We start from the raw sequence: 57,671 nt of genomic DNA, 5'->3' as shown, positions 1-57,671 counted from the left end.
GAGGCTGAGGGTGGTCAGAGAGAGGGAAAAGGTGGCTTGCAGCGAACTGAGCTGGAACAGCTCACGAAACAGCGGCATCAACGGCTGGGTAATATAGACGTTGGCGAACACCAGAAAGGAGCCCAGGCAGAGGGCCAGTGTGGCGCGCCAAAAGGCGGATGAGCCGGGATCAATCATCGCAGTGTCTACCAGAAAAAAGGGCCGTCAGGCCGATGGCAGGCACTCTATCAACGGTAAAGTGATAACAAAAATATATAATTTATATAAAATCCATATTTGATTAATATGGCTCGATGGATCTGCGTAAACTGACAATCTTTGCCGCGGTGGCCCGCCATGCCAGTTTCACCCGCGCCGCGGAGGAGCTGCACATGGCGCAGCCGGCGGTAAGCATCGCGGTGCGTAAACTGGAGCAGGAGCTGGATCTGCTGCTGTTTCACCGCCAGGACAAGGGCATTGCGCTGACGGCCGAGGGGCGGGCGCTGCTGCGCCATACCGGGCGCATTCTCGACAGCGTGCGTGATGCCCGGCTGGAGATGGACGAGCTGCGAGGGTTGCGTAAAGGCGAAGTCCGCATCGGTATTCCCAGTATGCTGGGCAGCTACTACTTTCCCGAGATCCTGATGGCGTTCAAACAGCGTTATCCCGATCTCAACCTGTCGGTGCAGGAAGCGGGTACCCGCGATATCCAGCGGCTGATCGACAGCGGTGAACTGGACATGGGCATTATCGTCCGTGACCAGCTGCCGGAGGATCTCGACGCGCGCCTGTTTTTGCGTGCTGAGATGGTGGCCTGCGTGCCCCTTGATCACCCTTTTGCTACGTCTAACCGCGTCAGTTTCGATGCGTTCTTTGCCGAGCAGCTGGTGTTGTTCAAAGAGGGGTACTTCCACCGCGAGTTTATCGACCGGCTGGCCCAGCGCAGCGGCAACCAGTTGCAGCTGGCGTTTGAAACCAACCTGATCCCGTTGATCCGCTCCATTGTGCGCAAGGGGTTTGGCATCACCACCTTTCTGCGCATGGTGGTGGATGATGATCCCCACCTACAGGCGTGCTCTTTTGCCGAGCCGGTATGGCTGGACCTCTGCATTGCCTGGAAGCGCGGGGCCTATCTGTCCCATGCCGACCGGCGTTTTGTGGCGTTTCTGCTGGAACATGCGCCGGAAGATGTTGAGTCTTCTTCAAGTTAACGCTAAATAATTTCAATCCCATTCACGCTATGCGGGCGCTGACCTGATCAAACTCTGTGCTATCATTGCGCCCTCATTTTTACCGCCGCGCGATCTGTCGCGCCGACAAGCGCTGATTCAGCGACAAGCCGAGGTTAGTTAAACGCCATGACCAAGATTACCTCTCTCGGAAAGGACAAGATCAAGTTCCTGCTGCTGGAGGGTGTGCACCAGTCCGCCGTCGATACCCTGAACGCGGCCGGCTACACCAACGTCGATTACCTTGCCACTGCGCTGCCGGAAGAGGAGCTGATCGAGCGCATCAAGGATGCCCACTTTGTCGGTATCCGTTCCCGCTCCCAACTGACCGACCGGGTACTGGACGCCGCCAGAAAGCTGCAGGCGATCGGCTGTTTCTGTATCGGCACCAATCAGGTCGATCTGATCGCCGCCATGAGCCGCGGTATCGCGGTATTCAATGCGCCTTACTCCAACACCCGCAGCGTAGCAGAACTGGTGCTGGCCGAAGCGATTATTCTGCTGCGCGGTGTGGCAGCCCGTAACGCCAAGTGCCACCGTGGCGAGTGGGACAAGTCGGCCAAGAACTCCTACGAGATTCGCGGCAAGCGGCTGGGGATCATCGGCTACGGCTCCATCGGTTCGCAGCTGAGCGTGATGGCAGAATCCCTCGGTATGAACGTTTGCTTCTACGATGTAGTCACCAAGCTGCCGATCGGCAATGCGACCCAGATGGGATCTCTGAAGGAGCTGCTTGAAACTTGCGACATCGTCAGTCTGCACGTGCCGGAAACTGCGGCCACCAAGAATATGATCGGCCCCGCTCAACTGGCGCAGATGAAAGAGGGTAGCATCCTGATCAACGCCGCGCGTGGCACCGTGGTCGATATTGATGCCCTTTGTGGTGTACTGGATTCCGGCAAGCTGCTGGGCGCAGCCATTGACGTGTTCCCGGTGGAGCCGAAGTCGAACAGCGAGGAGTTCCTGTCCCCGCTGCGCGCCTTCGACAACGTCATTCTGACTCCCCACGTGGGCGGCAGCACCATGGAAGCGCAGGAAAATATCGGTTACGAAGTGGCCGAGAAGCTGGTTAAGTACAGTGACAACGGCTCCACCATTACCTCGGTAAACTTCCCCGAGGTGGCACTGCCGGCGCATCCCGACAAGCACCGCCTGTTGCACATCCACGAGAACGTGCCGGGGGTGATGACTCGCATCAACACCGTGTTCTCCGAAAACAACATCAACATCAGCGGCCAGTACCTGCAGACCAACGATAAAGTCGGTTACGTGGTGATGGATATCGATGCCGAGCACAGCGATCTGGCGTTGAAGAAGCTACAGGAGGTACCGGGCACCATCCGCTGCCGGGTACTGTTCTGAGGTTGTCGCACGCGTAACCAGAAAGCCGCGCAATGCGCGGCTTTTTTGTGTCCATGGCGGTGACTCGCGGCCCGATCAGACCTTGAAGCGCCCCAACAGGCTGTTGATCCGTTGGCCCATTTGCCGCAGTTGCTGGCTGACGGCGGTAACCTGACCGGTCCCCTCCGAGGTTTCGGTGAGGGCGTCGTGGATGTTGGACACGTTGGTGCTGATGGCGGCCATCGCCTGACGCTGTTCGCCGGTAACGCTGGCGATCTCCAGATTGATGGTAGCGGCACTCTGTACCTTGGTGGCGATCTGTTCCAGCGCTGTGCCTACCCGCTGCGACTGGGTCCCAGGGTGCGGCCGCTGCCGATGGTGGTCACCGCGCCGGCGGCGCCGCTTTGCAGTTGGTCGATCAACTGCTGGATCTCGGTCGTGGCGCCTTGAGTGCGCTGTGCCAGCGAGCGCACTTCGTCCGCGACCACGGCAAAGCCGCGTCCCTGCTCACCGGCCCGGGCCGCTTCGATGGCGGCATTGAGCGCCAGCAGGTTGGTTTGTTCGGCAATCTCGGAGATCACCTCCAGAATCCGGCCGATGTTCTGGCTCTCCTCCTCCAGCTGGTTGATGCTGGCAACCGCCTCCTCCACCGACCGGGCCAACTGTTCTATCGAGGCGATGCTGGTGCCCACCAGAGACACCCCCTGTTGCGCCTGATCCAGTGCCTGTTGCACCTCATTGGCCGCGGAGCGGGCGCTGACGGCGACGTTGTCGATGGTGTAGCTCATCTCCTCGACGGCGGTTACGATCAGGTCACTCTCCTGGCGGTGGGTGGCCAGGGCGGTTCGTGACTGTTCTGAAACCACGGCCATGGTTTCTGCCGCCTGTGCCAGCTCGCTACTAGCGCTGGTCACCTCGCCGACAACGCTGCGCACGCTGTCGGCAAAGCTGTTGAAGCCGACCCCCAGACGAACCAGCTCGCGTGCACCATGGGTGCGCATCCGTACGGTGAGGTCGCCATTACCGTGGGCGATCTCCTCCATCGCCTCGGCGGTCTTTTCCAGCGGGCGATTGATACTGCGCGCCAGCAGCAGCGCCAGCAGGGCGAACAACAGCACCGCCGATCCGCCGATCAGGCCGCGCTTGACCAGCAAGGCCTGAAACTGCTCATCCACATCATCGATGTAGATGCCGGAACCGACGATCCAGCCCCAGGGCTGAAACGCTTTGAGATAGGAGAGTTTGGCCTTGGGCTGGTCGAACTGTGGGCCCTTGTAGGCGTAGAACACCGATCCTTCACCGTTGGCGCGGGTAACGCCGACAAACTCACGCCAGTGGTGCTTGCCGTGCGCGTCGGTGGCGTTGCGCATATCTTTGCCTTCCAGCTGCGGCTTGAAGGGGTGCATCACCAGCCGTGGGCTGGTGTCGTTGACCCAGAAGTAGCCGTTGTCGCCGTAACGCAGTGCGCGAATAGCCGCCAGTGCCGCGCTTTTGGCGTCCTCTTCAGTCATCTCGCCGGCTTCGAACAGGCCGTAGTAGTGGCCGAAATAGCTGTGCGCCATGTTGACCAGCTGCCGCGTGGTCTCCTCTTTGGCGGCCAGGATGTCATTCTTCTTGCTCAGGGTTTCCATACCGATAGTCGCGGCCAGGGCGATGATGGCCACCAGCGCAAAGGTCCAGATGCGCTGTGCGATCGATAAGCGGTTCAAGCTGATTTCCTTCTGTTGTGTCTGTTGAGGTGCTTGTTAGCGGGGTAAAGGGGGTTGCTTGATGCGAAAAACATACCAACGGTGTGGTTATCGGCTTTGGGCCGCGGGAAGCGGATCGGATGGGTGGGTTTCCGCCAAATGAGGCGGTGTCAATGGGTGAAAATCGCTGAATTGTGGCGCGTGATAGACCCCGGGCGCGGCGCGATGCCTGAGTCTGGCTCTGGCTGCGTCCCCATGGTGCATCCAGCCTTGGTCCTCAAGGGCACTAAATCCGGCTCCGCTGATCTATGGTTATAGGTAGCGTGGTGCCGCTTGCGGTACGAGGCGGCGGTCAATGCGTTTGCTGAGAGGGAGTCACGCCATGAAATCGGTCAAAGTCAGAGATTACATGACCACCAATCTGGTCACCTTTACCCCGGATACCAAGCTGTTCACTGCCATCAAAACCCTGCTCGACCGGCATATCTCCGGAGCCCCGGTGATCGACCAGGAGGGACATATTGTTGGTCTGCTGTCGGAATGGAACTGTCTGCAGCGTATTCTGCACGGCAGTTACTACGAAGAGGTGGGCGGTGTGGTGGCCGACTACATGTCCAACGGCGAGGATGTGCATCGGATCGACCCCAACGCCGATATCGTTGATGTTGCCGAGATGATGACCACGCATCACTGGCGTGGGCCCTTGATGGTGGAAGAGAAGGGCAAGCTGGTGGGGATCCTCAGCTGCCCCGATATTCTCAAGGTGATCTACGACTTCGACACCCGCAACCTGTAACCCCCGGCGGGCGCCATCGCTGGTTCCATGTGCTCAACCGGCGGCCGATGCTGAGCGGGCGGCGCTGGTTGGCCATGTGTGCCTTGCGAGCGTTGGTTGCTGCCGTCACGCCTCTTCGGCAGTGGCCGGCTGGCGCGGTTTCTTGGGTGGCAGCGTGGTCACAAAACTGATGCAGCGTTCCAGCCAGCGGGCCAGATCATCGTCAGATTCAACCCCTTCCGGGGCGATAAACAGCATCCCCTTCATCGGTTTGCCGGTAAAATCCATCAGCCGTGCATCGCGTTCGCGCAGGTATTCGTCGTAACGCTCGGGGCCGATCCGGACCATCAGGGTGTCGTCCACAACGCCGCATACCATGTGGTCACCAAGCAAAAAACAGAGGCCGCCAAACATCCGCTTTTCAGTCAGTTGTTCGCGGGTGGCGAAATATTCACGAATACGCTGGGCCAGTCCCTGGTCGTAAGCCATGTTTCACTACTCCGGTGGTTTTCCCTAGTTAGCAAGGTCTGATTAAACCTCAATTGACGAAAATCACAAAGCATCTGCGCCGATATTGGGCAAAAATGCGAAAAAAACGGATTAAACCGGTACTGACCGAGTCGCGCGGCTGGCCTCACCGAACGCCCGTTCAGGCGGTCAGGCTGGGTTGTGGTAGCGGGCAGAGGGCGCGCAATCGAATCAGCTCGGTGACAATGCTGCCGGGCTGTCTCAGGTTGGCCGCCAGCCCCAACTGATAGTTGCCCGTTGCGCTCCGTGGCGCACGGATAGCGCAGGGATTGCCGTGCAGTCGTTGCCAGCTGGCGCTGTCTACCTGCAGCTCGAACACGACCCCCTTGATCGCTCCGCTGCGGCCGTTGATGCTGCTGGCGTAGACTTGGCCTATCTGTGGCCAGGGAATGAACTCGCAGCGACCGTCGGCATCGGTCACGAACCAGACTCCGGCCGTGGTTGCGGCACAACTGATGCCGTGGCGCCAGTCCCGTCCTCGGGAGCGCACAAGACCGACGTTCATCAAGCCCAGAAAACCCAGCAGTATCCAGTGGCCGAAGAGGTCCTGGCCACTGCTGAGCAGGGGGATAAACCAGCTCAGGTAGCCGCCAAGTGCCACCAGCGGTAATACCATCAGGCCGCGGTGAAGCCAGGGGTTGGGGTAGAGCAGATAGCGCGGTTGCGGCAGCGCAGCCAGATCGTTACGGTGCATGCCCAAAGCCTAGGTGATGGGCACGTGCTGGGCAAACGTCCGGCGCTAAGACGGGCTCAGGCGGTGTTGCTCGCGCAGCGCCAGCCAGGAGTGAAGCATGATGGCGGTAAGAATGATCGCCCCGCCGGCTAGCGTCAGCGGGGTGACTGTCTCCTGCAACACCCACCACACCCAGATCGGGCCGAACACCGTTTCGATGAGCAGGAACAGGCTGACCTCGGGCGAGGATAGGTAGCGGGTTGCGCTCATGATCAGCACCGACGCCAGCGGGATCTGCACCAGTCCCATCAACGCCAGCCAGCCAAAGCGTTCCAGTGGCACCGCCAGGGAGCCGGCCATCGGCAGGGCGATGGTTGCCATGACCGCCCCGCTCAGGGCGACAATCAGAATCCGGGGCAGCGCCGGGTAGCGGCGCATCAGGCTCAGCATCAGGCCCATCGACAGCGCCAGCAGCAGCGCCAGGCCATCGCCGCGCCAGCTGTCGAGCCCGAGCGAGCCGGCAAACACCGTCAGCACGCCAATGATCGACGCCACGATCGCCATCCAGGTGCGCACCCGCACCCGCTCCCGTAGCAGCAGCCAGGAGAAAAAGGCGGCAAAAAAGGCGCTGCTGCTCAGAATTACCACCGTATTGGCGACGCTGGTATGACTGATCGACAGCACAAACAGCGTGCCGTTGATGCCGTAAAGAGCGGCTAAACCCAGCAGCGGCCGCCAGGCGGTCCGCAGCAGGTGGCCCACCCTGATCTGTCGTGACAGCAGCACCAGCGTACCCAGCGTCAGCAACATCAGCGAACCGCGCCAGAATGCCACCACCCAGGGATCGACAGCGGCCAGCCGGATCAACAGCGCATCAAGGCTCAGAACCAGCACCCCGCTCGCGGCGAGCTGGATGCCACGGCGGTGATCGGTACTGGGTGGCGCGGTGTCAGACAAGGGCAAACTCCTTAACGGGTCGGGGGCGGCTAACGACAAGCGCCACCCTGAGGTGGCGCAAAGTGGTTTCATCATAGCGATGGCATGATGTGTTGAGAAGCGACCAAAGCGGCCGATGGCGCGGCTGGAGCTCTATGGGTCGGGAATGGGCGCGCGAGGTTATGATCGGCCTTCAATGCCCTTAACGGCAGCATGACACCGCCGCATGGGCCTGTAGCCAGCGAACGGTCGACGATAACAGCCTTCAGCGACAACAGCGTAGCAACGCTGCGGGTGATGGCCGGCCCCTCTCGAGTTGTTGTGGACCCTATGCACCCACTTGCAGATGGTAAGTTGTAAAGCATCTACCGGATAACTCGGTTTTATAAACTTTTGTGGCCAATTGATTCAGCGATCTGTATTCGCGCCTGCTGTCGAGCAGGTGGAATAGTACTTCTTGATGCTCTAGCTCTTTAGCCCAGCAGATCAGCGTGTTAAATATTGCTCTACCAGAACCCCAGAACTTTTTTGAGAGGACAATCGCCAGTTCAAAGCCATGACTATCGGGCTGGATTCCACACCAGCCTGCCAGCTCTTCATCTATATAGACTGCCCGAACGCGACAACCGTCCATGGCATCAATATCAATTTTTTCGGCTATCCATGATTGAAGGCGGGCTTCATCAAAATAGGGGTGCTCGATTAAATGTGTTCGCAGTGAATCCTCATTGACAATGGCCATTAGATCATCGTGGTTGATTTCATTGAACTTCAAAAATTTAATCTGACTCATATCTCGATACTTTAAGCGCCTTGCTCATCGTAAAACTGGCAGCGTGGCGATCAGCTCTTTGTTATGCCGCCATCTACTATGCAGCTGTACTGTTCTGGTAAAAATAAATTGTCCAGGAGCAGTGATACGAACTACTGGTTCAAAATATCCTCGACCCAGTTTATAAATCTGGCTGCACTTCTAGTTTCAAAGCTGTCTTTATTGGGTATGTAATAGCAAAAGTCTGATTCGACCGGTCGAGTCTCAAAGTGCTGTAAAAGATTAGATGTTAACAGCCTTTGAGTCAGCGTCGTAGAACAGAACACAAGCCCATTCTCTGCCATGGCCTGCTGAATACCGAAAAGCTCCTGATCAAAACTTTTGAGTTTAATGTTAGACCCAGTCAGCTCATTCTCTGCCAGCCAAGCAGCCAGTGGCGGATCCGGTAATGATCTGTTTTTCCACGCCGTTGTAAATAGAGTAATGGGCCCGTTTGACCAAGAAGGAGGTGCCATCCCATAAGCACCAAATACATTGAATGACTCTGTTTTAATGACATCAGAATTCTCAGCGGCTGCGACATCACCGAATCGAATTGGAATAATATAGGATTGGCTGTCGACCGACTCACCGGTGGATATTTCCAGAGAAATATCGGGGTTGGCTTGTTCAAACTCATGCTGGGAAGGGATCAGCACCATGGCGGCTAGTGATGATGTTGTGGTCACCCTGACCGCACTGCCCGCCTTCATCACCTCTTCCAACGCGCTGTCAATTATCCGAAATCCATCCGAGGTTGCCTTAGCTAATCTTATACCGGTTCCGGTTAGTGATATCCGCCGCCCAAGTCGATGAAACAAATTTACATTTAGCCGGCTTTCCAGATTGCTAATGTGGTGTGAAATGGCTGTTGGCGTCAGCGACAGCTCTTCTGCAGCCAACTTAAAACTTCCTCGCCGGGCAGCGGACTCAAAGGCTTTTAGCGCCTGTAGCGATACCTGCAAAATTCATCTCCAAATAAGCGACTGGGTCCTCGACAGTATAGGTGATTCAAACTCATCTGTAAGTGTCGACTTCTCGTTTGTACTATTGCGTACCGGCTCACAGAATAGCTCTTGTCATTAATCAACGGAGGTAGTGGACGTGAACACATTATTGCACGTCGATTCAAGCGTAAGAGCTGCGAATAACCCGAACCCCGATCACGATTCGATATCGAAAAATATCGCTCTGCGGTTTATCGATACATGGAAAAAGAATCGGCCTGCAGATGAGTATATCTATCGTGATGTTGGTGTGAATCCACCTGATTTCATTACCCAGGAGTGGATCGGCGCGGTATTTACCCCAGAGCAAGAACGGACTCCGGCGCAGAAGGAAAGACTGGCGCTATCAGATCAACTGATCGCTGAAGTGTCTGCCGCCGACGTTATTTTGATCTCCTCGCCAATGTATAACTACGGTATGCCGGCTCAGCTAAAAGCCTGGTTCGATCAAATCATACGCATTAATAAAACGTTTGATTTCGATCTCGCGCGAGGGGACTTTCCGTTGCAGCCTCTACTCTCAGGTAAAACATTGGTCATAGTGACCTCCAGCGGCGAGTTTGGCTTTGAAAAAGGCGGAATAAGAGAAGACTCTGGTCATCTGGCACCGCACCTACGGACGCTGAGTAAATATTTAGGGGTGGACACAATCTATGAGATTGCCGCCGAGTACCAGGAGTTTGGTGACGACAGACACCGCCTGTCAGTGGCCCATGCAAAAGATCGAGCTGAACTTATTGCCTTAGAGCTAAGTACTTCAACTCCGCTTGCTTTGCCAGAAAAAGAGATCGCCAATGTGTAGGCATATTACGGAAGAACTTCTCACAAAGTGTGGAGAAGATGTGATTGATTTGGCTCTTAGCAATGTCAAATCAGGCGGCTTGCCGTTCTCGGCGATGATCGTTAACCCTAAAGGAGAAGTAATTGGAAAAGGGGTAAATCAAGTCGCCAAGAAACTGGATTGTACCGCACACGCAGAAATCCAGGCAATCAGAGCGGCGTCACGGAATCAGCAAAACTATCGTTTACACGGAGCGACATTAATTGCGTCAGGAGAGCCTTGTGCTCTCTGTTATCTGGCGATCCGTATGGCGGGTATTACGAAGATTATTATCCTATCGGACAGGTATGAGGCGCAGAAACAGGGATTCGATTATCTGTGGAGTTACCACTATTTAAATAGCAGTTTCTTTTATGAGCTTGAGGTTGTGACGCTGGATAATGACCGAAAATTGCTTCCATTCCAGTTGGCCAGAACCCATTCCACTGACTAAGGTTGCGGCCCTCAGTATTTCATCTGCTGTCGGTTTAGCAAGTGCCGTCCTACGATGAGTGCTTTTAAATGGCTGGTTTACCACCGCAGCGCTAACGGACTGGCGCTGCGTAGCAGCGAAGGTTCAGGACCCGCTGAGCTTAAGGTTGGACCGAAAACTGGGGAGCACGTCACTGAAACAACAGATCATGACCGCAGACAGCGGCCGTTTCGCGCCGTGTGCGGCTGCTATGTTAACTCACGGTGAACCTCAAAATACCCCGGCTTCCAGACCCGCCGCCAGGGTCATACCCAGCTCCTGGCACTGTTCGATAAAGGCCGGGTCAAAATCGCCCGCCATCCGCAGTGGCGGCATCGCCGCTTTCCAGCGCAGGCCGGTAACAATCCGTTCGACGCTGTCGATAGTGCCGCGACCGTCATTGCCGGCGCGCACATAGAGGGCGTAGGGCTTGCCCTGGGTCTGTTCCAGACAGGGGTAGTAGATCCGCTCGAAAGTCCCTTATACTGATATGGAATATGCGATTTTTATTGCTCGACTTCCTAAGAAGCCTATTAAATAGGTAACAACCTGATTCAGTGGGCAACGCTTTTCCGGCAACATTTTTCGGCTATTTGCATTCTAGGGTTGGAATGAGCTTTTTAGGCTCTTCAGCTTGATCACAGGTCGCTGGTTGGAACTCATCCCCTTGGGACGTAATGCCGGAGGCAAGGTTTGGTTGGATTTCCAAGGCACACTGCGGCTAAAGAATAGCTAGGTCTGGCCCGAAGCGGACCTTTGGATGGTGCTGTGGCAGCGATGGTGGACGGCAGCAGTCAACACTTTGCTGCCGCTGAGGCGTAAGAATTCACAACCTCTCCGAATCCATTAGATTTCTCAGAAGCGGTCACTGGCCTTTAGAACACAAGACGTCCCTTCAGGGCACATAGCTGCCTTTGGACGAGTTTTTATAGGCTTTCTATCTGCCACTACATGGACTTTCCCCAGAGCCAAATAACTCCGCTAGGAGATATTTGGCGTCTTGGTTTCAGAAATCGATGTTCGAATCAAAGCCAAAGTAGAACACAGAAGTGTTGCCCTATCGCTGGTCGGCGTTGGGTTGGCACAGTGGCGGGACAATATGCCTCAAGCCCCGAGCAGCCGGTTGCTACTACAATAGTCGCCCCTTTCGGTTCTGGCATCGTAATTCTTCTTGTTTTGATAAAACATAGTCTACCTTTCCAATTCATGACATTTGATTTTTATTGATCAATCTCTAGGGGCGAGAGATCCAAGTCTTGGTTTTTTGCGTTTCTAAAGGACTGGTTTAGAACAAAGAGAAAAGAGGAAGTTTATGATGAATGGGCTCAAATCCGGAGTGGCGGTATTAGCGGCTATCTTAGGGCTGGCTTCCGCTGGCGTGATGGCCGCAGGCGGCGGAGGCGTCTTAAGTGATCCCAACGCACGCAAAGGCATGCATTTCCATGAAAAGGGAAAACTGCCGTCATCCTACACGGCAGCGCTTCAAGCGGAGCAGCGCAAGATGTTGCCGTTTGAGGATGAGCGCGACTTTGAAGAGTCGAAACGTGGTTTTATCGCTGCTCCTAGTTACAAGCAGATCATGGCGGAAGCGGGCAATGTCGCCTGGGATATGGAAAGCTATGAGTGGCTGCTGGATGGTAAGGATTTCGACAGCATTCATCCTTCGCTGCAACGCCAGGCCATTCTGAACATGGGCTACGGACTCTATGAAGTGGTGCCCGACAAAATCTATCAGGTACGCGGATACGATTTGGCCAACATAAGCTTTATCAAAAGCGATAAGGGCTGGATCGTATTTGACCCGTTGACCGCCAAAGAGACTGCTGCGGCAGCACTCAAGTTCATTAACGAACAGCTGGGCAAGCGTCCTGTGGTTGCGGTGGTTTATTCCCATTCCCACGCTGACCACTTCGGCGGTGTTCGTGGGGTTGTTGATGAGGCTGACGTTTTAAGCGGCAAGGTAAAGGTTATTGCTCCGGTTGGCTTCATGGATCATGCAGTTGCCGAAAACGTCTATGCCGGCAACGCCATGAACCGGCGCATGTTCTTCCAGTATGGAGTGCTGCTGCCGCGTAGCCCGTTCGGTCATGTCGATCAGTCCATCGGCAAGAACACCGCCGCAGGTAACCTTGGACTGATTCCGCCCAACGTTATCATCAGGGACGACATCGAGGAGTTAACGGTCGATGGCGTTAAAATGGTATTCCAGAATACTCCGGGTACTGAAGCGCCAGCGGAGATGAACACCTACTTCCCGGCCTGGAAGGCGTTCTGGGCCGCAGAGAATATCACCGGCACCATCCACAATATTTATACCCTCCGCGGAGCTCTGGTTCGTGATGCATTGGCCTGGTCCAAGGCGATCAACGAAGCGTTGTATCTATTCGGGCAAGAAGCCGAGGTGATGTTTGCATCGCACAGCTGGCCGCGCTGGGGTAATGAGCGGATTCAGGAGGTGATGCGAGCTCAGCGCGATACTTACGCGCACCTGAATAACGGCGTGCTTCATCTGGCCAACCAGGGCGTCACCATTAACCAGATTCACAATGTCTATGAAGTACCCGAAAGCTTGCAGCAGCAGTGGGCGGCGCGTAGCTATCATGGCTCCGTGGAGCATAACAGCCGGGCGGTCGTGAATCGCTATCTAGGTTATTGGGACGGCAACCCGACCACGCTGATTCCGCTGTCGCCGGAAGACTCAGCACCGCTGTATGTCGAGATGATGGGTGGCAGCGACAAGATAATTGCCAAGGGTAAGCAACTTTACGATCAAGGCAAATACAAGCACGCTCAAGAGATTCTGAACAAGCTGGTTTACGCCGAACCGTCCAACCGGAAGGCAAAAGATTTGCTGGCAGATGTGTTCGAACAAATCGGCTATCAGCAGGAGAGTCCTAGCGTTCGAAACAGCTTCTTGGCAGCCGCATATGAACTGCGTAGCGGTATTCCCACCGGGGCTGCACCCAAATCATCAGGCCCTGATATGGTTCGTGCAATGACCACCGAGCTTTGGCTTGATTTTCTGGGTATTCGCCTGGATAGCAAAAAGGCTGCCGGCAAGCAGTTCACCATTAATCTGGCCACGCCGGATAATGGCGAAAAGTTTGTGGTCGAGTTGAGCAATGCAACCTTGACCAATATCATCGGCCAGCAGGCCGATAACCCCGACCTTACCATCATCATTGATCGTAAAGATCTTGAGATGACGATGATGGGCGTGGTCAGTCTGGATGAACAGATTAAGAAGGGCAAAGCCTCGCTGGCTGGTAACGAGTCGGTGTACAAGGACCTGAAAGAGATGCTGGCCAGCTTTGAGCTTGGGTTTGAGCTGCTGCCTGGTACCGGGGCTGCAGATCTCAGCCCCGAGCGCAAACCGTTTGAGCAGGAGCCGCTGGCGGATACTAGCGGCGGATAAACTCTAACTTGATAAAAAAGGGAGCAGCCCAGAAAGCGGGGCTGCTCCCTTTACTTTCTTCTGATCCACACCTATTTATCACTTCTGACCTCCTTGTTGGTGGCTAAGGTGAGTAGACGGCAGCAGCAACAGATCGGTAGGGTGCGCTCCAGGAGGCTGGTGAAGTACCTTTTCGATTGCGTACGCAATCTAACGATGTGTGCATTGCTGCTTGCGGCTGGGGTCTACGCAATAAACTATTCTGGGGTCAGTGTCTTTGGGAGTTTCTTCCAGGATGCCCCGGGCTGGACGGTGATCATGCTCGCGGCGGTTTTGGCCGTGCTTAATCTCTGGGACTGGATCCTAATGTTGCGTAGCCTCAAGCTTCACCTCCTGTGGGTTACGTTGGCTACGCTGTTATACGTACTAGTTTCCGTGCGTATTATTGAACTTATACTCGCTATGCGCCTCGCTTTATAATCACTAAGCGGAAATTGACGAGGCAAAGGCCTGACCGGTAAGCGGCTGCTAAAAAGTGTGACCGACGAACATCTGTAGTTGGCCGCCCTCATTAGAAACAGCAACGTCTGCGCGGACAACCAGGCCCATGGCGTTGAGGCGCAAACCGGCGCCGGCCGAGAGTCTCATATCACGGTGAAGCGCTGTTATATCAAAGCGATCATTAACCCTACCTAGCTCCGCAAACAGCACGTATTGCATCCATTTAATTTGCAGCTGTTGTAGCAGTGACCAGTTACCCAGCGGGTTAGCATAAGGAATGTGGCGGTACTCCAACTGATAATTAACGGCGGAACGGTCGTTGAAGCGATAGCTTTCGAAACCGCGCTGGCGGTCAAGACCACCTAAAGTTGAGCCCGCGAAAACCGGAGGCCGATGGAAAATCTGTTGATCATTTTCGCGGTCGTAGCTGTTCCAGGTAGGCACATCAGACACCCAGGCATTTATAGCGACAACACGTTGTCTGGCGCCGCTGGAGGGCAGCGGCACATATTTGCTGTACTCGAACTCTATCTGCGTCCAGCTGGGAGAGTCGGCGCTTTGCCCCCAATCTCGTCTAATCGCAATCTCGGTGTTGCTCCCATAGCCGGGATTTTTACTCCAATCAGTATTGTCGTACTTCAATCGCAATCGAATGCCGGCACTCTGCTGAGCCGAAGCGCCGTTACTATCATTGGTGAGAGTGAAATCCTGTTTACGATAGAAGGGTTCTATTTCGAGGGTGGTGCGGCCGCTTTCAAGCGGATTCCAGACATCACCACCGGCTTCTGAGCCGGGTTCGAGCAATCCCTGGTCCAGACGGAAAGTGTGGATAGGTTGTTGTCGACCGTGGCCTATTGGCAATAAGTACCTAAAGGTCGGCAAGACTAAGGTATCGGTTCCTTCTACATAAAGAAAATTGTCCTGGTCTGAGTCATTACTGCCTGCATCGTCATCAGGAAAATCTGGGTTCCCGTCGCGATAACTTTTGATTTCGGTGAGGTCGTTACGCATCAGGATACTATCGAGAAACCACCGGCTACCGGCCCCTCCAATTTGATAATCCTTAAACATCATGAATCCGGAAGAAGAGCCGTTGGCACTAACAAAGCCATTAACCACTATGTCCAACTGGGGCTGAAGGTAACCGGTGGCGCCAAATGCAACGGCCCCCGCGAACTCGGTGCTGCTGTTGTAGAAAGCATATGGCACCAGAAACAGCGCGCCGAAATCTCGCTCACGATTGCAACTGGCTTCGATCGAGCATTCTGCGCTGATTGCGGTTACCGCGGTACTAAATAAAGACAGCGCGGCTAACGCTGACAGTTTTTGCCAGGATCTGGGGTGCCGGCAGGGTGGTGGTGCCATAGATTTATATTTCCGGCCGTTAGCGTGCTTTGCTAGCTGCCAAAAGGCTATGCCCCACAATCGTTTTGGGGCGCTAGAGATGTGCTTCCGGCGTGGCTGCTGGGTTAGAAGCGCCAGCTGATATTGCCTCCCAGGGCATGGATCCGGTTGGTAGAATAATCACCTTGCACAGTACCGCCCAGCGGTCGTGACTGATTGACAGCCGCGTCACCGAGGTCGATATAGCTGTACGCTACGCCGATTTCTGTGGTCGGGTTCAACTGGTATTGAACACCAGTTGAAATTCGCACCTGTCGATCCAGCGGCAGATCTAGCGTTCTGTTCTGGCCGCTAACGGGCGATTCGTCATAACCCACCCCTGCGGATACCGTTACTTTCTCTGACCAGTGGTAAAGCGCGCCCAAGGCGATGTGCCAGGTGTCTTCAAACTGGCGATCCGATACCAGAGTCGTCGGTGAGCTGCTACCGATCAAGATCGATGATTCGCCAAACTTGGACCATTCCTGCCAACCGATATTTCCTGTCAGAGCCCATGTTTCATCGAGCTGGTGAAAAGCGCTAAACATGATTGCCTGTGGGACGCTCATTTCTAGTCCCACCGGGGAATTGGTCAAACCTGCAGCGTTAATCGCCGTCGATAGTGGGGGCAGCACATTGGAGAGTTTGGCTGCATCATCAAACTTCAAATCAATTTCCGAACGGTATGTGAGCCCCAAACGCGTCGAAGGCGAGAACTCATACAGCAATCCCAGATTGAAGCCATAACCAACGTCATCTGACTCAAGGCTCAGGCGACCGTCGGTCTGGCCCGGAATGACATTGTTAACCGCGACGTCCTGACTGAGGTCGCCGTAGACCACGGCAATGCCCCCCCCGATAGAAAGCTGATCATTAACGCGGTAGCCAACAGAGGGGTTGAGCCCCATGGTCAGGAGTTCTGCCTCCTGAACAAAGTAACGCCCGGCCCAATCGTTGTCATAGGCCAGCCCCAAGCCGAAATAACTACCGAACGCCATCCCTATTCGCACTTTCTCGTTCAGGACGTGGACATAACTAATGCCGCCGGCTGGCACCAAATCGCCAGCGTCGCCACCATTGCCCGTGCCAAGGGGCGAACTGATGGGGTCAGACGACGAGTTGATAGAGAACTTAGAAGAAACGTCCAGCAAGAGCAGGCTTGCGGTCGATTGATTCTGCGTCAATCGGGTCATTGCTGCTGGATTGTTTCCTGCGGTAGAAGCGTCCCGGCCGAGAGCGGCCCTGCCGGCAGCCGACAGGCCCATGTCACTGCTACCTTGTTCATAGAGCCATAAACCGGCGGCATTGGCTTGTAGGGCAGACGAAACCAGAAAGGCGGGCAATAAGACTTTCATTGCACAGCTCTTTAATGTCATGCGTTACCTGCTTGTTTGTTTTTTTGAGATCAAATCTGATTCTTTTACAGAACGAACGGGCTCCCCGATTGGACTAGGTCTCCTATCCAGTCCCTCCATTCTAGAACACTGAATTGATATATGTTTGTCGGTTTGAGCAACTGATCAGTTGAGGATGACAGTTCTGTCGCAGCTCCTGCCGTAACCAGGCGCTCAGGGAAGCAAAATCAGCGTCCGCTTTCATGATTCTGGTGAGCTTTGCGGATTGAAATCGTAGCAGGGGCCTCAACGGCTCCTATGGGGCGACTCCAGTCGCCCATGATCCACTCTCGCTAACGTCCGCTTTGTGCTGAAACAGCTGTTTTGACCACTACAGCGTCCAACCAACTTATGCACGAAACGGCTGTTAGGGGTCAGGTTGACTCCTACCAACTTTTGCACAGAACAGGGGGCTCTCCTTTGCTGCCACGGAGCAAAAATCCAACTTCAGAATGCAAAAGCCCATTTTTCTAACGTGTGGTGTATCGCTAATAACCTAATTTGAGCAACGATACTGGTAGCTCAAAGTCAGATGATCCCAGCATCTAAGCTTGCTGCCATCGATAAGCCGAGATCCTCACATTGAGTAATGAAATCTGACTGAAATTCGCCCCTGCAGACTAACGGCTCTTGAACTAATCGCCAGCGTAAGCCGGTAGTGATGCTTTCGATAGCTCTTTTGGTTCCCGTCCCGTCGTGGCCAGCGCGAATATAAAAAGTAAACGGCATCCCTTGGGTGCTTTCTAGACATCCGTAATAGCACCTATCGAAGCAGTCTTTTGTCAGTCCAGACATGTACCCTAGGTTTTCTGTGGTGCCTATGATTAAGGCATCGGCGGCCTTGATGTCGTGTGAATGTACTTCTAGCGGGGGAAGGTAAATAAGTTCAACATTTTCGATTTCTGTATGAGAGGCTCCTCTCAAAATTCCCTCTAGCATCTGTTGGGTTTTCTCAGACGGAGCGTGCGCTATCACCAGAAGTCTTTTTTTACATTTCATAATTGAAAGAATAGCTTTATTAAATTATTGACAAGTCACCTTATCTTATTGTTTTCTGTCTTTGTATGTAAGATGTTGAATTGTAGATCTGCCTGCATGGCGTGTAGAGTTTGCAATCTGGCTACCCTATCAAGCTTGAATATTATAAGTATAATCACAATATGGATACCATATTCAAAGTGCTTAATTAGTGCTATTGCTAGTAATGAAGTTATCGCAGGCCATAACCACCCCAGATACTTATTAGCAGAAACAGCGGTTTCTATTTTTTCTTTTTCCTGTTCAAACATGTTTTTACCTGAATAAGAAAGCTAAGCCAGATTTCATATGTTTTCTTTTCTTGCTAGATTATTTTTTGTATGTTTATGCCGTTTCGGAGCTGATTTTTTCAGCTTAGAGGCAATAAAATGTCTTGTTTTTTCTGATTTCGGAGTGAAAAGTCGGTCATTGTCAAGCAAAAATTCGTCAGGAAAAAAATCGATACTTCTTTCACATCGGGCTATTTCTGAGAGCCGATATTCGTACCCCATCAACGCCACTCTTTCAAGGTAAGATAATCTTTCCTCAGCACGATATAGATCATTAAGATCTCGCTGCTTATTTTCCATTCGTAGTTTTATCTGTTCGATCTCAAGGGAGTGCGCTTCAATCTCTTGTTGTAATAAGTAAATCTTCTCCTGTTTGCTCTTCGGTATCGAATTGATACAATTTTGGCTCGATTCTAGATTCATCATGTATTCGCGATGACTTTTCGATCCGAAATTATTCTCTCCAAGGGGGTAATGCTGGCATTCAGTAATAGCTAATAACCTATCTAAAAAATCTCTTTTGTGTCCTTCTGATTGAGAAATTTCCGGCATGCTAGAATTATGAAAATAAGCTTGACATAGAGCTTTTAATGGAAAACCACCTAGCTGGTAGAAAAATCTATTATTGCTTGAGTCTTTTTTGTTGCTGAAAATACAGAAAGCCAAGATTAAGTTTTCAAGTTCAAGTTCTTTAATTTTTTTTGCTATATTAGACCATCCTATGTCTCTTTCTTCGGATGATATTTCCTTTACTAATTCTTCTGACTCAGCTGTGTTTGGGAAAATTCCATTTTTCAATGCATGCTCGTATACTTTTATATTCTTCGCGATTGCATTATTAATGTCTTTAGTTTGACCAAGCGCAATTAGATCGTGGGGATTTAAAACACTTCCTATCAAGGATTTTTTTTCATTCGCATGAAATTCGTTCCATTTCGATGCAATATAATCTTCAAGAGTTTCTTCAAACTCAAAATTAATCGAAACCAACAGTTTTTTTAGGATACAAGGGTATGGGCTTCCAACAGAGCCTATTTTTCTATAAATGCTCATGTCGAACATTGGGCCTATTTTCAAGGACTCATGTACGTACCAGTCATAAAAGTCATTTATTGTGACAAAGCCAGATTGCCGCAGTACTTCATCAAGTACTTCTCGGTCAATCGTAACGTTGCGATCTCTGTAGCCAACCTGTTCTTCGATAATGTTATGGGGGCTGTTACGTCTCTCTATACGATTATCTTTCGTCATATCTTGCCCCATCTTGGATGACTCAATGGCAATTAATAACTGGTGGTGTTCCCAAGTCCATACCAGCCACTTTGAACGCGGAGCCTAGCGTGTGCGAAGGATGCTGCCTTAGCCCATCCGGAGGCACTATTGCTCCAGCTTCTGATTCCGGCTCCCAAATCACGCGCTTGAGCGCCTCTACATCCTCTTCATGGTTCGATGCTTGGCCTTTCTGCTTAAACGAGACCAAGCCTTCTACCAAGCGGACATCACGTCGAGGTTCAGCTTCGACGAGGCTTCGGAGCAGGTAGGTTGCAGCGACAAGTACGCTGCAGCCCAACCCTACATACCAGTATCGATGTTGGCTGCCGCGCTTCTCAACCGACCTTCCCGTTGGATTCCCATCTTTGTTGAATGCAACCGATAACGGAGCTTCCAGCACTAGGTAGAGTGTAGGGCCATATTTGCGAACCTCTTCGCACAAAATCGCTGCTAACTCTGAGAACTTCAAGGAAGTTGCCGGCCTATCGCCTAATAGTAGACCGCAACTCTTGCTGTTTGATGAGAAGCCAAGGTCCACAAAAGCCCAGTCACCAGATTCTGGTTTCAATTCTTCAGGGAGTGCTGCTCTGATTCTTCCGTTATCACTCACGCCGCCCACCCACTAGACAGTACTTCAGCCTGCTTGAGCACCAACTCCACCGCCTCTGGTGCCTGGTCAGGCGGGTACTTGTAACGCTGCAAGGTGCGCCGAACGAGGATGCGCAGCTTGGCGCGAACGCTCTCACGCACTTGCCAGTCAACGGTGGTGGATTTGCGCAATTTGTCGGTGATCTCGACGGCGATCTTTTTGAGGATTTCATCGCCTAGTTTTCGCACGGCGCTCTCGTTGTTGGCTAGGGCGTCGTAGAAGGCTATTTCGTCAGGGTTAAGCCCCATTGCTGCTTCGCGGGCCATCTCTTCTTGGAACTGCTTGGCCATGGCGATCAGTTCTTCGATCACCTGGGCGGTTTCGATGCCTCGGTTGTTGTACTTGCGAAGCGTCTCTTGCAGACGCTCGGCGTACTTCTTCTCCTGCACTACGTTGTTGCGGGTCTTGGCACGGATGTCGTCTTTCAGCAGCTTCTCCAGAAGCTCAACGGCCAGGTTCTTGTAGGGCATCTGGCGCACGTCTTCGAGGAACTCTTCCGACAGCAGGCCGATGTTGGGCTTGTCTAGGCCGCAAAGGGCGAACACGTCGGCAACTCCTTCCGCCACTACGGCGTTGTCGAGTATCTGCTTAAGGGCGGAGTTCTTTTCTTCCTGAGTCAGCTTACGATCCACGCTAGTGTGCTTGGTGATTGCTGCTTTGACGGCTGACAGGAAGGCGATCTCTTTGTGGTATTCGCGGGCAGCGTCCAGGGTGCTACACAACGAGTACGCTTTAGTCAGCGCCAGCACGGTATCGAGGAAGCGCTTCTTGCCGTCCTCCAGGCCAAGGATGTAGTTGGCCGATGGGACCAGCAACTTGTGCGCTTCCGTCTCGAAACCGCTGTAGTCAAAGCCGTCGCTTTTCGGCCCCTTGGCAAACATGCCGTGGATGATGTCGAGCTTCTCCAGCAGGATGGCGAACGCCTCTTCTGCGCTGTGGGTCGGCGCACCTTTACCCTTGGAGTCGGTGTAGGTCTTGAGTGCTTGCTTTAGCTCGTTGGCAATACCGATGTAGTCCACCACCAATCCACCGGGCTTGTTCTTGAACACCCGGTTCACGCGGGCGATAGCCTGCATCAGATTGTGGCCCTTCATCGGCTTGTCGACGTACATGGTGTGACAGCACGGCGCATCAAAGCCGGTCAGCCACATGTCTCGTACGATCACCAGCCTGAGCGGATCGTTCAGATCCTTAAAACGCTTTTCCAGCCGCTTCTTGGTCTGCTTGTTGTAGATATGGGGCTGCAGCAACGGCTTGTCTGACGCCGAACCGGTCATCACGATTTTGATCGCGCCTTTTTCGGGGTCAGGGTCATGCCATTCGGGGCGAAGCTCAACTATGGCGTTGTAGAGTTGTGCACAGATGTCGCGACTCATGGCAACGATCATCGCCTTGCCATCCATGCTGGCGGTGCGCGTTTCGAAGTGCTCGACCAAATCCTCAGCGACCTGCTTCAGGCGAGGCTCGGCACCGACCAACTTCTCCAGACGACTCCATTCGCCCTTGGTCTTTTCACGGGCGCTGGCATCTTCTTCATCCTCAACGACTTCATCGACTTGCTCAGAGAGCTGTTCGATCTTGGCATGGTTGAGATCCAGCTTGGCCAGACGGGATTCGTAATAGATCGGCACCGTCGCACCGTCTTCAACCGCATCCTGAATGTCGTAGATGGAGACGTAATCACCGAACACCGCACGGGTGTCTTTGTCTTCACTGGCGATAGGTGTGCCGGTGAAGCCGATAAAGGCGGCGTTGGGTAGCGCATCACGCATATGCTTGGCGTAGCCGAACTTGTAGGTGCCGTCCTGTTTCAGGGTCGCCTTCAGGCCGTACTGACTGCGATGAGCCTCATCCGAGATCACCACGATATTGTGCCGCTGGTTCAGGATTGGGTGATGGTTCTCCTCGGCCAGTAGGGCGAACTTCTGCACCGTAGTGAAGATGATTCCACCGGACTCTCGCTCTGCCAGCAGTTGGCGCAGCTTGTCCCGGTCGTCTGCTTGCACCGGTGTCTGGCGTAGTAGCTCTTTGGAGTCGGTGAAGGTCTTGAACAGTTGTCCATCCAGGTCGTTGCGATCCGTCACCACAATCAGGGTCGGGTTGTTCATCTCTGATTGCTGTAGCAACTTACCGGCGTAGCAGCACATGGAGATACTCTTGCCGGAGCCCTGGGTATGCCAGACCACCCCAGCCTTCTTGCTTCCGGGCACCACCTGACTGTTGTAGGTTGCTCGCCGCTCGGCCACTCCATCCACGGCCTGTGCCGCAATCACTGTGGCTGACACCGCCTCACGCACTGCATGGAACTGGTGGTAACCGGCGATCTTCTTGATCAGCTTGTCGGAGTCCGTTTCAAACAGCACGAAGTAGCGGATGTAATCGAGCAGCAGCTCACGGTCGAAGAAACCGCGCACCAGTGTTTCCAGCTGCCATTCCAGTAGCGGTTTGTCGTCTTCGTGCTTGATGGTACGCCAGGGCAGGAAACGCTCCTGATTGGCTGTCAGCGAGCCGACACGAGCGGTGTAACCATCACTGACCACCAACGCCTCGTTGTAGACGAACAGGTCGCCGATTTCGTCCTTGTAGGTCTGAATCTGGTTGAACGCATCCCAGATGTCGGCGTTTTCCGCCGAGGGGCTCTTCAGTTCCAGCACCGCAATAGGGAGGCCGTTGATAAAGCAGATCACATCCGGGCGGCGCAGTTGTTTACTGCCTTGAATGGTGAATTGATTGATAGCGCGAAAGCGGTTGCTGTCGATGTTATCGAAGTCGATTAGCAGCGCGTGGTCGTGTACCTGTTTGTCGTCGCGCTTGTACTCGACAGGGACGCCTTCCAGCAGCAGCCGATGGAAGGCTCGGTTACTGACTACCACATCGAGGCTTTCCGGCTTCAATACCTGAGCGACAGCTTGCTCAATGGCACTATCCGGCAGGTGACGATTGATGCGGCGAATGCCTGCTTCCAGATCAGCCAGCAGCACAACCTGGTTGTAGTTCTGCCGCTCAGGCACTGGGCCATCGTGAGCGATGTCCGGCCCATGGGCGATCTCCCAACCGTTCTCGGCAAACCATTCCAGGCAGAGCTGTTCCAGCTGATCTTCGTTCATCAGTCAGTCCCTTATCGCGTGAAGAGAAGTAGTTGCCTCCTCACGTTGGTTATCATCCTGCGGCTTCGAGCCCTGTGCCAAGCCTGAAAGCAGCTCCAACATCGCCTTCTGCGGCCACAGCACCCCTTGGCCCTTCACGTTGCGTGGTGTTTGCGCCAGCCATGCGCCTTGGCGGTAGCCGGTGATTTCAGCAACATTGATGTTGTCGTAATGCAAGGCGTGCTCAAGCTCTTGACTCATCCGGTTAAGGGTCGCCTGTGCCGAGCGATTGCATAGGGTGTCTATCTGAAGCGGTCGCAAAAGTCGCTGTGCTGCATCCAACTGATCCTGATCTGCACCGCACTTGAGCAGAGTATTCATCAGTGCATCAACGAAGCGGTCGTTCAGTTCAGCGAAGTCCGGCTTGGTTAACGCAGGCAGGAACAGGGGGAAACGAGTCTCATCATTCACCAGCAGCAAGCAATTGCGCCGCTGGTAAGTCACCACATTGCCGTGCCAGCCACTGAGCGGATTGGCCTCGATAGACTCTGCCTCAAACAGCCACTCGCTGCGTGGCGTTGCCTCCAAAAGCCCCTGTTCTCCCAAGGGCAGGCGCTCGAACAGTTTGCGAGTGGCGTGGAGCAGAATCACAGCTTCCCTTTTATTAACAGGCTAATTAACACGGTAAAAGAGGCTCTGAGCATGTAAACAGGAATTAAGCCGCTTCTACTAGCAATCCTTTTTCTCTTGCCATTTGTTCGTTAATCACAAAGGCATTTGCCTGCCATATTGTTAGTTGCCTGCTGAGCGTCGTCCTCAGCTTATCTGTCAGTGGACTAAGGTATTCCTTTGGTACAGCAGGGATGACGAGATAGAACAGTATTTGAGCTTGTTGCCAATTCAGCACCGCAATCTCGTTACCCAGTTCTGCTGAGAGTTTATCGCGCCGGCCTTGAGTGCCAATCAGCAATACCTGCAGAGAGTTGTCAAACTTCTCCAGCATGCTGATAAAATATTCCTCAAACTCATCTGGGCTTCTACGACTATTAGGAATCGAGCTTTTAGCTTCGATGAAGGCCAGTTGATTACCATCATTTCTCCACCAAGCGAACTCACAGGTCTTTATACCCTTGAGGCTAGTGACCGATGGGGATTTTTCGACGCGAAAGACACTCTCTTCTTCAAAGGGGCCGAAATCTACCCCTGATTCCGTAATGGTAATCATCCGATGCCCTCGAACTCCTGCTCAAACAAATGAACGGACTCGTTGATGATGTCATTATCGGGCAACCCATCCTGTAACAGGCAGCTCTGATCCCAGTGACCGTCAGCATCGGCAATGAAACAGGGTATTTGGAGCTGATGATGCCGGGCTATCAGCAGCATTTTTTTGATGACATAGTAGGAGTGGGACGATATGAATATCTGGATGCCTTGTTCGGCCAGCATATGCAAGATGTCCAGTAGCTGAACGATTGCTGTCGGGTGGAGTGCAGATTCAGGTTCGTCAATGAATATCACCGATCCGGGAGTCAAAAAGCGATTCCCCAGTAAGGTATCCAGTATTGCGACTTTTTTGATGCCTTCCGCAGTGCTATGAATCGAGAACTTTGAATTCCCTTGCCGGTATAGCCATTGCTGATCTTCAAAGACAACACGCCCCTGAAACATTTCTTCTAATTTTTTGCGTGATTTAGCAAAACTATCGTAATTTCGGCCAGCCTGAGGAGGGTTTTGCAGTGCTAGCACTAGGTCGGCGTAAGTAGAATCGTATCCAAACTCACGATTCTGTACAGCGCTTTTAAGAATGACATGCCATAGCGATAGCACCTCTTTAGGCGGCAGGAAAATAGAATTATCTTCACGCAGAGGTAACGTATTGGTGCTGGGTTTAACTTGTTTGCTCGTGTCTGGACCAAAGCTAAAAGCCAGCCTTTTTCTGTCGTGCATGCTGACATCAACATTAAGGCGATTTCCCTTCCCTCGCCTAACTAGGTCACCTAAATTCTGGCTCTGAAAGGTCCAATAGAGCTTATCGCTCAGAACCTCGTGAAAATCACGATTGTCGTGTCCTCGCCCAAACTCTTCCTGAGAGCGCATTACGCAGTAAAGCGTCTTTAGCAGCCAAGTTTTGCCGCAGCTGTTTGCACCAATTAATAGGTTTATTTTACCTAGCTGTCGCCCATTTGCCACAGAGATAGGGCCGCTGTTGTTGATTGAAAATTGTTCGATCATTGTTTCAGCCTTATAGTTGCTCGCAGCACTATAGCACTCTTGCTTGGCGTCAACAGAGCGGGGCGTTTGGCGTCCAACAGGGAGATACTGTTCTGCTGCGGGTCGATCTTAAACATTGGCTACGTCCTGTAACTGGTTTTCCGCTTCGGGAAGAGTAAGTTCGCCGGAGAGGAGCTTCGGTAGGAGAGCATCACGCAGCTCTTCCAATGAGCGACCTTCTTGAATTTGGTTATCGATCAAAGAAAATAGTGGTTTGACCTGACTAGCGTAAGCGTCTGTTAGGTTTTTGGTTGGCAGAGGGAATTGGTAATCAGGCACGGCATTTTTAGCCAAGTGCAATACCGTCGTACCAGTCGTGAACGACTTTGTGTGAAACTGAAAGTCGTCTGTTTTGGCTAGCCCATAAAGATATGGCTTTAAGCTATCGTCTTGAGGCCTTACGACCGCCACATCAAGAGATATTACTAGGTGTTCGTATCGAGCATCGCCGATAACCATGGCGGGCTTTCCAATCACGTCAGCGGCTTGTGTCACATCGGTATAGGAGATGATCAGATCTCCTGCTGACACCTCTTGCTCGGGCTTGTATTTCCCTGTGTACTCTTTGAGACCATCAAGCCTGTAGCCTCCGCCCCTGTTAAAGGATTTAAGAGTTACCAACGCTGTTGCCGAGTTCGATAGCTCGGCGCTTTTGTAGGACTTCCCCTTAACTATTTTGGCAATGTCTCCTAGGGCAGAAACCGACCACCCCTCCGGTATCTCCCCCAACTCACTGTTATGCATCGCAGTAGGGAACAGCGCGGCGGTGGCTTGGAGTTCGGCGTACTGCTCGGGCTTTTCGGCGGCCATCTGGGCGAGTAGATCAGCGTCTTTACCGCTGATCGCCTGCATGGCGGCCAGTTCGGCATCGGCGGCGCTACCGCCAGCTTCCAGCACGGCGATCTTGGCCTTGACCGGCTCGAAGTCGACAAACCAGCTCTTGAAGATCGCCTGCGCCATCTGTTCAAGGGTTTGGTTGATCTGGTGGTTGAGCTGGATTTTGTCGGTAAGGTCGTTGAGAACTCGATTGATCTCAAGTCTCTCGTGGTGAGGTGGCACTGGAATCTCGATCCGGTCGAGATTTGCTTTATTTAGCTTCGGCTGCACAGCCCCTGTGATATAAGGCGTAAGGTCTAGCTGCGAAAAGTAGTACTCGAGGTAATCGAGAATTCCTTCCTCTTTTTCTCCCAAAATATGCGCATGGTTGTTCACCCAGAACTTCCCATGAGCCTTAAAGGCTATGGGGGTGTTCCGTGTTCGAAGGTTTTCACCGTCTTCAGAAATCAGAAGATAAGTCCCGTCGAAAATAAAGTCGTCGATGTGATCAACGATGCCTGAAGCCCCATAATAAGGGTACTGACCTTGTCTCTTTTCTCTGTCCAAGCTCTTCAGGGGCACGCGCTTATTGTTCAAAAACTGCGCAACTTCGGAGATGCGTTTTAGAGGCCAATCAGCACTCATAACCCAGCCCTCCCAGATTGCATTTGATCGCCGCTTCCAATCGGTCGCTCTCGTCAAACTGGGCCTTCAACTGCTCGGTCAACCGCGCCATCTTGTCGGCAAAGGGTTCGCCGTCGTCCTCCTGATCCGGTGCGCCCACATAACGGCCCGGTGTCAGTACGAAGTCGTGCTTGGCGACCTCCTGAAAGTCCACGGAAGCGCAGAATCCGGGTACGTCTTCGTAGCCTTCGCCCTGCTGCCATGCATGGAAAGTGTCGGCCACCTTGCGGATGTCGTCGGTGGTGAAGTCACGCAGTACACGATCTTTCATGTAGCCGAGATTGCGGGCGTCGATAAACAGGATGTCATCGCGGCGGTCGTGCTTCTTGCCAACTTTGCCGCTCTTGTCCTTGGTTAGGAACCAGATACAGGCGGGGATCTGGGTATTGGTAAACAGCTGCCCCGGCAGGGCCACCATACACTCCACCAGATCCTCTTCGATCAGGCGCTTGCGGATCTCGCCCTCGTTGTTGGTGTTGGAGCTCATGGAGCCATTGGCCAGCAGCAGCGCCATGCTGCCTGTGGGGGCGAGGTGGTGCAGCATGTGCTGTATCCAGCCGAAGTTGGCATTACCCTTGGGCGGGGTGCCGTACTTCCAGCGCACGTCATCGGCCAGCGACTCGCTCCACCAGTCCTTGATGTTGAACGGCGGGTTGGCCATCACGAAGTCGGCGCGCAGGTCCGGGTGCTGGTCGTCGAGGAAACTGTCGGCGTTCTTCTTGCCGAAGTTGAAGTCGATGCCCCGGATCGCCATGTTCATGGCGGCCAGTTTCCAGGTGGTGGGGTTGGATTCTTGACCGTAGACCGAGATGTGCTTGCGCTGCTCGGCAGGATCGTAGTGCTGCTCGGCGGCGTGCTCCTCAATGAACTTGTCGGAGGAGACGAAGAAGCCGCCCGAACCCATCGCCGGGTCGTAGACGCGCCCGCTGTAGGGTTCCAGCATCTCGACGATCAGGGTAACGATGCTCTTCGGGGTGTAATACTGGCCACCCTGCTTGCCTTCGGCGAGGGCGAACTGGCCGAGGAAGTATTCGTACACATGGCCGAGAATATCCTTGCTGTGCAGGTTAAGGGCTTCGCCTTTGAACACCGGGTTGGAGAAGGAGGTATCGGAGAAGGAGTTGATCAGGCCGATCAGCTTGTCGTTATCCAACTGGTACTGGCTGATGCGGTTGAGGATGCCCTTGAGCTTGGCGTTGCTCTTCTCGATCTCTTCCAGCGCGTTGTCGATCAGCCAGGAGACGGAGCGCAGCTTCACCTCATTACCGGCTTCGTCCTTCCACAGCACCGAACCGACCGGAAGAATCGCCTTCTCTTTCAGCGTGATCCAGCGGGCGTGCTTGGGCACCCAAAAGATGTTGGCTTCGGCGTAGTAGTCCTGCTGCTCCAGCTCCTCACGCAGCGCCTCTTGGTACTCAGCATCGCTGTCGTAGTCTTCGCGCGGCAGGTAGTAGAGATTGTCGTCATCCTCCTGCTGAAACAGCTCCAGCAACTGTTGCTGGCGTTCCTCAAAGGCATCGGAGACGTACTTGAGGAAGATCAGCCCCAGCACGATGTGCTTGTAGTTGGCGGCGTCGAGGTTGGCGCGAAGTTTGTCGGCGGCTTTCCAGAGTTTGTCGTCCAGTTCCTTCAGAAACTGCTGTTCGGTGGTGTTCATACAGATCCTCTTGGCGTCTCGGGGTGAGCACGCTGTTCTGATAACGGGGTATGTTGCTCGGCTCCAACCGGCAGAAAGCCGGGAGCGAGCGTGAGATTGGGTAAGGCGTCGCTGGCTAACGCCTGCAGTGTTGCGGCGTTCTGCAGCCAGAGGTGATATTCGGGGCCGTGCAGGCGATGATCGGTTGTGCAGTCCACATTCCAGCGTCGCAGCAGATAACCGGCCAGTGCGGCACGGACAGATAGCCGTAGCTGGTTGTCAGCCATGCCGTATTCATAGGCGATGGTGTCGGGGTGCGTGAGCGCGGGATGGGGAACCAGAACCAGCTCCAACTGCTGCTGCCAGTCTCTGTCTTGCTGACGCAGCTGAGCTTGATCCGACTTGGTGCTGGACTCTTCGGCCTGCTCGATCCGGTTGAGCACGAAGTCGGCGTAGCGATCGCGGTGTAGATCGTAGGCGCGTAAGTGCCAGCGCAGGCCGTTGTCCACCAGGGTTAGTGGAATCAACGGGCGCTCAGTGCGGCCACTGGAGAGTGAACGGTAGGTGACGTTCAGCCTGCGACCGTTAAACAGCGCCCGACTGATGGGAGCTAGAACCGCAACGCTGGGGGTATTCAACCGGCTGGGCTGTTCGACCGGCAGTATGGAGCTACAACTGGCGACAAAATCATCGCCAAAGCCCTCGGCTAAGGCGGTCAGTACCTGCTGGGCTTGGTAATCGAATAGTGGCTTGAGCTGCTTGCCGGTCCGGTAAGTGCGATCAACGGTGTCATAGCTGATGTTGTCGCCCGCTAGTTGCTTGTAGAGCGCCAGATCACGGGAGGCGGCGGACTCCTTCAGTCCAAAGCGGCGAACCAGATCAGCGCGATTTACACAGCCGAGAAACAGCAGACGGAACTCGATATAGGCAAGCCGCTCCTGCTGGGGTTGTGCAATATGATCTAGCTGTGTCGAAAGCTGGGACATCGCTCATCCACTGACCGAATGAAAACTCAAAAATCCTTTTGAGCACGGTACAGTTAGGATGGGTGGTTGTCAATTTGAGAAGGACTGATCGGGCCAGGCTGATGTTGCAGTTGGCTAGTATCCGTACACACTATGTTAACGTAAGCTCATTGACTACCGGATGATTCAGAAGGGTTCTCAACCGCATGACCTTTAAAAGCATATAAGAAACCTAAGAAAAGTTTCTCGGGCTTCCGTAAGTTCTATTTTGCTGCCTGTTGCAAATAGTCGCATTTTTTAGCAAAGCCAGAGACGATGGCGTTCACGGTTTCGACGCTTTTCGCAGGTCGCGGAAAAAATAAACCAATAGGTAATGATCATGTCGAGTAATGAACAGACTACTTCCTCAATATCAAGAATTGATGATTTAGAGAAAGAAAACGCAGAGCTAAAGTCCAGATTGAAATCTATAGACGATAGAAATTCCTATCTAAAGGGAGAGCTGCAAGCAAAGGACAAAGAAATCGATGCACTTCAGAGCAGCTTGAGTCATTTCCATGATTCGATTAAGAAACGTTACGGACAATCAGTAGCGGATCTTATTGTAGATAAGATCGATGAGTTAAAAAAAATAAAAATAGAAATCGAGAAGTCCCATGAAGACAGGGTAAAAGAAATACTGAAGGAAAGTAATAAGTTTTTCTTAGAAAGAAACAGTTTAAGAAAAGAGCTGAGTAAAGTCAGAAAAGATAACTCTAAGACAGAATCGCAAATGGAAAAAGAGTTGTCTCGAAAATATGATAAAAGAATCCAAGATGCCGTTCTGCGAGAGCGGAAGAAACAGGAGGATAACCTTAAAATAAAGGTAGCAAGCTACAAATTCGAGTCGGAAGAGGACAAAAAGAAAATTGCTGATCTTAATAATTTAATCAAAGCAAAGGATAAAGAATTACGGTTCGAACAAAATCAAAGAGCCGAAGCTACAATCAAGCTTCGAGATGAAATTAGCCGCCTTGAAAGAGAGCTGGAATCGAAACAAAGTGAAATAACAGAGATAAAGGATAGATATAAAAATGATCTAAAAGTTGATCCTGAGGTACTCCTCCTAGCCAAATCAATTGAAGAATTGAGAGATATAAGAAGTGATTTGAAGAAAGAGATAAAAAACCTAATCAATCATCGTGACTTAAACAAGGGCGTGTTGTCTTCAAACTGCGAAGCTTGCAACAAACCAGTAGATTTTTGCATATGTGGAAGCTGACCGTATTTCACTATTCAATCATACGCATACGATTCCAAGAATCTACTATGGAATAAACAGCCACCGGTGTATGAGCGCCATTCAAAGAATGGTGGCATTAGCGAAGCTAGAAACTCTTGGTCTTCTAATCTCGACTTCCTCGCAATTCGGTCGCCTGCCTACACAATCGAACTGGCTATTCGTTTCGGCTATTAATTAGTTTGCTCGCTTGGTAGCTCTGGCTGGCTGACGCCTATTCTTTGGTTTGTAGCAGTTGTTCGTACGTTGTAAGCAATTCTTGCCGCTCAGCTTCAGGCAGCTTGTCGAGTATACAAAGCAGCTTAGCAACAGACTCTTTCTCACAGAAAAAGTAGGCGACAGGTTTATCTAATTCCTTCGCAAGACGCTCCAGAGTCTCGTAATCCGGCATATGACGCCCTTTCTCGTAGTGATTCATGCGGCTGCTCGCGGAACTTGGTTCTAGGCCGGCACGAATCCCCAGCTCTTTCTGGCTAATACCAGACTCTTCTCTCGCTTGGCGAAGCCGCTGGGGTAAAGGGTTATTACTCTGCACTGGACGATCATCTGAATCTGCCTCGGGACTTAGATTGTCTAAGTTTTGTGCGTTTAGGTATACTTAGGAATCCTAAGTCTTGCTGCAGGTGATGTCTACAGAACGCCAACAGAAAGATGTTTTGTCAGCGCCCCGCGTATCAGGGGCTTAGCGGCCTGATGGTGTGCAATGAAGCAAAAAAAACTGAAAGTCATCCGTGAGTTACGCGAGATCCTGTCGGATAGCGCATTTAACGAATTTACGATGACGAGCTTACGGGACGGTTATGAGTCCCTTTTTGGGCTTGGCGAGTGCGCGACCAGCACGGAGTTACGACGATGGCTCTACCGCAGAATCCTTCCGCTGAGCAAGAAGGGATACCTAGTCAAAAGTGATCAGGTTGATGGGAAATCTTCGATTTACAAAGTGACCGAGTCGTTCAGAAATGACTACCCCTTTCACAGACCCGCCAGACCGTCTAAGCGAGCTAGAGATGCAGTTGAGGACTTACCCCAAGTCAGTGACCTGAAATCGAAACTGAGTCAGTACCAGGTCGATATGTTGGCCTGCGCTGGTGAATGTAAAGAGTATCAGCAACTCGCCACCGATTACCCTCACCTGAAGAAACAGATTGAGCCAATGTATCGCAGTGCTCGAGAGCGTAGCTCCGAGCTGATGGGGCAGGTCAGAGCAATTAACAACCTGCTGAAACAATCAGGCTTCACCGAATGAAGCTCCGTCAGTGGCAAAGCGCTTGTGTAGTCAGCGCTATGGACACTTATCGTTGGAAAAGACACTTCCTGTGTCTGGCTACACCGGGGGCTGGAAAAACCACCATGGCGGCAGAGCTAGCGGCGAGACTGCTGGAGAGCGGCCAGATCGACTTTGTGCTCTGTTTTGCTCCTTCGGTAGCGGTAACTAAAGGGCTAGAGACTACGTTCCAGAGGAAACTCAACAAGCGGTTCGACGGGCGTATCGGTGCGGTTGGCGGGGCCTATACCTATCAGAGCATGAGAACGCTGGGCGAGGATTTCTGGAGTCTCTTTGAGACGCATCGCGTGTTGGTGGTATTCGATGAGATACATCACTGTGCGGGTAGCGACCAAGGCGGCGTTAACTCCTGGGGGCAAGAGATCCTTGTCAGAATTCAACACCGAGCGGCATTCACGCTTGCCCTGACTGGAACACCTTGGCGGTCTGACAAGCGGCCCATTGTGCTCGCGGAATACAGCGACCCAGCCGGTGAGATTCAGTGCGATTATGTCTACGGGTTGAAGGAGGCTGTTCTGGATGGAGTATGCCGGAAGCCCTCAATCGTTCTCGTCGACAATGACCGTCTGGCTCTTAAGCAGGAGCAGGAAGAGTCACTGTATTCTGGCTTGCAGGAGCTTTTCGCAAATAGCGATGCGCGCTACCAGCAGTTGCTCCATAACCCGGAGGCGTTGCGTTTTTGCCTTTCTCTAGCTTGCGAACAACTTGACCGCTTGCGCGTCAGCAACCCTGATGCTGGCGGGTTGGTTGTTGCGTCCTCGATTGCTCATGCGGAAAAAATTGCGGCGCTGCTTCAGCATGGCTTCGGCAAATCCGCGAGTATTGTGACCTACAAACATAAGAACGCCGGCACGATCATTGATCAGTTCCGGCGTGGCTCGCAGGAATGGATCGTCAGCGTCGGAATGATCAGCGAAGGCACCGACATTCCCCGTTTGCAGGTGTGCTGCCATCTCAGCCGGATCACAACAGAGCTTTACTTCCGGCAGGTGCTGGGTCGCATTTTGAGGATTACAGCACGATGCGGAGCTAATGCCTGGCTATATACCTTTGCTGAACCACAGTTGGTTGAGTTTGCGAATCGGGTGGCTGAAGAGATCCCGTCTGGGAACTTACTGCGATTTGAGTCCTTTTTCGAAAAAGAGCATCAGAGCCCAAGGGGTCAGGCTGCACTCGGAAATGACGTGTTCGATCTTGTTTGGGAGGGGCGGTATGCCTCTGACGGGCTCATGGAGAGTGTTAACTCGCTTAGCGATAGTGCACTGCATCTGGCTGACTCTCATGTCCTGCTGGATTGTCTGGGAGAGTTTCGGCAGAGATTGATAGATCTCTTTGAAAAAGATGTTGGTGGAGCCAGCGGAGTATCTGTCAGAACGGCATGTGCCGATTCTTAACTTGAGCATATGCTGGAAGCTGTGCTTCAAGCACCCACTGTGAAGTTGTCGAAAGACAGCTTAAAACTGTGTCGATACGGGCGTACTGACGGCCCAGTTAGAAGTCCTGATCGTCGTCCGCGATCTCCACTCGGGTTATTTGGTCCACTTGCATTTGGGCCTGTATATCGGGTCCGTATTTATTCCAAATTTGGTCACGTAACTCATCGATGAACTCGAATACGGCTAGTGCTTATTCAGGGCTCCAGTGTTCTGGTATTTTCATGCCGGCACAGGTGTTTCCTTTAAGTTTCATTAGTCTATTCCGAGCTTCTTTTTCACAGGAAGTGGCAACTGGTCAAAGGCATAGCGCACCAGTTCCTCGGTCTTTTGCTTCTCCAGTTCCGTTACTTTTTTTCTTAGCTCGGCGTTGGCCTGGACTAGTTCATCCTTTCTGCTTCGGATGGAACCGCGAGAAGTGCTTTTTTGAGCCGTCCTGAGCTTAGTTTCTTTCGCTGCTTCCAACTCAGCATTGACGTTATCCAGATAATCCCGGAAGTGTGGTGAGTAACTCGACGTGTTCATCAACGAAGCACGGCTGATATTCAGAGCGTTTGCGACATCAGCTCCCTTGATTTGATAGGCCTTCTTGGTCAGGTAATCCGTAACTTTATGGTGACGTTTGACGTAAAGAGCTTTCTCTTTCTTGAGCTGTTCGACGTACTCCCACGCTCTTAAACTGGCATTCTGGTCTGTGACCCAGCTTGGACGTTCGACTTCTGTTTGCATAGCGGCTTCTTCGGCTCGCCTTTTCAGGTAGTCCATTACCATCATGCCGCCCTCGATGCTTTGTACGTGCCCAGTACCTCTTCCAACTCTTTAAGAGCTTCATGCTGAGGATTCAGAGTGCGTACGTGTCGCGTTACATTTTTTACCAGCTTGTAGGATGACTCTTTAAAAACTGCTGGCACGATGGGGTTCTTCATCGCATCGACATGGGGGGCGACATGGAACAAAGCCCAGTCGACATTTTCTGTTTGCATAAGATTATGGGTGCAGCCTAAGCAGAGGTCAGGGGATGCGTTGTGACGCATAGGTTCGCCCATTTCCGCACACCTCGCTTTGCTAAGTGTTCTGCGTTTAAGTAGACAGTAGCCCCATGGGTTGGCTTTGATGTTCTCAATTTCTAGTGTTGCAAGGCGCTCTGCCAGCTGTTCCTGTTCTTCTGGTGTAAGTACGGAGGTTTGGTTAAGCAGCCTTCGGAGCCAAGTATGCAGTTGACCGGCATAACCTTCCCCTTTGTGCCTGAGATAATTATGAACCAGCGAGCTAATGACCTGTGCTTTGGCTCTCTCATGACCAAACCGGTTATCCTTATCGCGGATATAGGATAGCCACATAGCTCGTGTGATGTGCTTGAACTGACTGCGTATCATCCATCCGGCGTCTCCATCAAAGCGTCTGTAAACAGCTTCAGCCCACATGTGACGGAAGGCATGAGGGCTCGGATACAGGGTGCCCTCGATAAAGTCAGCTATAACCACCTTGGCCACAGTGTGGGACTTTAACTCCTCTTCAGATAAAGACTGGATCCAGTCTTTAGTCTCATTCGGCAGATAGGCGTCCAGTAGAGCGCACCAGTCTGGTCTTAGAGTTTGATCACGATAACGAATCAGCCAATGTTCTCTGTTTTTCTTGTTGTATTGAGAAAGAAATAATTCCAAGCGTGGCCATTCATCCCTCGCACGCCGCCAAGCTTCTTTCAAGTTGACATCTATCCTGAGGTGAGTCCATTCGTCGGCAGAGCGTTGTAACAATAGTCTCTGTAGTGTTTCTTGTTCTGCAGCCGTTAACGGTTTGTTATTACGACGGGCTTGCTGCAGTACTTGCCAGGCTTCCCAATCATCTAGGAGCTGAAAGCCTGAATAATGGCTGACGAAGTGCCCCCAAAGGTAACGAACCGACCTCAGCACTGCTAGCCTTGAATCAGACGGATTCTTTTTCTCGCTAGTTACTCTATACAAGCAGGGCTGATCAATATTAGCGTTGAGTAATGCTCGAAGGCGCTCAGCGATCGAAAAAATGCTGAAGGTGATCTCTCGCAACTGCCGAACCTTGCCGCTCGTCTTGTAAACATACCAGTCCACATGATAGCGCCAGGGAAAGGCGTACTGGTCTAACTTGTCATCGTTTCTTGTACGCTTGATCGCTGTATGGGGAAACCCGAGTTCACTTTTTCGCCAGCCTGTCAATGCAACTGCGCTAGTAAGCCCTGCTTTGGTCACCATGCTTATTAGTAGGCGAAGATGTGAGTGGTTTTTGCTGACAAGATTTAGATCTAATCCGATCGCTTCATAATATTCGGCTGAAGGTATTGGGCAGGGTTGTTGATAACAATTTTTTTTGACTGCGTTCAACTGCTTCTCGAATACTGCCCATGGAATGGCTATCAAGCCTTCACTCAACAGTCGACATGTCTCTTTTTTATCATTCCGGTGTAGCCAATCCCAAATGATGATGCGCATTCGATCAATATTTTCTGGAGAACGAGGAACGCCACAAGTCTCAATAAAATCTTCTAGCGTCGAGTCATTCAGTAATGCTGCTTCGAATAAGGCTTGCTGGTAAGCAGCTTTAAAGTGAAGAGTCACTCGTTTATGAATCCTTTCCAACGTCGATCTTGACCATTTCGGCCATCGATGCTCCATGTGTTCAAGCGAACACCCTTGCAAGGCTAGGGATGTAACCTGGCTCACTGTAGTGAATTCGTTTCCAAGCGATGTGGCTAGTGCTGGAATAGCCTCAAACGTCGAAGCTAGTGCGAGAGCCAAAGGATACTGCTTTTCAAAAAAAGATAGACAGTGCTCTACGTAATAGCGCCCATGATCTAGGGTTAGCAGATTGTAACTACCGCCCTCAGTCCAATCGCGATAAGTTAGCTCCTCATTTGTTAATGATGGAATCAGCGCGTGAAGCTCTTTGTTGACAAATGACTCAGTCACACTCCGTTGGATCCAGTTCAGATCAAGATCTATCAAGGCTATTTTCCAAGCATTGATCTGAATTGTTGCGCCATAGAGTGCATATGATTTGATCTTGAGATTCTTGCTCAAAATGCCATGCCGCCTGCTGTGCATCAGTAGGAACTCTAATACCTCACGGCAATTATCACGTGAAAGTTCAGTTACATTAAGCTCACCCATTGTTTCCCAAAAAAGCGTGAGTCCTTTAAATCTATTTTGGTATGAATTGGGAGTAGTAGATAAAGCAAGTGAAAGCCATATTCTCTTTGTGAGTAGAACCCAGTCGATTGTTCGGGCCAGAGGCCAACGGGGATAACTTTCACCCATATCTGTCAGTGCATTGAAGTCGATCGTAATAACGCGATCGCGCTGAGTACTAAACTTCCAGATATTGTATTTAAAATTGTTATTGTCGGAGCCTGGCAGGGCGTCCAACTGTGCTTGTGCCTCAACGCCATCCACCGGTTTTACAACGATTGATAATGGTGTCATTCCGTAGTCTCCAATAGATGGTCAAAGAGAGGAGGCAAATGCCCAGCCAAATTTTTATAAGATTTTTGAGCTTTGGCGGCGGTTCGCATGCGAGTGAGTGTGCGAGTCATCCACTCGATCTGCACGATGAGAGTGCGCTCGACCCAATCGGGACGAGATGCCAGCAATTTTGGCAGTAGAATCTCGGCTTGGTAAATGTAGTGAATAAAATATAGTGCCGTATCACTCGTGTCCGACACGATGATCGTACTTTCACTTACGCTACCAATAGGACCGCTTATTAGCGAACGAGTAACGATGTTACTCGTCTTGGTTGCCTTGATGAGCTTTGTTCGTAGCTCCAAATCATCGACAGCTTGGCGGATGGCATCTATTGAAGGGAGGTACACTACTTTTTGTAAGTCATGAATTACAAGCCGGGTTATCCGCCCTGCCTGATTTACCCATTCTTTATTTTTATCAGTTAGGTATGATGTTTTTTCCGTTAACGCGGTGTGCGAATGATGATTGATAAGATCTGCTTCACGATACGCATCGGTTCCTGCGTGAACTGCGGTATTCTTTATGTGTGTAAAAGAAAACATCGAATGCGGCAAGGGTCGAGAAACTAATGCTTCGTATTCAGTGACGCTTGCCCCAGTTCGAACTCTGAATGAGCTGAAGCTTTCATCGCCCTGTTTCAGTCCCAACATGGCACGTAAAAAAAGTGAAGTAGCCCCCGCTCTTGACAGCTCCGATTTGAGCCGTTTTTGGAAACAAGGTAATTGCCATACCTTAAATAGAAAAGACAATAAATTATGTTTTGTTGATAAGGATGGGAACCTAATACTTTTTGCAATCTCTGTCTTAAACAGAGGTGGTCCAGACAAGCCCGTCATATAGTGGTCCATTGCTCTCGTCCACGGATCACTGGCCATAAGTATTGCTGGATGCTTAAAGTTACCTGCACGGCCTTTGTAATATGTACACTGCATTGCGATTAAACGGCCAAAACGGTTACGTTCACAAGCGTAATTGTTGATTTTCAGCTTCTGTATATCAGTTGGTTGGACGGCTTCGCATGCTACTAACCAGGCACAAAGTATCTCTTCAACAGGTGAGTATTTGGCTTGATAATCCGGATGTAAGAATACTGGGAGCTGCCAAGGAGTAATGTTTTTCTTCTGGTGATTCAGGGCGCGCGGTAATTTAAGTTTACCCGATAGCGCCAACCTCTCTTTTAGAGCGCTCTGTGCTTGCGGTGTTACCAAGTCAAGCAGCAGTAGTTGGCTGAACTCGTCCTCCGGTTCGCCATGAGCATCAAATTTCCCATGGTGTTCAAGAAGGATACGATCCCAATGGAATTGCCATCTGGCATATTTTGGGTCAAAAACCACAACAGAAGATTGCTTCCAGCGCTGTCGCTGCTCCAGCAACCAGGTCAAGGTGGTAGCGATGGTTACCCGAAAACTCTTGAAAAGCAGTCGTGGGCTCTCTAGTTGCAGGTACGCTTGTTCGCCAATAACAGCACGTAGCCACGGCAGGTTGAACCAGTTGGAGAGTGTTACTGGTTCTGGTTCGGGGTTTCTGACGGGTTTTGAGAGGGAAAGTAGGGTTAGAAGATAATCATAGTTTGCATTTGTTAATGAGGGGCATGACAGTCCTTCTCGAAGCAACTGATTGGTCAAAGCCAAAGGACTATATTTTACTCCCTTATCATTCAGAAGATACGCCTCGTAATCTTTCAGGATGTTATAGCGAGTCTTATCGGTCGTTTGATAGCCTGACGTGTTGATCCAATTGAATAGGTGTCGGCATATGTCGAAATATGATGTTTTAGAACGATCAGCTAGCCCAGTGAACCAGTCGCTTTGAAAGCTGGTAGAAAAAGCTCTGAAGAGAACTTGGTGGTACTTGTTGGATTTCTTTAGAGCGATAACCTTGGTCGAACCGGATCTATTTAGATAGGAAATCCTTGTTGGCTGAGACGAAACTTGACGAGGTTTGTCAGGCAAAATTTCGTCGAAGGGGCTCTGCTCATTCTCTACAGCGTAGTTTTGCGTGTTTTTAGCGACGGAGTCGATGTCATCCATTCACCATTTCCTCGATCTCCTGCATCTGTAACCGCATGCGAATATAGACGGCAGTGACGCTAGGCGCCTGCCCATTCCTGCCAATGGCATGACCGAGACGCTGAGCAACCACGATTAGTGCCGCTGACTCCGAGCGCGTTTCACGACCATCGGGACCGGCTAGTTCGGCGTGAAATAACTCGGTGGCGAACGTATGTCGCAAATCATGGAAGTGCAGGAGGGGATTCAGACCTGCCGCTTTTGCACGTTTCTTAAAAACCCGTGATCCCTGTTCTTCACCTATACCTGTTCCAATGAAACGTTGATCGGTTCTTAGAAAGAAGCTGCTTTCATTGCTGTCAGTCTGATCGATTAGCCATTGGCGCTCTGTTTCAAAATAGCGTTTCATATCCAGTAATAGAGATCTGTCAAAATAGATCCAGCGCGACTTAGAGCCCTTCGTGTAGCGACCCTGCAGCCAATACTTAAACTGATCAACGTGGCTGAAATGATTATTATCGAGCTGCTCGAATAATGTTAAAAGGCCGCTTTTTTTGGAAACTCTCAAGCCCATCAATTCGGAGGTTCTTAGCCCGACTTCATAGCCCATCCGCATCATTAGCTTCTCAGCTAAGGTTTCACAGCTATTTAGTAACTGAGTACGCCAGTATCGGGAGACATATTGAATATAATGCTTTTTATTACTTTTATTAGCCATCAATTGGCGAGTTTCTCGGTATATTCTCAGATCTAATCGAGGACTGATTTCCATGTAGGACAACCAGTTGTAGTACGCGATCAATGCTGATCGATGAGTGTTAAGAGATTGGGACGAATCAAGATCTTTTGCTAAAACCTGATTCAGATAGTGGTTTACGAAGCGTGAACTGCAAGCTGACGAGGCATGCATTCCAGGTGTTTGATGATTAATTCGGCAGTCTTCCAAATAAGAAATAAAGCGGGCTAGGCAATAAATGTAGGACCGTATCGTAGTGTCAGACACATCTCTTTCTATCAACGAACTCACACGCTTGCGAGACGATTCATCGGCAATCTCCTTTGCTACATATACGACGCCATGTCGGGATAGTTGTGTCGAGAACATCAATGGAAGAATGGGTGGAGAAGATTGTTGATCCAGAATCACCCAGAGGGGGTCAAGGGAATGACCTTGGTAGTTTAAGGACAACTTCTCTACACGGTGAGACATGCCAATACCAATGCTTTAGATGACTCTCCGTATACCAACACGTACCTAAAGATACGGCAACATATTTTCCAGATTAAATGCTTATAAGGAAAAAAAATCCTTCAGCCGGCCCGCCATGTATCCAAAGTTTTCGGTGGTGCCGAGGGCGATGGCATCGGCAGCGAGCACATCTTCCGGGCCGGCCTCCAGTGGCGCTTTCACCACCAGCTCGACACTGCCGATATCTGGGTGACGGGCTCCCTCGATCACCGCGTCGCGCAGCTGTTCGGTATTGGGCGAGGGGCAGTGTGCGATCAGCAGCAGGGTAGGCAATTCAGCACTCCTGGTCTTTGTTTCGCGGCCAGTGATGATCAATCCACTCAAGGTAGTGTTGGCGGATGGTGTCTGATTCGTTGGCCAGTTGGTGACGGGCTTCAGGAATTCGTAACAGTTCCATGGTCGGGTATTTCTCCCGCAGCACGCCGAGGTTGTAGGCCCAGTCGACGGTATCGTCAGCTTCGCCCTGAATGACCAGAGGTGAGCGCTCACTTGGTGGCAGCGCCAGGAACTTCGGGATCCACTGCTTGAGTGCGCCGATCCAGCGGGCGCTGATGATCTGCGCCTGCAGCGGGTCGGCCTTGAGGAACGCGACAAAGTCGGGATCGTTGCTGTTGTCGCTGAACTTGCGTGGCACGCTGGCGGTAAAGCGCCCCAGCACGCGGTGAGTCATATCGACAATACGCCAGCGGGCAGCGCGTACCAACGGCGCCAACAGGATGATCTGGCCGATATGGTCGGGGTCGTTCTTCAGCAGGTAGTGGTTGAGGATCGCGGCGCCGGTGCTCTGCCCCAAGAGGTGCAGTGGTTTAGGCAGGCCCCAGTGGTCGAGTTGTGTTAGCAGAGCGGTAAGCACCTGCTGGTAGTGACGGAAGCTGTCGATCTCGGCGCGCGGCCCGCTGGAGAGCCCGTGGCCGGGGAGGTCAAAGCAGACCACGGCCAGATTGCGCTCTAGGCCGTAGCGAATCAAATGACCGTAGAGGCCGTGGTGATCCAGATAGCCGTGCACGATCAGCAGGGTGGCGGCAGGGGATGGCGGGGTCCAGCGATGCACCGCGATCCGATCCTTGTGGGTGGTGAGGTAGCCCAGTTGCTGGCTGATTCCGGTTACGTTGCAAGGCAGTCGGTAGAAGTGGCAGAACGGCTCCAGTTCGGCCGGGTTTGGCTGCCCGAGTGGCGGCAGTTGGTTGATCAGGCTACTGGGGTCGAAGCTCATGGGCCTCCCGGTTTGCATCTATGGCATCCATGTGTGTGTGGTACAGGCATCATTACTATCACATATGTTGCGTATGCTGCATGGCGTTACTATCACATATGTTGCGTATGCTGCATGGCGTTGTCTGCGGGACGTCCGAATCGCCTTGCTGAACTCGGTAAGCTTCAGATCTCAAACACAAAAAAGGCGGTACCAGGTACCGCCTTCTGATAGTAGCAGAGCCGCGTCCTGCTTAGTTGATCTTCGGATCCAGCTCGCCGGAGAGGTAACGCTCGGTCATCGCTTCCAGTGAGATTGCCTTGATCTTGCTGGCGTTACCGGCGGTACCAAAGGCCTCGTAACGCGCGGCGGCGATATCGGCCATGGCGGTGATGGTTTCCTTCAGGTATTTGCGCGGATCGAACTCGGCCTGATTATGGGCCATAAAGCGACGGATAGAGCCGGTAGAGGCCAGCCGCAGGTCAGTATCAATGTTGACCTTGCGCACCCCGTGCTTGATCCCTTCGACGATCTGCTCCACCGGCACGCCGTAGGTTTCCGGCATGTTGCCGCCGAACTCGTTGATCACCGCCAGCCACTCCTGCGGCACGCTGGAGGAGCCGTGCATCACCAGGTGGGTGTTGGGCAGGCGCTGGTGGATCTTCTTGATGGTGTCGATGGAGAGCACGTCGCCGGTGGGCGGGCGGGTAAACTTGTAGGCGCCGTGGCTGGTGCCGCAGGCGATCGCCAGTGCGTCACAGCCGGTCTTGTTGACGAAGTCGGCGGCTTCATCGGGATCGGTCAGCATCTGGTCGTGGGACAGGGTGCCTTCGGCACCGATGCCGTCCTCTTCACCTGCCTGGCCGGTTTCGAGTGAACCCAGGCAGCCGAGTTCGCCCTCGACGGAAACACCGCAGGCGTGGGCCATTTCGACGGTACGGCGGGTGACGTCAACGTTGTAGTCGTAGCTGGAAGGGGTCTTGCCGTCTTCCATCAGTGAGCCGTCCATCATCACCGAGCTGAAGCCCAGCTGGATGGAGCGCTGGCATACCGCCGGCGAGGTGCCGTGATCCTGGTGCATACAGACCGGGATATGGGGGAACTCTTCGATCGCTGCCAGGATCATGTGCTTGAGGAAGTTGGAGCCGGCGTACTTGCGCGCCCCGGCAGAGGCTTGCACGATTACCGGGCTGTCGGTCTTGTCGGCCGCTTCCATGATGGCGCGCATCTGCTCAAGGTTGTTGACGTTGAACGCCGGGATGCCGTAACCGAATTCCGCTGCGTGGTCGAGCAGCTGTCGCATGCTGATTAGAGCCATGTTCGTCTCTCTTTTTATGTCTGCTTCAGGCCGGGAGTCCCGGCCGTTGTATTAACCTTGTGCCCGCTGTTCCAGAATAGCCACTGCCGGCAGCACTTTGCCCTCAACGAACTCGAGAAAAGCGCCTCCTCCGGTAGAAATGTAGGACACTTGCTCGGCGATGTCGTACTTGTCCACTGCTGCCAGGGTGTCGCCACCACCGGCGATGGAGAAGCCGGTGCTCTTGGCGATCGCCAGCGACAGCGCCTTGGTGCCTTCGCCGAACTGGTCAAACTCGAACACGCCCACGGGGCCGTTCCAGATGATGGTGCGGGATTGGCCCAGCAGCTCGGCCAGACGGGCGGCGGTTTCAGGGCCGACATCCAGAATCATCTCGTCGTCCGCAACCTCGCTCACTGGCTTGATCACCGCTTCGGCGGCTTCGGAGAACTCGGTGGCCACGACTACGTCGGTGGGCAGCGGGATACTGGTTTTTGCCATCAGCGCCTTGGCCTGGTCGATCAGGTCGGCCTCGTACAGGGACTTGCCCACCGGGTAACCGGCCGCGGCCAGGAAGGTGTTGGCAATGCCGCCACCGACGATCAACTGGTCGACCTTGTCGGACAGCGCTTCCAGTACCGTCAGCTTGGTCGACACCTTGGAGCCGCCGACGATGGCCGCCATTGGCCGCTCGGGGTTATCCAGCGCGCGGGCCAGAGCGTCCAGTTCGTTGGCCAGCAGCGGGCCGGCGCAGGCAACGGGCGCAAACTTGGCCACGCCGTGGGTAGAGGCCTGCGCGCGGTGGGCGGTACCGAAGGCGTCCATCACGAACACGTCGCACAGGGCCGCCATCATTTGCGCCAGCTCGTCGGCGTTCTTTTTCTCTCCGACGTTGAAGCGCACGTTTTCCAGCAGTACCAGCTGGTCTTCGGCTACCTCGACCCCCTCAAGCCACTCTTTCTGCAGCGGCACGGTGCGGCCCAGCAGCTTGGACAGATGGGCGGCGACGGGGGCCAGCGAGTAGCTGTCGTCATACTCGCCTTCACTGGGGCGGCCGAGGTGTGACATCACCATTACCCGCGCACCCGCCTTGAGGGCGAACTCGATGGTGGGCAGGGCGGCACGGATGCGTGCATCGCTGGTGACGACACCGTCTTTTACCGGCACGTTGAGGTCTTCGCGGATCAGCACGCGCTTGCCGCGCAGATCCAGGTCGGTCATCTTCAGTACACTCATGGACGTATCCTTGTAGTACTCGTCGTTAGTAAAAGGTTAAGAATTCGGACCGCCCTCGGGCAGCGCGGGCCAGCAGAGGGCCACATCCAGCATCCGGTTGGCAAAGGCCCATTCGTTGTCGAACCAGCACAGAATCTTGACCAGATTGCCGCCGCTGACGCGGGTCTGGGTGCCGTCGACGATGCCGGAGCGGGAGTCGGTGTTGAAGTCTACCGAAGCGTGGGGCTCTTCGGTATAGCCCAAAAGTCCTTTGAGTGCGCCCGCGGCGGCGCTTCTGAACAGGGCGTTGAGCGTGGCAGCGTCGGTATCGGCGGCCAGCTCCAGTGACAGGTCCATCAATGACACGTTGATGGTGGGCACCCGCAGATGGACGCACTCGAACCGCCCCGCCAGCTGTGGCAGCAAGCGGTCGATGCCGCGACCGAGGCCAGTGTCCACCGGGATGATCGAGTGCAGTGCGCTGCGGGTGAGGCGCAGGTTGGTGTGGTGGTAACTGTCGATCACCGGCTGATCGTTCATCGCCGAGTGGATGGTGGTGGTGACCCCTTTGACGATGCCGAACTCGCGCTGCAGCAGGTCCAGCAGCGGTACTACGCAGTTGGTGGTGCAGGAAGCGTTGGAGACGATGCGGTGATCGGCACGCAGGCGCTGATGGTTGAAGCCGTAAACGATGGTGGCGTCTACCTCCGCCGATGCCGGTTGTGAGAACAGCAGCCGTCCGGCACCGGCGGCCAGGTGGAGCTCGGCGGTGGCAACGTCGTTGAAGGCGCCGGAGCACTCCAGTACCAGATCCACCCCCAGTTCGCCCCAGGGAAGGCGGTCGGGATCGGCTTCGTTGAGCAGGCGGATGCGGTCGCCGTCGATCAGCAGGTGCTGGCCATTGCGCTCCACCGGCAGCGGGAAGCGACCGTGGGTGGTGTCATAACGGGTCAGGTAGGCGATGGTGTCGATGTCGGTCAGTTCGTTGATCGCCACCACGCGAATGTCACGATCACGATAGCGGCTGTAGAGCGCACGCAGCACGCTCTGACCGATGCGTCCGTAACCGTTGATCGCGACCCTGAGGCTCATAGAAGCGGTGCCATCACCGCCGCCGGGCTGGCCCGGCGGCGAGTGAATTACAGCAGTTCCTGCGTCTGGACAACCAGGTTGTCGACGGTAAAGCCGAACAGCTTGAACAGCTCACCGGCCGGTGCCGACTCGCCGAAGCGGGTCATGCCGACGATACGGCCGTTGAGACCTACGTACTTGTACCAGTAGTCGGCGTGGGCGGCTTCGATCGCTACGCGTGCGGTCACGCTGGAGGGCAATACCGACTCGCGGTAGTCATTGGACTGGGCTTCAAACAGCTCGGCGCAGGGCATGGAGACCACGCGCACCTGCTTGCCGTCAGCCGCCAGCTGTTCGGCCGCTTCCACCGCCAATGCCACTTCGGAACCGGTGGCGATGATGATCGCCTGCGGTTCGCCCTGACAATCACGCAGTACGTAACCGCCGCGAGCGATATTGGCCAGCTTCTGTTCGCAACGTTCCTGGTGAGGCAGGTTCTGGCGCGAGAAGATCAGCGCGCTGGGACCGTCGACGCGTTCGATGGCGGACTTCCAGGCCACCGCGGATTCGACCGCGTCACAGGGGCGCCAGGTGTGCAGATTGGGCGTGCTGCGCAGGTTGGCGATCTGCTCGATCGGCTGGTGGGTCGGGCCGTCTTCGCCGAGGCCGATGGAGTCGTGGGTGTAGACGAAGATCGCACGCTGCTTCATCAGTGACGCCATCCGCACTGCGTTGCGGGCGTACTCCATGAATACCAGGAAGGTGGCGCCGTAGGGGATGAACCCGCCGTGCAGGGCCAGACCGTTCATGATCGCGGACATGCCGAACTCGCGCACGCCGTAGAACAGGTAGTTGCCATCGCTTTCCGTTTTGCTGATCCCCTTGCAGCCGGACCACAGGGTCAGGTTGGAACCGGCAAGATCCGCGGAACCGCCGAGCAGTTCCGGCAGCAGCGGGCCAAAGGCGTTGAGGGTGTTCTGCGACGCCTTGCGGCTGGCGACGGTATCACCCTTGGCCTGCACCTCTTCGATGTAGGCTTGCGCCTTGGCGTTGAAATCGTCCGGCAGATCGCCGCTGATGCGACGCAGGAATTCGTTTGCCAGTTCCGGGTGGGCTTCGCTGTAGGCGGCGAACAGGTCGTTCCAGCTGTTCTCTTCCATGCAGCCCTGGTCTTTGGCGTCCCACTCGGCGTAGATCTCGGCCGGTACTTCAAAGGCGGGATGGTCCCAGCCCAGAGCGGCGCGGGTCAGGGCAATTTCGTCGTCACCCAGCGGTGCGCCGTGACAGTCCTCTTTGCCCTGCTTGTTGGGAGAGCCAAAGCCGATCACGGTCTTGCAGCAGATCAGGGTGGGTTGGTCGGGGTTGGCGCGCGCGGCATCGATGGCGGCTTCGATGGCGTCGGCATCGTGACCGTCAACGGCGGGGATCACCTGCCAGCCATAGGATTCGAAGCGTTTGGGGGTGTCGTCGGTAAACCAGCCCTCGACTTCGCCGTCGATGGAGATGCCGTTGTCGTCGTAGAAGGCGATTAGCTTGCCCAGACCCAGAGTACCGGCGAGGGAGCAGACCTCGTGCGAGATCCCTTCCATCAGGCAGCCGTCGCCGAGGAAGGCGTAGGTGTAGTGGTTGACCACTTCAAAGCCGTCACGGTTGAACTGACCGGCCAGCGCTTTTTCAGCGATCGCCATGCCCACCGCGTTGGCGATGCCCTGGCCCAGCGGGCCGGTGGTGGTTTCAATGCCGGGCGCGTAGCCGTATTCCGGGTGCCCGGCGGTCTTGCTGTGCAGCTGACGGAAGTTCTTCAGGTCGTCGATGCTGAGGTCGTAGCCGGACAGGTGCAGCAGCGAGTAGTGCAACATCGAACCGTGGCCGTTGGAGAGAATGAAGCGGTCGCGGTTGAACCACTGCGGGTTGCCGGGGTTATGACTCAGGTAGCCGTTCCAGAGGACTTCGGCGATGTCGGCCATGCCCATGGGGGCACCGGGATGGCCGGATTTGGCACGCTGAACTGCATCCATACTCAGGGCACGAATGGCGTTGGCAAGTTCTCTGCGAGACGGCATTGAGATTACTCCTGGGCTATAACCCGATAGTTCTGAATAGGGGGTTCGGGGCGGTTCGACGGGGTTGCGGCGGCCATGCGTTGAAGTCGCTCGTCAGGGTCGAATAGCACCGTGGCAAAAAATAGGCGCGTATTGTCTCGCACTCGTCAGTTGGCTTCAAACAACTGGGCAAAAAAAGTCTCAAATTGAGAGAATTTCAATTCCAAACGCCGATTTTTCACTCCGCCCGGTGGGAAAAGTGACTTCAGAACATGCGGCGGCGGCGGATTCTCGCTATCATTGCGCCTCTGAATTTCGTCAAGGCTTTCCCATCCTGAGGTTTGGCCGCTGCAGCGACATCCGGTGTGGTTGTTCGCGCTTCGCCTCGCGACGAGTGTTCTTGGTAATTAAGTCACTGTTTTTAAAACTTTGATTTTTAAAACATTCAATTATTAAGGCAAGCTATCTTATGAGTGCTTATTCCCTGTTTACCTCCGAGTCCGTGTCCGAAGGGCATCCGGACAAAATGGCCGACCAGATCTCCGACGCGATTCTGGACGCAATCCTCACCGATGACCCCAACTCCCGCGTTGCCGTGGAGACCATGGTCAAGACCGGGATGGCGATTGTGGCTGGTGAGGTACGCACCTCCACCTACGTCGATCTTGAAGATATTGTCCGCCAAGTGATTCTCGATATCGGTTACACCAGCTCCGACGTGGGCTTTGACGGCGCCTCCTGCGCCGTGATCAACGCCATCGGCAAGCAGTCGGTTGATATCGCCGTGGGCGTTGACGAGGCGGACGACAAGGATCTGGGGGCAGGCGACCAGGGGTTGATGTTCGGTTACGCCACCAACGAAACCGAGGTGCTGATGCCGGCACCTATCTACTACTCCCACCGGCTGGTGGAACGTCAGGCGCAGCTGCGCAAGAGCGGCGTACTGCCCTGGCTGCGCCCCGATGCCAAGTCTCAGGTCACCCTGCGCTACGAAAATGGCAAGCCGGTGGCGGTAGATGCCGTGGTTCTTTCGACCCAGCACGCGCCCAACGTCGCCCAGAGTGATATCCGCGAAGCGGTGCGTGAAGAGATCATCCAGCATGTGCTGCCGGCCGAATGGTTGCACGCCGATACCCAGTACCACATCAACCCCACCGGCCAGTTCATTATCGGTGGCCCGATGGGTGACTGCGGTCTGACCGGGCGCAAGATCATCGTTGATACCTACGGCGGCATGGCCCACCATGGTGGCGGCGCGTTCTCCGGCAAGGACCCCTCCAAGGTGGACCGTTCGGCCGCTTACGCCGGTCGTTACGTGGCCAAGAATATCGTTGCTGCCGGTCTGGCGGACCGCTGCGAGATCCAGGTTTCCTACGCCATCGGCGTGGCTGAGCCCACCTCCATCAGCGTCAACACCTTTGGTACCGGCAAGCTCAGTGATGAAGAGATCGTCAAGCTAGTGCGTGAGCACTTCGACCTGCGTCCCCGCGGCCTGATTGAGATGCTCGACCTCAAGCGCCCGATCTATCGGGCCACGGCGGCCTATGGCCACTTTGGTCGCGAGGAGCCGAACTTCACTTGGGAACGTACCGATAAAGCCGACGCCCTGAAGAAGGCGGCCGGTCTGTAACCCGCACGGGGCGCCTGCCGGCGCCCCGTCCATACCCGCTGCGTAGCCGTCATGCGTATTCCCCGCGTCTATGAACCCCAGCCCCTGGCCAGTGGCGAACTGGTCCAGTTGAGCGACTTTGCCGCCCAGCACCTCGGTCGTGCGTTGCGTATGCAGTGTGGTGACGCGGTGAAGCTGTTTAACGGCGATGGGCAGGAGTTTGATGCCACCCTGGATGAAGTCGGCCGCAAGCGGGTGACGGCCCGTATCGGCAGCCCGCGTCAGCGTGCGGTGGAATCGCCCCTGCGTATTGAACTGGGGCAGGGGTTGAGTCGGGGCGAGCGAATGGATTACGCCGTGCAGAAGGCTACCGAACTGGGTGTGAGCGCTATCACCCCGATTCAGACCGAACGCTGTGAAGTGCGGCTCAAGGGCGACCGTGAGCAGAAGCGCACCCAGCACTGGCAATCGGTTGCAGTCAGCGCCGCCGAACAGAGCGGCCGGCTGCGGGTGCCCGAGGTGCGCGCGCCGCAAACGCTGGCTGACTGGCTGGCAACGGCGGATGCTGACCTCAAGCTGGTGTTGCACCCGGAGGCGCCGGCATCACTGCTGGATCTGCCTGCACCGCAATCGGTGGCCCTGCTGATTGGCCCGGAAGGTGGCCTGAGTGACGATGAGGTGGTGGCCGCGCAGGCGGCCGGCTTCAAGGCGCTGTCGCTTGGCCCGCGCGTGCTGCGGACCGAAACCGCGCCGGTGGCGGCGCTGACCCTGCTGCAGTACCTCTGGGGCGACCTGCGCTAGCGGCATTGTTGCTGCGAGGGAATCCTGCGGCGCTGACTTTCACTGCTGATTGCAACTGGATCATCTTTTTGGCGGTCTGCTACTATGTGGCCGCTTTACCCATTTCCTTTTGCTTCAGGAACCAGCGCAATGAGCCTCAAGGTTGGCGTGGTGATGGACCCGATCGAGTCCATCCATTACAAGAAAGACAGCACGTTGGCGATGCTGTGGGCCGCCGAGGAGCGCGGCTGGTCGCTGTTCTATATGGAGCAGCGGGGGCTTTATTCGCGCGATGGCGTGGCGATGGGGCGGATGGCGCCGCTTGCGGCCAGGCGTGACCCCAATAACTGGTTCGAGCGTGGTGACTATCGCGATTCGCCGCTGGCGGAGCTGGACGTGATCCTGATGCGCAAGGACCCGCCCTTCGATAATGAGTTTATCTACAGCACCTATCTGCTGGAGCAGGCCGAGCGCCAGGGCACCCTGATCGTCAACCGCTGCCAGAGCCTGCGTGACTGCAATGAGAAGCTGTTCGCCACCCAGTTTCCGCAGTGTTGCCCGCCGGTACTGGTGGCACGTGATCCGGTGCTGCTCAAAGCGTTTTATGCTGAGCAGGGGGATGTGATCTTCAAGCCGCTGGACGGCATGGGCGGGGCGTCGATCTTCAGGGTCAAGCCGGGCGATTCCAACCTGGGCGTCATTCTGGAAACCCTCACCCATCATGGCACCCACCAGATCATGGCGCAGAAGTTCATTCCTGAAATCAGCGCCGGAGACAAGCGCATTCTGGTGATCGATGGTGAGCCGGTGGACTACTGTCTGGCCCGAATTCCGCAAGGTGGCGAAACCAGAGGCAATCTGGCCGCCGGTGGCCGTGGCGAGGGGCGCCCGCTTAGCGAGCGCGATCGCTGGATCGTGGCGCAGGTGGCGCCGACCCTGAAAGAGAAGGGGTTGCTGTTTGTAGGCCTTGATGTGATCGGTGACTACCTCACCGAGATCAACGTCACCAGTCCCACCTGCATCCGCGAGCTCAACGATCAATTTGGCCTCGATATCGCCGGCCAGTTGATGGATGTGATCGCCGCGCGCGTGGCGGACGGGCGTTAAGCGCCGATGAGTGTGGCGGCCGCCCCCCATGTATCGCCGAGCGACCGCCTCGGTTTCACCCTGTTTCTGGCGGTGGTGATCCACGCCATCCTGATTCTTGGCGTGGTGTTCAAGGTGGACGAGCCGCCGCGGGTGGAGCAGACCCTTGAAGTGACGCTGGCCAGTTTTCGTAGCGACAAAGCACCGGACCAGGCCGATTTTATTGCCCAGCACAATCAGCAGGGCAGCGGTGACTTGGAAGAGCGACAGGCGCCCAGTACCCGCGAAGTTGCGGTTTTTCAGGACAATGAATCCAAGCCTCTGGCCGCGCAGCAGCAGCCGGTGATCGCGGAGCGGATGGCGATCAATCCACGCCCGGCACCCCCGGCGGAAACTCTTGCCGACCCCGAGCAGCGGCGCCAGGCGCGGGTTGAGCAGCCGCAGGAGCTGATCAGCAGTGTAAACCAGCGGGCCCGCGCTGAACTGCAGGATCTGCAACCCACGCCGGAGGCCGCGGCACCACCGGCCACCGGCGTGGCGACTTCGCTGTTGGCGCGCAGTCTGGAGATTGCAGCGCTGGAAGCAAAAATGGACCTCTATTCCCAGACCCGTGCGCGCCAGCCTAAAATCCGCCGGCTCTACTCCGCCTCTACCCGGGAATCCTTTGATGCGATCTACCTTGATGCCTGGCGCCGCAAAGTGGAGCGGGTTGGTAATCTGAACTACCCGGAAGAAGCTCATCGCCGCCGCCTGTATGGCAACCTGAGGCTGCTGGTGGTAATCCGTCCTGACGGCGAGCTGGACCGGGTTGAAGTGCTCAAATCTTCCGGCCACAAGGTGCTCGACGATGCCGCCCGCCGCATCGTCAAACTGTCCGCCCCCTTTGCGCCTTTTCCGCCCGAACTGCGGCGTCAGGCGGATCTGGTGGAGATTATTCGAACCTGGAAGTTCGAGAAGGCGCGTTTCGGCGTTAACGGCTAGCCGCCGACGTGGCTGGCAAGGATTATACTCAGGGTAACCCCGCGGATGCGGAAGGAGGTTGCCCATGGCAATCGATACCCTGGGAAGTTCAACGCTGCCCCCCTCGCAGTCGTCCAATGCCCGTGCGAAACAGACTCCGGCAAGTGACCGCGCGTCGTTGCAAGCGGCGCAGCAGCGTCAGATCCTTGTGGCTCAGGAGAACGTCACTATTCGCAGTGGCGATCAGTCTCTGCAACTGACCCTGCGCGCAGCGATTGACGCCATCAACGAACGTCTGGCACCAACGCTGGGCGAGAACGCATTGCAGCAGGGAGTGGACAGCGGTCTGGACGTATCGCCCGAGGCGACCGCTGCTCGGATTGTTGCTCTCACCACGGGCCTGTTTACCCGGTTTCAGCAGGCCAATCCCAATCTTGATTCGGCACAACAAGCGGAGCGCTTTACTGCCATTTTGCGTGACGGCGTCGAGCAAGGCTTTGCCGAAGCGCGGGAGGTGCTTGATGGTTTGGGGGTGTTGCAGGGGGATATTGCCAGCAATATCGATCTGACCTACGACCTGGTGCAGCAAGGGCTGAATCAGTTTCTGGCCCGTTTCGATGGCAACAGCGGCGACAGTGGTGCGATAGCATCGAACGCTGGGGAGCCCGACTCCCCAACCTGATCAGGCGCCAGGCACGTACTTGCCGCTGGTGGTACCGCGGGCGATCATCTTGGACAGATAGGACAGCTTGGCTGGGTCCTGATCGACAATGTTGACGGTGACGTTGTAGATGCCGCTGTCAGGGCTCTGCTCGGCGGCTTGCAACTGATGAACGTAGGCGTTGATGCGGGCAATGTCGCCACCCTCGCCCTGTTGCAGGTCGATCACCACGGTTTCCAGCAGCGCCGGTACGCCGTCCTGGGTGCGACAGACCAGAGAGATCTGTTTGAGGCTCAGTCCTTTGATGATGCATTGGCTGACCACGCTACCAAAGCGGATATGGCCAGTCCCCTTGGCGGAGGCGATCTTGGGCAGTGCTGACGAGGCCGGTTGGGCGCTCTTGGCAGCCGGGGCGGCGGTCCCTCCCGTAAGTGCCGACATTCCGTCGCGAGGTGTGCTGCTGGCGGGGCTGGCAGCCGGACGGCCGCCGGTGAGCGCGGAGATCGAGTCTTTCGCCATGGCGCCGGCGGCCGTCGGGGCCTTGCCCATCAGCGCGCGCAGGTCATGACGCTTGCTCATCACCTTGATCACTTTGTTGAGCAGACTTTCGCTGGAGAACGGCTTGCCGATGTAGTCGGTAACGCCGGCCTGAATCGCTTCAACCACGTTCTCTTTGTCGCCGCGGCTGGTGACCATGACGAAGGGGACGTTGTTCTCTTGCTCCTTACGCAGCCAGGTCAGCAGTTCGATCCCCGACATCTCAGGCATCTCCCAGTCGCACAGGATCAGGTCGAAGGATTCTCGGTTGAGGAGTTGTTGCGCCTTGCGGCCGTGGATCGCTTCTTCGACTTCCATGCCGGGAAAACGCGCCCGCAGCGTTTTGCGAACCAGGTCGCGGATAAAGGCGGCGTCATCGACGACCAGAACTTTCAGTTTCGTCATGGGTACTCACGTCCGTGCAGTCAGCACTGAATCATAACCGACACGCTGGGCGCTGACCAGTTGAGCCCTTTTATCAGGGACAACAACCGGTGCTCCCGGCTTGTGCGAAATCTCTTTGGGGTCGATACTTGCGGCTATGCACGCTGATCTTCCCGACATGAACCTGCGCGACCATTTTCTGATCTCGATGCCGCATCTGGCGGATCAGAATTTCGTCCACACGTTGACCTACATCTGTGACCATAGCGAGCAGGGCGCCATGGGGTTGGTGATCAACCGTCCGATGGCGCTGACGCTGGAAGAGATCCTGGGCCACCTGGAGTTCGATACCCAGGGGTTGCGCGATCGCCAGGCACCGGTGTATGCCGGAGGGCCGGTGCAGACTGAGCGTGGCTTCGTGCTCCACAGTCCCACCGATCAATGCTGGAACTCCAGCTTCTCGATCCATGACCAGCTGTGTCTGACCACCTCGCTGGATGTGCTGCGAGCCATTGCCGGGGGCGGCGGGCCGAAGCATCACCTGATCGCCCTGGGTTACGCCGGCTGGGGAGCCGGGCAACTGGAGCGCGAAATCGGTGAGAACAGTTGGTTAAGTTGTCCCGCTGATTTAGATATAATCTTTGCCACTCAGGCTGAAGAACGCCTAGGAGCCGCTGCGTCAAAGCTGGGGGTGGATCTCAGTCTGCTGAGCAGCGAAACCGGGCACGCCTGAAACCTTACCACCCGATTCCTGGACGACAGCCCGTTTGATTCTTGCTTTTGATTTTGGAACCACACGCATCGGCGTTGCCGTCGGTCAGCCGGTGACTGCCACCGCCAATCCGCTTAATCCGATCAAGGCCCGCGATGGCGTGCCTGACTGGCAGGCCCTGGATCGTCTGATCAACGAGTGGCAGCCCGATGCGCTGGTGATCGGCCTGCCGTTGAACATGGACGGCTCGTTGTGCGATATGTCGCACCGGGCGCGTAAGTTTGCCAACCGCCTTGGCGCGCGATTCGAGCGGCCGGCTTACCTGGTGGACGAGCGCTTGACCAGCCACGAGGCCAAGGGGATCCATTTGTCCCGCGGTGGTGGCAATGACTTCAAGCAGGAATCGGTGGATGGGCTCGCGGCCCAGCTGATTCTCGAAAGCTGGTTTCGGGAAGCCGAACACCGATCCGCGCAGGATAAACTAGAGGACCGCTAATGCAGCTCGAAATTAACGTCGACGCCGTGCTGAACCGCATGGGCGAGGAGCTGGCCGCCCAGCTGAGCCAACGCGGCATCAGCCGGCCGATGCTGGTGGGGATTCGCTCCGGCGGGGTGTGGCTGGCCGAACGCCTGCATCGCCAGCTCGGTATAAGCGATCCGCTGGGGGTGCTCGATATCAGTTTTTATCGTGATGACTTCACCCGCGTCGGTCTCAATCCCAAGGTGCAGCCCTCGGCGCTGCCCTTTGCGACTGAAGGCCAGCACATCGTGCTGGTGGACGATGTGCTGATGACCGGGCGCACCGTGCGTGCGGCGCTGAACGAGCTGTTTGACTTCGGCCGGCCGGCGTCAGTCAGCCTGGTAGCGCTGGTGGATCTGAACGCCCGCGAGCTACCGATCCGTGCTGACATCATCGGTGAAACGCTGAGCCTCCAGCCGGGCCAGCAGGTCAAGCTGAATGGCCCTGACAACCTGATTCTGGAACTTCAGGATAAAGCCTGAACCCGTTAACCCGACTTTCGGATGCGCCGTGCAATGAACCAGTCCCGCTACGCCAACAGCGTACAACTCAACGACCAGGGCCAGCTGCGTCACTTTCTTACCCTTGAAGGGTTGGATCGTGAACTGTTGACCGAGATTCTCAATACCGCCGACTCCTTTGTCGATATGAGCGCCCAGTCGGTCAAGAAGGTACCGCTGCTGCGCGGCAAGACGGTAGTCAATCTGTTTTTCGAGAACAGCACCCGCACCCGCAGCACCTTTGAGCTGGCAGCCAAGCGGCTGTCGGCTGACGTGCTTAACCTGGATATCAAGTCTTCGGCCACCTCCAAGGGAGAAACCCTGCGTGACACCCTGTGGAATCTGCAGGCGATGGCCAGCGACATGTTTGTGGTGCGCCACTCCGATAGCGGCGCGGCGCATTTCATTGCCGAGCATGTGACTCCGGGGGTGGCGATCATCAATGCCGGTGACGGTCGCCACGCCCACCCCACCCAGGCGATGCTGGATATGGTTACCATTCGCCGCCACAAGGGCGACTTCTCCCAACTCAAGGTGGCGATCGTCGGCGACATCCTGCATTCGCGGGTGGCACGCTCGCAGATCCACGTGCTCAATACCCTCGGTGCCGGTGAGGTGCGGGTGGTGGGTCCGAAGACCCTGCTGCCAAAGTATATCGAAACCCTCGGCGTGACCGTGTGCTATGACCTCGACGAGGGGCTGCGCGACGTCGACGTGGTGATCATGCTGCGCTTGCAGACCGAGCGCATGGCCAGCGCGTTTCTGCCCAGTCAGGGCGAGTTCTACAAGCTCTATGGCCTCAGTCGCGAGCGCCTGGCGCTGGCCAAGCCGGACGCTATCGTGATGCATCCGGGACCGATTAATCGCGGCGTGGAGATCGAATCTGAAGTGGCCGATGGTTGCCAGTCGATGATTCTCAAACAGGTCGGCTACGGTGTTGCCACCCGGATGGCGGTGATGTCGATGGCCATGAGCGGACAAACCACCCAGTAAGCCCAGCAGCGAGACGAACGCACCGATGAACATTGCAATTACAGGCGGCCGGCTGATTGATCCGGCTAACCAGCTAGACGGGCTGACCGATCTGTTTCTGGCCGAGGGTAAAGTGGTGGCCGTGGGCGAGGCGCCGGCGGGATTTGTTGCCGAGCACACCCTGGATGCCGGCGGACAGATCGTCAGCCCCGGTTTTATCGACCTGCAGGCACACCTGCGTGAACCCGGTCTAACGCACAAGGGTACCATCGTTAGCGAAACCGCCGCCGCGGTAGCCGGCGGGGTGACCTCGCTATGCTGCCCGCCTTTAACCCAGCCGGTACTGGATACGCCAGCGGTGGCGCGGTTGATTCGTGATCGTGCGGAGGAGGCCGGCAATGCGCGGGTTCTGCCGCTGGCGGCGTTGACCCGTGGCCTTGAGGGCGAGCAGCTGAGCAACATGGTGGCCCTGCGCGACGCCGGTTGCGTCGCGGTCACCAATCTCGGTCAGTGGGTAAGCAACACCCAGACCCTGATTCGCTGCTGCGAATATGCTGCCACCCACAATCTGTTGCTGTTCGTGCGTGCTGAAGAGGGCAGTTTGTCCCAGGGCTGCGCCCATGACGGTGCCACCGCCATGCGCCTCGGTCTTGAGGGAATCAGTGAAGTGGCGGAAACAGTCGAGGTGGCGCGTTTTCTGTTAGTGGCGGAAGAGACCGGCGTGCGGCTCCACTTTGGCCAGCTCTCGTCACAGCGCTCGGCGGCCATGGTGCGGGATGCGCAGCAGCGCGGTTTGGCGGTTACCGCTGACGTGGCGGTCCATCACCTGCTGTTGTGTGACGAGGATCTTGACGGCTTTGACAGCCGCTATCACCTGCGCCCGCCGCTGCGCGGTGCGTTGGATCGCGCCGGCCTGCGCGAGGCGCTGGCAAGCGGAACGCTTGCGGCCTTGTGCTCGGATCATCAGCCCCACGAAGCTGCTGCCAAAGCGGCGCCCTTTGCGGCTACCGAGCCCGGCATGGCCGGTTTGGAAACCCTGCTGCCGCTGGGACTGCGCCTGGTTGAGCAGGGGGTGCTGACCTTGCCGCTACTGATCGAGCGGCTGACATCCGGCCCTGCAGGGGTTCTTGGCAGTGATCGTGGTCAACTGGCGGTAGGCGCGGATGCGGATATCTGTATCTTCGATCCCGCCGCCAGCTGGACGCTGAGTGAAGCATCCATGCGCTCGACCGGACGCAATACGCCGTTCATGGGCGAGCAGCTATGTGGCCGGGTGAGCTACACCCTGGTCGGTGGCCGGATAGTATTTGAGCGTGGCTAATCCACCACAGAAGGTAAAAAGGCCAGCTTTTGCTGGCCTTTTTTGCATCCATGTCCCGTCCTGAATAGCGTTGACACATTTCGATGAGTAAATCGGGAGGTGTTATGAAATCAAATGCTAAGCGCACCCAGCGCGACTATTCCCTTGCCTTTAAACTCGCTGTTGTCGATCAAGTGGAAGCGGGCGAGCTGACCTACAAGCAGGCTCAAAACCGCTACGGCATCCAAGGTCGCTCAACGGTATTGGTTTGGCTTCGCAAGCACGGCAGGCTAGATTGGTCTGGTGGAACATCCTTACCGGGCCAGCGGACCAGCACCATGTCAGACAAGCCGATAGAGCTTACTCCTGAGCAGCGGATCAAAGAGCTTGAGCAACAGCTCGCCGACACAAAGCTCAAAGCAGACTTCTTTGAAGCCGTCGTGGATGTGCTCAAGCGAGAG

General features: G+C 54.7%; 52 protein-coding genes and 1 pseudogene (1 of these 53 running past the window's edge). 20 read left to right on the top strand and 33 right to left on the bottom strand.

Translation table 11 applies throughout. From position 1 onward, the window contains the following. A protein-coding gene (locus tag JJQ76_RS17000) for an MFS transporter (protein WP_210398161.1) crosses the window boundary here: on the bottom strand, positions 1–177 show its beginning. It extends 1,020 nt beyond the left edge of the window; 177 of the gene's 1,197 nt are visible here — the first part of the coding sequence; the start codon lies at positions 175–177; the stop codon falls past the left edge of the window. 116 nt (positions 178–293) lie between these two features. On the opposite strand from JJQ76_RS17000, the gene JJQ76_RS16995 reads away from it, so the two are divergent. Then, entirely contained in the window at positions 294–1,190 is an 897-nt protein-coding gene (locus JJQ76_RS16995) for a LysR family transcriptional regulator (protein WP_210398160.1), read from the top strand. Positions 1,191–1,337: 147 nt separating this feature from the next. Next, a complete protein-coding gene (gene serA, locus JJQ76_RS16990; protein ID WP_210398159.1) occupies positions 1,338–2,570 on the top strand; it encodes a phosphoglycerate dehydrogenase in 1,233 nt (410 codons plus the stop codon). A gap of 75 nt (positions 2,571–2,645) precedes the next feature. Here serA and JJQ76_RS16985 read toward each other — a convergent pair whose 3' ends face one another. Further along, positions 2,646–2,792 carry a hypothetical protein gene (locus JJQ76_RS16985; RefSeq protein WP_210398158.1) on the bottom strand — a complete coding sequence of 49 codons (147 nt, stop codon included), beginning with the start codon at positions 2,790–2,792 and terminating at the stop codon, positions 2,646–2,648. A gap of 92 nt (positions 2,793–2,884) precedes the next feature. Beyond that, positions 2,885–4,258, bottom strand: coding sequence for a methyl-accepting chemotaxis protein (locus JJQ76_RS16980; protein ID WP_210398157.1), 1,374 nt, complete (start codon positions 4,256–4,258; stop codon positions 2,885–2,887). Positions 4,259–4,619: 361 nt separating this feature from the next. On the opposite strand from JJQ76_RS16980, the gene JJQ76_RS16975 reads away from it, so the two are divergent. Then, entirely contained in the window at positions 4,620–5,033 is a 414-nt protein-coding gene (locus JJQ76_RS16975) for a CBS domain-containing protein (protein WP_210398156.1), read from the top strand. A gap of 105 nt (positions 5,034–5,138) precedes the next feature. On the opposite strand, the gene JJQ76_RS16970 is transcribed toward JJQ76_RS16975, so the two are convergent. From JJQ76_RS16970 to JJQ76_RS16950, 5 genes are all read right to left on the bottom strand, one after another. Next, entirely contained in the window at positions 5,139–5,501 is a 363-nt protein-coding gene (locus tag JJQ76_RS16970) for a TfoX/Sxy family protein (RefSeq protein ID WP_210398155.1), read from the bottom strand. Positions 5,502–5,661: 160 nt separating this feature from the next. Continuing rightward, positions 5,662–6,234: a hypothetical protein gene (locus JJQ76_RS16965; protein ID WP_210398154.1), complete on the bottom strand. Its 573-nt coding sequence runs from the start codon at positions 6,232–6,234 to the stop codon at positions 5,662–5,664. 45 nt (positions 6,235–6,279) lie between these two features. Then, positions 6,280–7,170, bottom strand: coding sequence for a DMT family transporter (locus JJQ76_RS16960; RefSeq protein ID WP_246481093.1), 891 nt, complete (start codon positions 7,168–7,170; stop codon positions 6,280–6,282). Between the two features lie 307 nt (positions 7,171–7,477). Continuing rightward, positions 7,478–7,942 (bottom strand): GNAT family N-acetyltransferase, encoded by a 465-nt coding sequence (locus JJQ76_RS16955; protein WP_210398153.1) that lies wholly within the window; start codon positions 7,940–7,942, stop codon positions 7,478–7,480. A gap of 131 nt (positions 7,943–8,073) precedes the next feature. Continuing rightward, positions 8,074–8,925 (bottom strand): LysR family transcriptional regulator, encoded by an 852-nt coding sequence (locus JJQ76_RS16950; RefSeq protein WP_210398152.1) that lies wholly within the window; start codon positions 8,923–8,925, stop codon positions 8,074–8,076. A gap of 139 nt (positions 8,926–9,064) precedes the next feature. Here JJQ76_RS16950 and JJQ76_RS16945 point away from each other — a divergent pair, with 139 nt between their 5' ends. Both JJQ76_RS16945 and JJQ76_RS16940 read left to right on the top strand, forming a co-directional pair. Further along, entirely contained in the window at positions 9,065–9,769 is a 705-nt protein-coding gene (locus tag JJQ76_RS16945; RefSeq protein WP_210398151.1) for an FMN-dependent NADH-azoreductase, read from the top strand. Between the two features lie 40 nt (positions 9,770–9,809). Then, a complete protein-coding gene (locus JJQ76_RS16940; protein ID WP_343232554.1) occupies positions 9,810–10,241 on the top strand; it encodes a nucleoside deaminase in 432 nt (143 codons plus the stop codon). Between the two features lie 249 nt (positions 10,242–10,490). On the opposite strand, the gene JJQ76_RS16935 is transcribed toward JJQ76_RS16940, so the two are convergent. Beyond that, positions 10,491–10,673, bottom strand: a complete 183-nt coding sequence (locus tag JJQ76_RS16935) for a hypothetical protein (protein ID WP_210398149.1) — start codon at positions 10,671–10,673, stop codon at positions 10,491–10,493. Positions 10,674–11,571: 898 nt separating this feature from the next. Here JJQ76_RS16935 and JJQ76_RS16930 point away from each other — a divergent pair. Further along, positions 11,572–13,674: an alkyl/aryl-sulfatase gene (locus JJQ76_RS16930; RefSeq protein ID WP_210398148.1), complete on the top strand. Its 2,103-nt coding sequence runs from the start codon at positions 11,572–11,574 to the stop codon at positions 13,672–13,674. A 507-nt stretch (positions 13,675–14,181) separates the two neighbouring features. Here the strand turns inward: JJQ76_RS16930 and JJQ76_RS16925 are convergent. From JJQ76_RS16925 to JJQ76_RS16870, 12 genes are all read right to left on the bottom strand, one after another. Continuing rightward, entirely contained in the window at positions 14,182–15,519 is a 1,338-nt protein-coding gene (locus tag JJQ76_RS16925; RefSeq protein WP_210398147.1) for a BamA/TamA family outer membrane protein, read from the bottom strand. Positions 15,520–15,623: 104 nt separating this feature from the next. Continuing rightward, positions 15,624–16,892, bottom strand: coding sequence for an OmpP1/FadL family transporter (locus JJQ76_RS16920; RefSeq protein ID WP_210398146.1), 1,269 nt, complete (start codon positions 16,890–16,892; stop codon positions 15,624–15,626). Between the two features lie 1,073 nt (positions 16,893–17,965). Next, positions 17,966–18,220: a hypothetical protein gene (locus JJQ76_RS16915; protein WP_210398145.1), complete on the bottom strand. Its 255-nt coding sequence runs from the start codon at positions 18,218–18,220 to the stop codon at positions 17,966–17,968. 33 nt (positions 18,221–18,253) lie between these two features. Continuing rightward, on the bottom strand, positions 18,254–19,489 hold the full coding sequence (locus tag JJQ76_RS16910; protein ID WP_210398144.1) for a hypothetical protein: 1,236 nt from the start codon (positions 19,487–19,489) through the stop codon (positions 18,254–18,256). A gap of 22 nt (positions 19,490–19,511) precedes the next feature. Continuing rightward, on the bottom strand, positions 19,512–20,120 hold the full coding sequence (locus JJQ76_RS16905; RefSeq protein ID WP_210398143.1) for a hypothetical protein: 609 nt from the start codon (positions 20,118–20,120) through the stop codon (positions 19,512–19,514). After that, positions 20,117–23,266 (bottom strand): type I restriction endonuclease subunit R, encoded by a 3,150-nt coding sequence (locus JJQ76_RS16900; RefSeq protein ID WP_210398142.1) that lies wholly within the window; start codon positions 23,264–23,266, stop codon positions 20,117–20,119. The genes JJQ76_RS16905 and JJQ76_RS16900 overlap by 4 nt, the downstream gene beginning before the upstream one ends. Before the next feature lie 3 nt (positions 23,267–23,269). Beyond that, the gene (locus JJQ76_RS16895) at positions 23,270–23,896 is read right to left on the bottom strand and encodes a DUF6933 domain-containing protein (protein ID WP_210398141.1); all 627 of its coding nucleotides are present in this window, start codon (positions 23,894–23,896) and stop codon (positions 23,270–23,272) included. 64 nt (positions 23,897–23,960) lie between these two features. Further along, positions 23,961–24,470: a hypothetical protein gene (locus JJQ76_RS16890; protein WP_210398140.1), complete on the bottom strand. Its 510-nt coding sequence runs from the start codon at positions 24,468–24,470 to the stop codon at positions 23,961–23,963. Next, on the bottom strand, positions 24,467–25,480 hold the full coding sequence (locus JJQ76_RS16885) for an ATP-binding protein (RefSeq protein WP_210398139.1): 1,014 nt from the start codon (positions 25,478–25,480) through the stop codon (positions 24,467–24,469). Before JJQ76_RS16885 ends, JJQ76_RS16890 begins: the two co-directional genes overlap by 4 nt. Before the next feature lie 108 nt (positions 25,481–25,588). Then, a complete protein-coding gene (locus JJQ76_RS16880; protein ID WP_210398138.1) occupies positions 25,589–26,980 on the bottom strand; it encodes a restriction endonuclease subunit S in 1,392 nt (463 codons plus the stop codon). After that, positions 26,970–28,676, bottom strand: coding sequence for a class I SAM-dependent DNA methyltransferase (locus JJQ76_RS16875; protein WP_210398137.1), 1,707 nt, complete (start codon positions 28,674–28,676; stop codon positions 26,970–26,972). Before JJQ76_RS16875 ends, JJQ76_RS16880 begins: the two co-directional genes overlap by 11 nt. After that, complete coding sequence (locus JJQ76_RS16870; RefSeq protein WP_210398136.1) at positions 28,673–29,641, bottom strand: WYL domain-containing protein; 969 nt, start codon at positions 29,639–29,641, stop codon at positions 28,673–28,675. The genes JJQ76_RS16875 and JJQ76_RS16870 overlap by 4 nt, the downstream gene beginning before the upstream one ends. A gap of 358 nt (positions 29,642–29,999) precedes the next feature. Here JJQ76_RS16870 and JJQ76_RS16865 point away from each other — a divergent pair, with 358 nt between their 5' ends. After that, positions 30,000–30,881: a coiled-coil domain-containing protein gene (locus JJQ76_RS16865; RefSeq protein ID WP_210398135.1), complete on the top strand. Its 882-nt coding sequence runs from the start codon at positions 30,000–30,002 to the stop codon at positions 30,879–30,881. A gap of 232 nt (positions 30,882–31,113) precedes the next feature. Here the strand turns inward: JJQ76_RS16865 and JJQ76_RS16860 are convergent, their stop codons facing one another. Further along, a complete protein-coding gene (locus JJQ76_RS16860; protein ID WP_210398134.1) occupies positions 31,114–31,434 on the bottom strand; it encodes a helix-turn-helix domain-containing protein in 321 nt (106 codons plus the stop codon). Positions 31,435–31,602: 168 nt separating this feature from the next. Here JJQ76_RS16860 and JJQ76_RS16855 point away from each other — a divergent pair, with 168 nt between their 5' ends. Both JJQ76_RS16855 and JJQ76_RS16850 read left to right on the top strand, forming a co-directional pair. Continuing rightward, positions 31,603–32,145 (top strand): hypothetical protein, encoded by a 543-nt coding sequence (locus JJQ76_RS16855; RefSeq protein WP_210398133.1) that lies wholly within the window; start codon positions 31,603–31,605, stop codon positions 32,143–32,145. Beyond that, positions 32,142–33,578 carry a DEAD/DEAH box helicase gene (locus JJQ76_RS16850; RefSeq protein WP_210398132.1) on the top strand — a complete coding sequence of 479 codons (1,437 nt, stop codon included), beginning with the start codon at positions 32,142–32,144 and terminating at the stop codon, positions 33,576–33,578. The genes JJQ76_RS16855 and JJQ76_RS16850 overlap by 4 nt, the downstream gene beginning before the upstream one ends. Before the next feature lie 294 nt (positions 33,579–33,872). Here the strand turns inward: JJQ76_RS16850 and JJQ76_RS16845 are convergent, their stop codons facing one another. The 10 genes from JJQ76_RS16845 to tkt form a co-directional block, all read right to left on the bottom strand. Beyond that, on the bottom strand, positions 33,873–34,391 hold the full coding sequence (locus JJQ76_RS16845) for a hypothetical protein (RefSeq protein ID WP_210398131.1): 519 nt from the start codon (positions 34,389–34,391) through the stop codon (positions 33,873–33,875). Next, on the bottom strand, positions 34,388–37,072 hold the full coding sequence (locus JJQ76_RS16840) for a hypothetical protein (protein ID WP_210398130.1): 2,685 nt from the start codon (positions 37,070–37,072) through the stop codon (positions 34,388–34,390). Before JJQ76_RS16840 ends, JJQ76_RS16845 begins: the two co-directional genes overlap by 4 nt. Then, a complete protein-coding gene (locus JJQ76_RS16835; protein WP_210398129.1) occupies positions 37,069–39,144 on the bottom strand; it encodes a hypothetical protein in 2,076 nt (691 codons plus the stop codon). The genes JJQ76_RS16840 and JJQ76_RS16835 overlap by 4 nt, the downstream gene beginning before the upstream one ends. Beyond that, complete coding sequence (locus JJQ76_RS16830) at positions 39,137–40,333, bottom strand: tyrosine-type recombinase/integrase (protein WP_210398128.1); 1,197 nt, start codon at positions 40,331–40,333, stop codon at positions 39,137–39,139. The genes JJQ76_RS16835 and JJQ76_RS16830 overlap by 8 nt, the downstream gene beginning before the upstream one ends. Positions 40,334–40,414: 81 nt before the next feature. Then, the gene (locus JJQ76_RS16825; protein ID WP_343232553.1) at positions 40,415–40,645 is read right to left on the bottom strand and encodes a flavodoxin family protein; all 231 of its coding nucleotides are present in this window, start codon (positions 40,643–40,645) and stop codon (positions 40,415–40,417) included. Between the two features lies 1 nt (position 40,646). After that, positions 40,647–41,585 carry an alpha/beta hydrolase gene (locus tag JJQ76_RS16820; protein ID WP_210398127.1) on the bottom strand — a complete coding sequence of 313 codons (939 nt, stop codon included), beginning with the start codon at positions 41,583–41,585 and terminating at the stop codon, positions 40,647–40,649. A gap of 232 nt (positions 41,586–41,817) precedes the next feature. Beyond that, positions 41,818–42,882 (bottom strand): class II fructose-bisphosphate aldolase, encoded by a 1,065-nt coding sequence (gene fba, locus JJQ76_RS16815; protein WP_210398126.1) that lies wholly within the window; start codon positions 42,880–42,882, stop codon positions 41,818–41,820. Positions 42,883–42,933: 51 nt separating this feature from the next. Continuing rightward, positions 42,934–44,097, bottom strand: a complete 1,164-nt coding sequence (locus tag JJQ76_RS16810; protein WP_210398125.1) for a phosphoglycerate kinase — start codon at positions 44,095–44,097, stop codon at positions 42,934–42,936. Between the two features lie 36 nt (positions 44,098–44,133). Continuing rightward, positions 44,134–45,168 carry a type I glyceraldehyde-3-phosphate dehydrogenase gene (locus tag JJQ76_RS16805; RefSeq protein ID WP_210398124.1) on the bottom strand — a complete coding sequence of 345 codons (1,035 nt, stop codon included), beginning with the start codon at positions 45,166–45,168 and terminating at the stop codon, positions 44,134–44,136. Between the two features lie 47 nt (positions 45,169–45,215). Beyond that, entirely contained in the window at positions 45,216–47,210 is a 1,995-nt protein-coding gene (gene tkt, locus JJQ76_RS16800; protein WP_210398123.1) for a transketolase, read from the bottom strand. A gap of 448 nt (positions 47,211–47,658) precedes the next feature. On the opposite strand from tkt, the gene metK reads away from it, so the two are divergent. The 5 genes from metK to JJQ76_RS16775 all read left to right on the top strand — a co-directional run bounded on the left by metK (position 47,659) and on the right by JJQ76_RS16775 (position 52,306). After that, positions 47,659–48,819 carry a methionine adenosyltransferase gene (metK, locus tag JJQ76_RS16795; RefSeq protein ID WP_210398122.1) on the top strand — a complete coding sequence of 387 codons (1,161 nt, stop codon included), beginning with the start codon at positions 47,659–47,661 and terminating at the stop codon, positions 48,817–48,819. 51 nt (positions 48,820–48,870) lie between these two features. Further along, positions 48,871–49,599 (top strand): 16S rRNA (uracil(1498)-N(3))-methyltransferase, encoded by a 729-nt coding sequence (locus JJQ76_RS16790; protein WP_210398121.1) that lies wholly within the window; start codon positions 48,871–48,873, stop codon positions 49,597–49,599. A 129-nt stretch (positions 49,600–49,728) separates the two neighbouring features. Next, positions 49,729–50,685: a glutathione synthase gene (gene gshB / locus JJQ76_RS16785; RefSeq protein WP_210398120.1), complete on the top strand. Its 957-nt coding sequence runs from the start codon at positions 49,729–49,731 to the stop codon at positions 50,683–50,685. Positions 50,686–50,691: 6 nt separating this feature from the next. Next, entirely contained in the window at positions 50,692–51,645 is a 954-nt protein-coding gene (locus JJQ76_RS16780) for an energy transducer TonB (RefSeq protein WP_210398119.1), read from the top strand. 64 nt (positions 51,646–51,709) lie between these two features. Continuing rightward, positions 51,710–52,306: a DUF5610 domain-containing protein gene (locus JJQ76_RS16775; protein ID WP_210398118.1), complete on the top strand. Its 597-nt coding sequence runs from the start codon at positions 51,710–51,712 to the stop codon at positions 52,304–52,306. Here the strand turns inward: JJQ76_RS16775 and JJQ76_RS16770 are convergent, their stop codons facing one another. Then, positions 52,307–53,227 carry a response regulator gene (locus tag JJQ76_RS16770; protein WP_210398117.1) on the bottom strand — a complete coding sequence of 307 codons (921 nt, stop codon included), beginning with the start codon at positions 53,225–53,227 and terminating at the stop codon, positions 52,307–52,309. 136 nt (positions 53,228–53,363) lie between these two features. On the opposite strand from JJQ76_RS16770, the gene JJQ76_RS16765 reads away from it, so the two are divergent. The 6 genes and pseudogenes from JJQ76_RS16765 to JJQ76_RS16740 form a co-directional block, all read left to right on the top strand. Beyond that, positions 53,364–53,939: a YqgE/AlgH family protein gene (locus tag JJQ76_RS16765; RefSeq protein ID WP_246481087.1), complete on the top strand. Its 576-nt coding sequence runs from the start codon at positions 53,364–53,366 to the stop codon at positions 53,937–53,939. 34 nt (positions 53,940–53,973) lie between these two features. Continuing rightward, on the top strand, positions 53,974–54,414 hold the full coding sequence (gene ruvX, locus JJQ76_RS16760; RefSeq protein ID WP_210398116.1) for a Holliday junction resolvase RuvX: 441 nt from the start codon (positions 53,974–53,976) through the stop codon (positions 54,412–54,414). Then, positions 54,414–54,920, top strand: a complete 507-nt coding sequence (gene pyrR / locus JJQ76_RS16755) for a bifunctional pyr operon transcriptional regulator/uracil phosphoribosyltransferase PyrR (protein WP_210398115.1) — start codon at positions 54,414–54,416, stop codon at positions 54,918–54,920. The genes ruvX and pyrR overlap by 1 nt, the downstream gene beginning before the upstream one ends. Before the next feature lie 33 nt (positions 54,921–54,953). Continuing rightward, a complete protein-coding gene (locus tag JJQ76_RS16750; RefSeq protein WP_210398114.1) occupies positions 54,954–55,931 on the top strand; it encodes an aspartate carbamoyltransferase catalytic subunit in 978 nt (325 codons plus the stop codon). A gap of 25 nt (positions 55,932–55,956) precedes the next feature. Further along, entirely contained in the window at positions 55,957–57,231 is a 1,275-nt protein-coding gene (locus JJQ76_RS16745) for a dihydroorotase (RefSeq protein WP_210398113.1), read from the top strand. 104 nt (positions 57,232–57,335) lie between these two features. After that, positions 57,336–57,671: pseudogene (locus JJQ76_RS16740) on the top strand (IS3 family transposase); the annotation flags it as partial.

The organism is Motiliproteus sediminis, from assembly GCF_017912535.1.
Lineage (GTDB): Bacteria > Pseudomonadota > Gammaproteobacteria > Pseudomonadales > Balneatricaceae > Motiliproteus > Motiliproteus sediminis.
This window is presented reverse-complemented; position numbering and strand designations above follow the sequence as displayed.

Coding starts and splice junctions, on each gene's coding strand:
- JJQ76_RS16995 (WP_210398160.1), top strand. CDS start 294: ATGGATCTGCGTAAACTGACAATCTTTGCCGCGGTGGCCCGCCATGCC.
- serA (WP_210398159.1), top strand. CDS start 1,338: ATGACCAAGATTACCTCTCTCGGAAAGGACAAGATCAAGTTCCTGCTG.
- JJQ76_RS16985 (WP_210398158.1), bottom strand. CDS start 2,792: ATGGCCGCCATCAGCACCAACGTGTCCAACATCCACGACGCCCTCACC.
- JJQ76_RS16975 (WP_210398156.1), top strand. CDS start 4,620: ATGAAATCGGTCAAAGTCAGAGATTACATGACCACCAATCTGGTCACC.
- JJQ76_RS16970 (WP_210398155.1), bottom strand. CDS start 5,501: ATGGCTTACGACCAGGGACTGGCCCAGCGTATTCGTGAATATTTCGCC.
- JJQ76_RS16965 (WP_210398154.1), bottom strand. CDS start 6,234: ATGCACCGTAACGATCTGGCTGCGCTGCCGCAACCGCGCTATCTGCTC.
- JJQ76_RS16955 (WP_210398153.1), bottom strand. CDS start 7,942: ATGAGTCAGATTAAATTTTTGAAGTTCAATGAAATCAACCACGATGAT.
- JJQ76_RS16930 (WP_210398148.1), top strand. CDS start 11,572: ATGATGAATGGGCTCAAATCCGGAGTGGCGGTATTAGCGGCTATCTTA.
- JJQ76_RS16925 (WP_210398147.1), bottom strand. CDS start 15,519: ATGGCACCACCACCCTGCCGGCACCCCAGATCCTGGCAAAAACTGTCA.
- JJQ76_RS16920 (WP_210398146.1), bottom strand. CDS start 16,892: ATGAAAGTCTTATTGCCCGCCTTTCTGGTTTCGTCTGCCCTACAAGCC.
- JJQ76_RS16915 (WP_210398145.1), bottom strand. CDS start 18,220: ATGTTTGAACAGGAAAAAGAAAAAATAGAAACCGCTGTTTCTGCTAAT.
- JJQ76_RS16910 (WP_210398144.1), bottom strand. CDS start 19,489: ATGACGAAAGATAATCGTATAGAGAGACGTAACAGCCCCCATAACATT.
- JJQ76_RS16900 (WP_210398142.1), bottom strand. CDS start 23,266: ATGAACGAAGATCAGCTGGAACAGCTCTGCCTGGAATGGTTTGCCGAG.
- JJQ76_RS16890 (WP_210398140.1), bottom strand. CDS start 24,470: ATGATTACCATTACGGAATCAGGGGTAGATTTCGGCCCCTTTGAAGAA.
- JJQ76_RS16885 (WP_210398139.1), bottom strand. CDS start 25,480: ATGATCGAACAATTTTCAATCAACAACAGCGGCCCTATCTCTGTGGCA.
- JJQ76_RS16880 (WP_210398138.1), bottom strand. CDS start 26,980: ATGAGTGCTGATTGGCCTCTAAAACGCATCTCCGAAGTTGCGCAGTTT.
- JJQ76_RS16875 (WP_210398137.1), bottom strand. CDS start 28,676: ATGAACACCACCGAACAGCAGTTTCTGAAGGAACTGGACGACAAACTC.
- JJQ76_RS16870 (WP_210398136.1), bottom strand. CDS start 29,641: ATGTCCCAGCTTTCGACACAGCTAGATCATATTGCACAACCCCAGCAG.
- JJQ76_RS16865 (WP_210398135.1), top strand. CDS start 30,000: ATGTCGAGTAATGAACAGACTACTTCCTCAATATCAAGAATTGATGAT.
- JJQ76_RS16855 (WP_210398133.1), top strand. CDS start 31,603: ATGAAGCAAAAAAAACTGAAAGTCATCCGTGAGTTACGCGAGATCCTG.
- JJQ76_RS16850 (WP_210398132.1), top strand. CDS start 32,142: ATGAAGCTCCGTCAGTGGCAAAGCGCTTGTGTAGTCAGCGCTATGGAC.
- JJQ76_RS16845 (WP_210398131.1), bottom strand. CDS start 34,391: ATGATGGTAATGGACTACCTGAAAAGGCGAGCCGAAGAAGCCGCTATG.
- JJQ76_RS16840 (WP_210398130.1), bottom strand. CDS start 37,072: ATGACACCATTATCAATCGTTGTAAAACCGGTGGATGGCGTTGAGGCA.
- JJQ76_RS16835 (WP_210398129.1), bottom strand. CDS start 39,144: ATGGATGACATCGACTCCGTCGCTAAAAACACGCAAAACTACGCTGTA.
- JJQ76_RS16830 (WP_210398128.1), bottom strand. CDS start 40,333: ATGTCTCACCGTGTAGAGAAGTTGTCCTTAAACTACCAAGGTCATTCC.
- JJQ76_RS16820 (WP_210398127.1), bottom strand. CDS start 41,585: ATGAGCTTCGACCCCAGTAGCCTGATCAACCAACTGCCGCCACTCGGG.
- fba (WP_210398126.1), bottom strand. CDS start 42,882: ATGGCTCTAATCAGCATGCGACAGCTGCTCGACCACGCAGCGGAATTC.
- JJQ76_RS16810 (WP_210398125.1), bottom strand. CDS start 44,097: ATGAGTGTACTGAAGATGACCGACCTGGATCTGCGCGGCAAGCGCGTG.
- JJQ76_RS16805 (WP_210398124.1), bottom strand. CDS start 45,168: ATGAGCCTCAGGGTCGCGATCAACGGTTACGGACGCATCGGTCAGAGC.
- tkt (WP_210398123.1), bottom strand. CDS start 47,210: ATGCCGTCTCGCAGAGAACTTGCCAACGCCATTCGTGCCCTGAGTATG.
- metK (WP_210398122.1), top strand. CDS start 47,659: ATGAGTGCTTATTCCCTGTTTACCTCCGAGTCCGTGTCCGAAGGGCAT.
- JJQ76_RS16790 (WP_210398121.1), top strand. CDS start 48,871: ATGCGTATTCCCCGCGTCTATGAACCCCAGCCCCTGGCCAGTGGCGAA.
- gshB (WP_210398120.1), top strand. CDS start 49,729: ATGAGCCTCAAGGTTGGCGTGGTGATGGACCCGATCGAGTCCATCCAT.
- JJQ76_RS16780 (WP_210398119.1), top strand. CDS start 50,692: ATGAGTGTGGCGGCCGCCCCCCATGTATCGCCGAGCGACCGCCTCGGT.
- JJQ76_RS16775 (WP_210398118.1), top strand. CDS start 51,710: ATGGCAATCGATACCCTGGGAAGTTCAACGCTGCCCCCCTCGCAGTCG.
- JJQ76_RS16770 (WP_210398117.1), bottom strand. CDS start 53,227: ATGACGAAACTGAAAGTTCTGGTCGTCGATGACGCCGCCTTTATCCGC.
- JJQ76_RS16765 (WP_246481087.1), top strand. CDS start 53,364: ATGCACGCTGATCTTCCCGACATGAACCTGCGCGACCATTTTCTGATC.
- pyrR (WP_210398115.1), top strand. CDS start 54,414: ATGCAGCTCGAAATTAACGTCGACGCCGTGCTGAACCGCATGGGCGAG.
- JJQ76_RS16750 (WP_210398114.1), top strand. CDS start 54,954: ATGAACCAGTCCCGCTACGCCAACAGCGTACAACTCAACGACCAGGGC.
- JJQ76_RS16745 (WP_210398113.1), top strand. CDS start 55,957: ATGAACATTGCAATTACAGGCGGCCGGCTGATTGATCCGGCTAACCAG.